We start from the raw sequence: 47,764 nt of genomic DNA, 5'->3' as shown, positions 1-47,764 counted from the left end.
GGGTGCTGGGCGGGGGGGCGATGGGAAATATGTTCGCCGACGCGTACCTGCTGCGCGAGGGTGGCACCTAATTCGTGTGATCACCCGCGCGGTCCGTGCGCGGGTGCGGCGATCCGCACCGGCGCACGGAGGCGCTACGCGCGAATCGGGCGACGCGCGCGCACAGTCTCCGACACCACCGCCACCGTCAGCGTGACCATCACCCCGACCACCAGCCACATTCCGCCGAGGTGCGGTGCGGCCCAGGCCAGCACCAGCGCGGCCAGCAGGCACGGCAGCGGCCAGCGCAGCAACCAGCGGGGGCCCGCGCTGGCGAGCCCGCCCAGACCGCAGACCAGGAAGAACGCCGCGGCGCCGCCGCCGAGGACCCAGCCGATGCCCGCGGGCAGGTGCCCGGACGGATGCGCGGCGACCAGCCCGAGCCCGGCCGCGACGGTGGCCACCGCCACGCTCAGCGCGCAGTGGGTGGCCATCACCCGATGCCGGGTCACGTCGATGGTGGCGGTCGAGGCGTCCATCATCCGCGGCACGAACCCGTAGTGCAGCGTCAGGCCCCACATGCCGAGCAGGCACAGAAAGGCGCAGACCCCGATCACCGCGACCGGCACGGTCCACTCCTCCACCGCCACCGCCGCGATCACCGAGATCACGCCCTCACCGAGCACGATGATCAGGTATTGACCGAGGCGCTCGCCCAGATGCCCCGGATCCGCGTGCAGCATCTGCAGGTGCGGCAACCGACGACGCGGCGGCCGGGGCGCGCCCGGACGACGACGGCGCACTCGGGCGCGCACCCGTCGCTGCGTCTCGAGCATCAAGCGTTCGGCGTCGACGGTGAACATCACCCACAGGTCGATCGCGAGGCCGGCACCCCACAGCACGAACTTCCACGGCGCGGGCACCCACAGCGAGATCACCCACGGCAGCGTCCCTGAGCCGATCTGCGCGATCGGCCAGTCCACCACCACCTGGCCGCGTCCCCACTCCGAGGACGACGCGATCCGGACCAACACGTAGATCGCGGCGAAGACGTTCGCGTGCTGGTCGGGCATCCCGTCGACCGAGGCCATCATCACGCACAGGCCGAACATGCAACCGAACACCAGCGCGGTGCGCGCCTGCTCGCCCGCGACGTTGCTGTACACGGTGACACAGGCCCACACCACCCAGAACGCGAGCGAGAGCAGCACGTACAGGCCGAACTCGCTCAGCGAGGGACCCCGGTGCAGCAGGTGCGTGAGCTGGCCGATCCCCGCGACGGCGACGAGATCGAAGAACAGTTCGGTCCAGCTGGCGCGCCGTTCCGCCGTGGTCTCCTCCGGGTGTGCCACCCGGACAGTATGTGGCCGGTGCGCGCCCGGTCCCGGCTACCCGGCGGTCGTGTCGCGGCGGGTGTGCAGCTCCAGCACACAGCACTTCACCCCGCCGCCGCCCTTGCGCAGTTCGGACAGGTCGACCGGCACCGGCGCGAAACCCCGTTCCCGGAGGGCCGCGATGAGACCGGTGGCGCCCGGGTCGAGGAAGACGTGGTGACCGTCGCTGACGCCGTTGAGGCCGAACGAGAGCGCGTCGTTCTCCTCGGCCAGGATCGCGTCCGGGTAGAGCGCGGCCAGCACGTCGCGGGCGGCCGGACCGAACGCGCCCGGGTAGTAGGCGATGGTCGAGTCGTCGAGCACCATCAGCGCGGTGTCGAGGTGATAGAAGCGCGGATCGATGAGTTCCAGCGACACCACCGGCAACTCGAAGTACCGCTCGACCTCGGCGTGCGCGGACAGCGAGCAGCGGAAGCCGACCCCGGCCAGGATCCGCCGGCCGGCGAAGGCGAAATCGCCCTCGCCCTCGTTGGTCTCGGCCGCGGGCGCGAGCGCGCGCAGTTCCCTGGCCGCGAACCAGCGATGGAACGCCGGGCCCTCGGCGGCCCGTTCGGGGTGGGCGAAGCGGGCCGAGAGCGCGTGCCCGCCGATCACGATCCCGCTGTTGGCGGCGAACACCATGTCGGGCAGGCCGGGCTCGCCGGGCACGGTCTCCACGGTGTGCCCGTGGTCCTCGAGCACCGCCCGCAGAATCTCCCACTGGGCCAGCGCGCGGGCGCGGTCCACGGGCGCGGCGGGATCCATCCACGGATTGATCGCGTAGGCGACCGCGAAGTGGTCGGGCCTGCACATGACATAGCGGCGCGGGGTGGCGACCCGCGCGGGCGCCGGGGCGACCCGCGCGGACGGGGTGGCGCGAAGAGGGGCTGCGGCGGTCATCAGGACTCCCGGTGGCTGCGCGGATCGATAGTTCCTACGAAGGTAAATGTGCGCGCGTTGCACGGGGAACACCGATTCGTTGCGCATTTCGATGCCAGAATGGAGAAATCTTGTGTTTCGCCGGGCGAAGGAGTGACGTGGACGATATCGATCGGCGCATCCTGTCGGTGCTGCTCACCCACGCGCGCGCCTCGTTCCAGGAGATCGGCGCGGTGGTCGGGCTGTCGGCCCCGGCGGTGAAGCGGCGGGTGGACAAGATGGTCGCCAGCGGGCAGATCACCGGGTTCACCGCGCAGGTGAATCCGGCCGCGCTGGGCTGGACGACCGAGGCGTACGTGGAGGTCTACTACCGCGACAACATCTCCCCCGCCGAGCTGCGCCGCACCCTGGAACCGATACCGCAGGTCGTCGGGGTGTGGACGATCGCGGGCGAGGCCGACGCGCTGGTGCACGTGATGGCCACCGACATGGCCGAGATCGAGGTGACGGTCGAGCGGATCAGGGAGAACGCGCGCGTCGGCCGCACCCGCAGCTCGCTGGTGATGTCCCGCATCCTCGAGCGGCCGCGCACCTGAAGCACCGCGACGGAAAGGCGGTCGGACACAGGTTCTAGGGTTGTCCGCATGTCCGATGTGCGTACCAGCTACCTCACCGACGGGGCCGAGATCTATCGGCGCTCGTTCGCGACGATCCGCGCCGAAGCCGACCTGGCCGGTTTCCCCGCCGATGTCGAGCGGGTCGCGGTGCGCATGATCCACGGCTGCGGGCAGGTCGATCTGGCCGCCGACATCGCCTACTCGCCCGGCGTGGTCGCCGCCGCGCGCGCCGCGCTGCACGCGGGCAAGCCGATCATCTGCGACGCGAACATGGTCGCCTCGGGCGTCACCCGCAAGCGCCTGCCCGCCGACAACGCGGTGCTGTGCAACCTCACCGACCCACGGGTGCCCGCGCTCGCCGCCGAGCTGGGCAACACCCGGTCGGTGGCCGCGCTGGAACTGCTGCGCGATCAGCTCGACGGCGCCGTGGTCGCCATCGGCAACGCCCCCACCGCGCTGTTCCACCTGCTCGACATGCTCGACGCGGGCGCGCCGACGCCCGCCGCGATCATCGGCATCCCGGTCGGCTTCATCGGCGCCGCCGAATCCAAGCAGGCGCTCATCGACTTCGGCGGGATCGAATACCTCACCGTACGTGGCCGTCGCGGTGGCAGCGCGATCACCGCCTCGGCCCTCAACGCGATCGCGAGCGAACAGGAATGAGCGAGATCAGCACCGGCAAACTGTGGGGCATCGGCCTGGGCCCCGGCGATCCCGAACTGGTGACGGTGAAGGCGGCCCGCCTGATCACCGCCGCCGATGTGGTGGCCTTCCACAGCGCCCGGCACGGTCGCAGCATCTCGCGCGGGATCGCGGAGCCCTACCTGCGCCCGGGCCAGATCGAGGAGCACCTGGTCTACCCGGTGACCACCGAGACCACCGACCATCCCGGCGGCTATCAGGGCGCGATCGACGAGTTCTACGAGCAGGCCGCCGCCCGGCTCGCCGTGCACCTGGCCGCCGGGCGCTCCGTGGCCCTGCTGGCCGCCGGTGACCCACTGTTCTACAGCTCCTACATGCACATGCATCGCCGGCTGGCCGACCGGTTCGAGGCCGAGATCGTCCCCGGCATCACCTCGGTCAGCGCGGCGTCGGCGGCGCTGGGCACCCCGCTGGTCGAAGGCGAGCAGGTGCTCACCGTGCTCCCGGGCACGATGCCGGTCGAGGAGCTCACCCGCCGGCTGCGCGATACCGACGCCGCTGCGATCATGAAGCTCGGCCGCACCTATCCCGGTGTGCGCCAGGCACTGTCGGACTCCGGCCGACTCGACGACGCCTACTACGTGGAGCGGGCCAGCAGCACCCGCGAACGGGTGATGGCCGCCGCCGACGTCGACGCGGCCGACGTGCCCTACTTCGCGATCACCCTGGTGCCCGGTCCGGCACCGACGACGCCGATCGTCGCCCGCGACAAGGCCGCGCGCGCCACCCAGGCCACCCCGGCCGCTCCCGCGACGGCGGGCGAGGTCGTCGTGGTCGGGCTCGGCCCCGGCGACACCGCGTGGACGACACCGGAGGTCACCACCGCACTGGCCGAAGCGACCGACCTCGTCGGCTACACCACCTACATCGACCGCGTGCCCGTGCGGCCGGGTCAGCGCAGGCACGCCAGCGACAACAAGGTCGAATCCGAACGGGCCGCCATGGCGCTGGATCTGGCCAAGCGGGGCGCCAGGGTCGCGGTCGTGTCCTCGGGCGATCCCGGGGTGTTCGCGATGGCCGCCGCGGTCCTCGAGGTGTCGGCCGAGCCGCAGTTCGAGCAGGTGCCGGTGCGGGTCCTGCCCGGCCTGACCGCGGCCAATGCCGTCGCGAGCCGGGTGGGCGCGCCGCTCGGGCACGACTACGCGATGATCTCGCTCTCCGATCGCCTCAAGCCGTGGGACGTTGTCGCCCAGCGTCTTTCGGCCGTCGCGGCCGCCGATATGGCGATCGCCATCTACAACCCGGCCTCCTCGCAACGCCGCTGGCAGGTGGGCGCCATGCGCGATGTGCTGCTGGCGCACCGGGCGCCGGAGACGCCGGTGGTGCTCGGGCGCGATGTCGGCGGGCCGACCGAATCGGTCCGGGTGATCACCCTCGGCGAGCTCGATCCCGACGAGGTCGACATGCGGACGCTGCTGATCATCGGCTCGTCGACCACCGCCGCGTTCCAGACCAGGGAGGGCACCCGCGTGTTCACCTCCCGGCGCTACGGCACGACCGTCTAGCACGGCCGCCCGCCACGAGGACACCCGCGAGGTCAGCCGGATCCCGGGTGTGCGGTGGCACACTGGGGTGCGGCGGGCCCGTCCCGCCATGGCACAAGCGTGACATCTCGTTTCCTGGTTCGATTCCCCAACGCGTCCTCGCGGACGATGAAAGGACTCACCACGATGAGAGTTCAGCACCACGCACGTCGCACCACTTCCTTACGCCACGCGGTGGCGACCGGACTGACCGCGGTGGTACTGGCCGCGCCGGTCGCGGCCCTGGTCGTCCCCGCCATCGCGTCGGCACAGCCCGCACCACCGCCTCCCAGCGCACCCGCGACACCCGGCGCCCCCGCGACACCGGGCGAATCCGCGGCACCGGGTGAATCCTCGGCTCCCGGGGTATCGGGAGCGCCCGCGGCCCCTGCTGCGCCCGCCTCGCCCGGTCTGCCCGGCGCGCCCGCGGCACCGATCGCGGAGTCGCTCACGCTGGCGGTCACGAACGCCGACGGGGCCGGTTTCGCGGTCACCGTCGACGCGGCGGCGCCCGTCGACACCCTGAAGGTGCTCGTCGAGGAGCAGACCGGCATCCCCGTGGAGCAGCAGCGACTGCTGGTCGACGGTGACGTCGAGCTCGTCGACGGCACCTCGCTCGCGCAGTACCAGCTCGGCGACGGCGACACCGTCACCCTCGCCTCGCGCTGATCGAGCCGCGCGGCGGTGACCCGCACGACGGTCGACCGGGTCACCGCCGCACCGGCGAACACACCGCAACACCTGCGGTCTTGGTGGACAGCGCACCCAGGCGTAACATTCCACTTAGGAATGTCGTTCGAAGGGAGTTGACCGTTGACCGATACCGCGACTCGACGCCGCCCGCTGAACTCCACCGCGGCCTCGCTACTGGGGTTCCTGCACGAAGGCCCGATGTCGGGCTGGGACCTCGCGACCCAGGCCCAGCAACGGATCGGCGACTTCTGGACGATCACCCAGAGTCAGGTCTACCGCGAGCTGACCACCATGGACGCCGCCGGCCTGGTGACCAAGGGCGAACGCGGCGCCAGGGAACGCACGCCCTACCGGATCACCGACACCGGCCGCGAGGCCTTCGCCGAATGGATCGCCCGCGATCCCGGCGCCGAGACGATCCGGGTGCCGCTGCTGCTCACGCTGTCCTTCGGCGAACATCTCGAGCCGGCGCATCGCGATCGGATCATCGCCGCCAACAAGAACATCCACCAGGATCGGCTCGACCGCTACCTCGACGAGGACCCCACCGCGCTCGCCCCGCACCAGCGCGCCACCCTCGAATTCGGCATCGCCTACGAACGGGCGGTCCTGCACTGGTTCGACCAGCTCCCGCACATCTTCACCGGGCCGCGACCGCAGTGAGCGGCTCAGCGCACCCGAGGTGACGCGGCGTCGTGCAGCCAGTCCACGGCGGCGCCGACCTCCTCCACCGTCACCGCGCCCGCGGGCAGCGGCGGCCGGTCGATCATCACCACCGGCAGGCCCGCCGTGCGGGCCGCGAAGATCTTCGCCTCGGTCTGCTCGCCACCGCTGTTCTTGGTGACCAGCACATCGATCCGGTGCCGGGACATCAGCACCAGTTCGTCGTCGAAGGTGAACGGCCCCCGGGCCAGCAGCAATTCGTAGCGCGGGGGCAGTGGTGCCGCGGGTGCGTCGATCGAGCGGATGACGAACCGGTGCCGCCCGCAGCCGGCGAAGGCGCCGACGCCCTGCCTGCCGATGGTGAGCAGCACCTGTTCGCCGTGCGCGGCCAGCGCGGCGGCGGCCGACCTCAGATCGGGCACCCGCGTCCACAGGTCACCGCGACGCTGCACCCATTCGGGGCGCCGCAGGTGCAGCGCCGGGATGCCGACATCGTCCGCCGCGGTCGCCGCATGCGAGCTGACCTGCGCCGCGAAGGGATGGGTCGCGTCCACGACGGCGTCGATCGCGTTCTCGCGTAGCCAGGTTCGGAGGCCCTCGACACCACCGAACCCACCTATGCGCACCGGACCGACGGGCAACCGCGGCTGGGCGACCCGCCCGGCGAGGGAGGACACGATATCGAGTCCCCGTTCACCGGACGCGATCCGCGCCAGCTCCCGGGCCTCGCCCGTGCCGCCGAGGATCAGGACCCTCAGAACTGCCCGCAGACGTCGGCCGAACCCGCCTCGACCAGCAACGGGCGCGCGGGTGCGGTGAACTTCGCGTACTTCATGTCACTTCCCATCATGAAAAAAGAGAACCGGCGGGATTTACCCGGAACGGCCACGACCCTACCCCCGAGGCACGCTTCTTACACCTTCGGTTCGTAACTTTCAGGGCGTCGGGACCCTGCGTGAACGCCGTCACCGTGATCTGCGCGTGATTTGTCCGTGATCGGAAATTCCGGGTCGCGCGCCGCTAACCAGCGGGTTTTGTGACGATCCACTGGGCGACCGGGAGGTGCGGCCGCCACGCGGTGAACCCACCGAGCGGTTCACCCCGGTAGATCTGGAATTTCCGCAGGGCGCCGCCGTGGGTGGCGGTCCAGTCCAGCAGCTGCGCTTCCGATTCCGCGGTGACCGCGTTGGCGACCAGGCGACCGCCCGGACGCAGCCGCTGCCAGCACTGCTCGAACACGCCGTCCTGGGTGAGCCCGCCGCCGAGAAATATCGCGTCCGGTGCCGGGAATTCCCGCTGGGCAAACTCCGAGCGCACCTCGCCTCCAACCGTTATTCCGGGAACGCCGAGCGCGGCGGCATTCACCGCGATCTGTTCGCGGCGCGCGGGGAGCCGTTCGAAGGTGACGGCCCGGCACAGCGGATGGGTGCGACACCATTCGATCGCGATGCTGCCGGAGCCACCGCCGACATCCCACAGCGTCTCGCCGGGCGCCGGGGCCAGCGCGGTGACCGTCAGGGCCCGGACCTCGGCTTTGGTGAGCTGACCGTCGCCGCTGAAGGCGGAGTCGAGCAGTCCGGGCAGGCGGGTGTCCCGACGGCCGCCGGGCTCGGCGACGCAGTCGATCGCGACGACGTTGAGCGGGTCGCCGTCCGGATGGGCCCAGCGTGCCGCGGTGCCGGTGACCACCCGTTCGGCGGGCCCGCCCAGCTGTTCGAGCACGGTGAGCGTGGACGCGCCGAACCCGTTGTCGCGCAACAACCGCGCCAGCAGCGGCGGCGTGGACTCGTCCTCGCTGAGCACCAGCACTCTGCGGCCCTCGGCCAGTTCGGGCAGCACCGTGGGCAACGGCCGGGCAACCACGCTCACCACGGGGACCTCGGCCAGCGGCCAGCCCAGCCGGGCACACGCCAGCGACGCCGAGGACGGCTGCGGAAACACCCGCAGCGACCGCGCGCCGAAGCGGCGGGCCAGGGTGACACCGATGCCGTAGAACATGGGGTCGCCGCTGGCGAGCACGCCGATGCGCCGATCGGCGTTGCGCGCGAACAACTCCGGCAGGGCGGGCAGCAGCGGACTCGGCCACGGCACCGCTTCGGCGTCGCCCGGCGGGAGCAGGGCCAGCTGACGCGGCGAACCGAAGACGACCTCGCACGCGGCGATGGCGGTGCGTGCCGGCTCACCGAGCCCGGACCAGCCGTCGGCGCCGATGCCGAGGACGACGATCGGGGAACCCGCCCAGGCCGACTCGGTCACCGCGGCATCCGGCGCCACACGAACCGCGGCATCAGCCGCATCACGAAGAACATCACCGCGAGCCTGCCGGGCACCGCCACGGAGGTCTTGCCCTTGCCCAGGGCACGCACGACGGCGTCGGCGACCTGACCGGGGGTGCTGGCCATCGGCGCGGGTTCCATGCCGGTGGTCATCCGGCCGATCACGAAGCCCGACCGGACCAGCAGCAGCTGGACGCCGGTGCCGTGCAGAGCGTCACCGAGCCCGCTCGCGAAGCCGTCGAGTCCCGCTTTGGCCGAACCGTAGACGTAGTTGGCGCGGCGCACCCGCACCCCGGCGATGGAGCTGAACACCACGATCTGCCCGGCGTCCTGGGCCCGCAGCAGCGTCGCGAGCGTGGTCAGGATGCTGACCTGGGCGACGTAGTCGGTGTGCACGACCGCGACCGCGTGCGCCGGATCCTGTTCGGCGCGTGCCTGATCGCCGAGCACGCCGAAAGCCACCACGGCCGTGCCGATGCCGCCGTGCTCGGCGGCGATCTTCTCCAGCAGCGGGGCGTGCGTGGCGGTGTCGTCGGCGTCGAATTCCACGGTGTGCACGGCGGTCGCGCCGGCCGCGCGTACCTGCTCGATCTCGGCGTCCAGCGCGCCGGACCGGCGGGCGGCCAGGATCACCACCCGTCCGGGCGCCAGTCGGCGCGCCACCTCGACGCCGATCTCACTGCGCCCGCCCAGGACCAGCACCGGTCCCTCGTTCTGCTGCGTTCCCATGGGCTCAGTCTGTCATCCGCCGCCGAGGCGGGACATCGGGTGGCCGGAGCCCAAACCCGTGCGGCGCGACGCCGATCGCCCCGACTACCGTTTCCCCCATGCCGACCGCCACGACACAGCTCTCCGCCGCCGCCCTCGACTTCGTCACCGAGCGGCACCTGGCCACCCTGACGACCCTGCGCGCCGACGGCACCCCGCACGTGGTCGCGGTGGGCTTCACCTGGGATCCCGACAGCGGGATCGCGCGAGTGATCACCGACGGCGCGTCGGTGAAGGCGCGCAACGCCGCACGGGGCGGATACGCGGCGGTGAGTCAGGTCGAGGGGCCGCGCTGGCTCACCCTCGAAGGACCGGCGACCGTGCTCACCGAGGCCGACGACGTGGCCGAGGCCGTGCGCCGCTACACCGCCCGCTACCGGGTGCCACGGGAGAACCCGACCCGTGTCGTGGTGGCGATCCAGGTGCGCCGGGTGCTGTCGTCGAGCACCCTGAAGTAGCCCGCGCCGCCTACAGGACGGTCAGACCGTGCGGGCGGTTGTTCATCGACTCGGCGCCGTCGGCGGTGACGACCACGATGTCCTCGATCCGGGCGCCCCACTTCCCGCGGAAGTAGATGCCGGGTTCGATGCTGAACGCCATACCCGACTCGAGCACCAGGTCGTTGCCCGCCACGATGTAGGGCTCCTCGTGCACCGACAGGCCGATGCCGTGGCCGGTGCGGTGCACGAAGGCGTCGCCCAGGCCCGCGTCGGCCAGCACGGTGCGCGCGGCCGCGTCGATGGACTCCGCGGTCACCCCCGGGCGAACCGCGGCCACCGCGGCGGCCTGGGCGGCCTCGAGCAGCGCCATCTGCTCGGCGACCTGCTTGCTCGGCGACCCGAGCACGTAGGTGCGGGTGGAGTCGGAGAAGTAGCCGGGTTCGACGGGGCCGCCGATATCGATGACGACGACGTCCCCGGCCTCGATCACCCGGTCGGAGACGCCGTGGTGCGGGTCGGCGCCGTGCGGGCCGCTGCCGACGATGACGAACGCCGCCTCGGTATGGCCCTCCTCGACGATGGCGGCGGCGATGTCGGCGCCCACCTCGACCTCGGTCCGGCCGGGACGCAGGAATTCGCCCATCCTGGCGTGCACCCGGTCGATGGCGGCGCCCGCCCGGCGCAGCGCCTCGATCTCGGCCTCGTCCTTGATCATCCGCGACTGCCGCAGCACGGGCGTCGCCGAGGCGGGCAGGCCGGTGGTCGATTCCGCGAGCGGGATCAGGTGCAGCGCGGGCATGGCGTCGGCGACGGCGATGCGCGAGCCGGCGTGCAGGGTCGAGCGCACCAGCTGATACGGGTCGACGCCGTCGACCCAGTCCAGGATCTGCAGACCGAGCTCACCGGCGGCCGAGCCGTCGAGCGAGGCCAGCTCGAGTTTCGGGATCACCACCGAGGGTGTCGAGCCGTCGGCGGGAATCACCAGGCAGGTGAGCCGTTCGAAGGATTCGGCGGCCGATCCGATGAGGTACCGCAGATCGGGACCCGGGGTGATGAGCAGGGCGTCCAGATGCGCCGCGCGCATCAGTTCGACCGCCCGCTCCAGCCGCTGACCGTAGACATTCGCCGCGAACCTGGCATCCGTGTGCGCGCTCATAGGGTCCGACGTTACCCGCCGCGGGCGCACGCGCCCAGGACGGCGTGATCTCTCTGGCACCGGACGCGCGTGCCGCGCGGCGGGCGCCGGACGGAGCTTTCGGGGCACAATCGACCCCGTGACCGCTGACCAGACCTCCCGTGGGCCCCTGCTGATCCTCGACGGCGCCAGCCTGTGGTTCCGCGCCTACTACGCGATCCCCGACAAGCTCCGGGCCGACGACGGACGCTCGGTGAACGCGCTGCGCGGATTCACCGACATGGTGGCTTCGCTGATCACCAAGCACCGGCCGAGCAGGCTGGTGGTCGGGCTCGACCTGGACTGGCGGCCGCCGTTCCGGGTGGCGCTGGTGCCGTCGTACAAGGCGCACCGGCTCGACACCAGCTCCGGCGCGGCACCGGGCGCCGAGGAGGTGCCCGACACGCTCACCCCACAGGTCGAGATGATCCTCGAGGTGCTCGCGGCCGCCGGGATCGCCACCGGCGGGGCCGAGGGGCTCGAAGCCGACGACGTGCTCGGCACGCTGGCCACCCGGGAACGCACCGATCCGGTGGTCGTCGTCAGCGGTGACCGCGATCTGCTGCAGCTGGTCCGCGACGAGCCCACGCCGCCGGTGCGAGTCCTCTACGCGGGCCGCGGCCTGGCCAAGGCCGAACTGTTCGGCCCCGTCGAGGTGTCGGCGAAATACGGTGTGCCGGAACAGAACGCGGGACCCGCCTACGCCGACATGGCGACCCTGCGCGGCGACGCCTCCGACGGACTGCCCGGTGTCGCCGGCATCGGCGACAAATCCGCCGCGCAGCTGATCTCGAAGTTCGGTTCGCTCGACGCCCTGCTGGCCGCGGTCGACGATCCCGGATCCGACCTCGCCAAGGGGGTGCGGGCGAAACTGGTTGCGGCCCAGGACTACCTGAAGGTCGCCGCGCCGGTCGTGCAGGTGGTGCGCGATGCCGAGGTGATCCTGTCCGGGCCCGACACGCTGCCCGCGACCCCGGCCGACCCCGATCGGCTGCTCGCCCTGGCGAGCGCCTACAACGCCGAGAGCCCGATCACCCGGCTCGTCACCGCGCTGACGGCGGCCCACTGCTGACACGATGTCCGGGCCGCCCGCGTACCCGCGGACGGCCCGGACATCGTTGGTGCGGCAGCCTAGTTCGGGCGACCGACCTCGTAGGTGCCGTCGTCCTTGGTGATCTTGACGGTGACCTTCTTCGCCTCACCGCTGACCTTCAGATCGCAGGTGAAGGTCGCGTCGACCTTCACCTCCTGACCCGAGGGGCACGACACGTCGGAAACGTCGGCGATGCCGTAGGAGTCCTTCAGCACGCGCGAGACGCCGTCCTGCACGGCGGCGGAGTCGAGTTCGTCGGAGGAGAACACGACCAGGAGCAGACCGACGACGGCGGCGAGCACCAGCACGCCCGCCGCGATCAGACCGATCACCAGGCCCTTGCCCTTGCCGCCGGACGACGGGGGCTGCTGGCCCCACTGCTGCTGACCGGGCTGCTGCGGCTGCTGTCCCCACTGCTGCTGCGGCTGCTGACCCCACTGCTGCCCGGCGTTGGCGCCCTGGGCGTTCCAGTCCTGCGGCGGCGGCTGGGTCTGCCCCCACTGCTGCTGCGGGCCGGTCGGCTGCTGCGGCTGCTGTCCCCACTGCGGCTGCTGGGCAGGCTGCTGCGGCTGCTGACCCCACTGCGGCTGCGGCTGCGGCTGCTGCGCGTTCGGGTCACCCCAGTGCTGGGTGGGCTGGGCCTGCTGCGGCTGCTGCCCACCACCCCAGTGCTGGGTGGGACCGGCGCCACCGGCCCCCTGCTGACCTCCCCAGTGCTGGGTGGGATCGTTGCTTCCCTCCCCTGGGCCATTCGGTCCGTACGGGCCGCTCATCCACTCGCCTCCACTCGCATCGTTGTACATACGGTAGCCCCCCGCGCCAGGCCAGCCGCTTTCGCACGACTCCGCCATCACGGTCGGTACGCCAAGAAATCAAATCACAGACATATCCACTACGCGGCGTCCACCGCAACGACACCCCGCCGAACGGCACGGACCGCCTTGGCGGCGGTGGCCGCGACCTCGGGGTCGTCGGCGGTGTTGTGGATCTGGTCGAGCAGGTCGATGACCTGCCTGCACCAGCGCACGAAATCGCCCGCCGACAGCGGCGTGCCCTGATCGCCACTGGCCAGCAACGCCTCGGCCAATGCGTCGCCGCGAGCCCACTTGTACACGCCGGTGACGAAACCGAGGTCGGGTTCGCGGGTCGGCGGCAGCTTGTGCCGCGCCTCGTCGGAGCGCAGCTGGGTCCACACCTCGATGGTCGCGCCGACCGCCCGGCGGATCGGTTCGGTCGGGCCGGACGCGGTGAGGAACCCGCCTTCCTGGCGCGACTCGTAGACCAGCGTGGAGACGACGGCCGCGAGTTCGGCCGGACCCAGCCCGCGCCACAGCCCCTGACGCAACACCTCGGCGACCACCAGATCGCTCTCGGCGTAGATCCGGGCCAGCCGCCTGCCGTCGGCGGTCACCTCGCCGTGCTCGACGAACCCCCGTTCCTCGAGCAGCCCGACGATCCGGTCGAAGGTGCGCGCCAGCGAATTCGTCGTCGCGGCAACCTTCTGGCGCATCGACTCGGTCTCGCGCGCCAGCCGGGCGTAGCGCTCGCCGGTGCGGCTGAGCTGTTCGCGGTCGGGCCGGTTGTGCGCCGGGTGCGAGCGCAGGCTGCGGCGCAGCGTGGACAGTTCACGGTCCTCGCCGCCGCGCGTGTGATCGTTGCGCCTGCGCCTGCCCGGCGCGGAGATCCCGGTGCTACGCAGCGCCGAGGCCAGGTCGCGGCGGATGCGCGCGGTGCGGTGATCGACGCGCCGTGGCAACCGCATGTGCCCGAGCGCTTCGGCGGGCACGGGGAAGTCCGCCGCCGAGACCCGGCCCGCCCAGTGGTCCTCGGTGAGTACCAGCGGACGCGGGTCGCCGGGAGTCTGGTCGGGTTCCAGGATCACCGCGAGCCCGGCCCGCCTGCCCGACGGAATCGCCACCACGTCACCGCGGCGCAGTTCGATCAGGGCCTTGACGGCGGCACCGCGTCGATCGGCGCGACCCTGCTGCTGGATCTCGCGCTCGCGCTGCTTGATCCGCTCGCGCAGCGACATGTACTCCATGAACCCGCCGTCGACGCCACCGAGCTGGCTCTCCAGTTTGCGCATCGCGCCCTGGTTGCGTTCGATGCCGCGCACCAGCCCGACGACCGACCGGTCGGCCTGGAACTGGGCGAAGGACCGCTCGAGCAGCGCTCGCGCCTCCTGCGCGCCCATCCGGTCGATCAGATTGATCGACATGTTGTACCCGGGGCGGAAGGAACTGCGCAGCGGATAGGTGCGGGTGGAGGCCAGGCCCGCGACCGCGCTCGTGTCGACCTCGGGCTGCCACAGCACCACCGCGTGGCCTTCGACGTCGATGCCGCGCCTGCCCGCCCGACCGGTGAGCTGGGTGTACTCCCCCGGCGTCAGTTCGGCGTGCGATTCACCGTTGAACTTCACCAGGCGCTCGAGCACGACGGTCCGCGCGGGCATGTTGATGCCGAGCGCCAGCGTCTCGGTGGCGAACACGGCCCGCACCAGGCCCTTGACGAACAGCTCCTCGACGGTGTGCCGGAACGCGGGCAGCATGCCGGCGTGGTGGGCGGCCAGACCGCGGTGCAGCGCCTCGCGCCATTCCCAGTAGCCGAGCACCTCGAGGTCGCCCTTGGGCAGGTCGCCGGTGTGCTTCTCGATGATCTCGTCGATGTGGGCGGCGTCGTCGGGCCTGCTCAGGTCGAGGCGGGCGCGCAGGCACTGGGCCAGCGCGCCGTCGCAGCCCGCACGACTGAAGATGAAGGTGATCGCCGGCAGCAGGCCTTCCTCGTCGAGGCGAGCCAGCACCTCCGGACGTGGCAGCGGGCGGAAGTTGCCGCGACCACCGCGCCCGCGCGGACCGCCGTAGCCCTGCATCCGGTCGGCGGCCTCGCGCTGGCGGATGAACCGCACCAGGTCCTCGTCGACCAGCACCTTCTGGTCGCTGGACTTGGTGTCGAACAGGTCGAACATCCGCCGGCCGACCATCACGTGCTGCCACAGCGGCACCGGCCTGGTCTCGTCGACCACCACGGCGGTGTCACCGCGCACGGTCTCCATCCACGCGCCGAACTCCTCGGCGTTGGACACCGTCGCCGACAGGCTCACCAGGCGCACGTCCGCCGACAGGTGCAGGATGACTTCCTCCCACACCGCGCCGCGGAACCGGTCGGCCAGGTAGTGCACCTCGTCCATCACGACATAGGACAGTCCCCGCAGCGAATCCGAGGACGCGTAGAGCATGTTGCGCAGCACCTCGGTGGTCATCACGACCACGGGCGCGTCGGGGTTGATCGACTGGTCCCCGGTGAGCAGGCCGACGCTGTCGCGGCCGTAGCGCGCGGTCAGGTCGGCGAACTTCTGGTTCGACAGCGCCTTGATCGGCGTGGTGTAGAAGCATTTGCCGCCCGAGGCCAGCGCGAGATGGACCGCGAACTCACCGACGATCGTCTTGCCCGCGCCGGTCGGGGCGCACACGAGCACGCTGTGCCCGTCCTCCAGCGCCGCGCAGGCGGTCCGCTGGAAAGGGTCGAGATCGAAAGAGATTTCGCTGGCGAACTGCGCCAACTCGTTGGCCCGCGCGGGAGAATCGGTCACCCGTCAGAGCGTATCGGAGTAGTCCGACACCGGGCGTGTGGTTTTCTCCGGGTCGGCGACCGGGTCCGCGGGCCGCACCGGATCCGGCGTGTCCAGCGGGGAGGCTTCCTCGTCCGACAGCGCGCCCCAGCCCTCGTTCACCGCGCGACGGGCCCGGCGGGCGTCGTTGAACCGGGCGAACTGCACCGCCAATTCGAACAGCACCGTCAGCGCGATCGCCAGCGCCAGCATCGAGAACGGGTCCTGCGGGGTCACGATCGCCGCGAAGACGAACAGGCCGAAGATGATGCCGCGCCGCCACGCCTTGAGCTTCACGTACGGCAGCACGCCGACCAGGTTCAGCCCGATGATGACCAGCGGCGTCTCGAAGCTGACACCGAAGATGATCAGCAGCTGGATGATGAAGCCGAAGTACTGGGTACCACTGAGCGCGGTGATCTGGACGTTGTCACCGATGGTCAACAGGAACGACAACGCGTGCGAGACGACGACGTAGGCCAGCACGGCGCCGGTCACGAACAGCACGGTGCCCGACACCACGAACCCGACCGCGTAGCGGCGTTCCTTGGCGTAGAGGCCGGGGGTGATGAAGGCCCACAGTTGGTACAGCCAGAACGGCGCCGCCATCACGACACCGGCGGTGAAGCCGACCTTCAAGCGCAGCATGAACTGTTCGAAGGGCGCGGTCGCCAGCAGGCGGCAGGCGCCGTCGGGGCTCAGACTCGCCCTGGCCGACTCGGGCAGCGCACAGTACGGTCCGCGCAGGATCTCGCCCAGGCTCTCGATGCCGAAGAACGGGTGCGCGTACCAGAAGAAGCCGACGAGCGTGGTGACCGCGATCGCGGCCAGCGCCAGCAACAGCCGGGTGCGCAGTTCCTGCAGGTGCTCGACCAACGACATGGTGCCGTCGGGATTCGTCCTGCGCTTGCTGCGCCGTGGATCGAATGGAATGCGCATGGTGGGTGGTGGCCTCTAACCCTCGGTCCGGCGGATGCTCGACAACAGCACTCAGCCCCGGAGCGGTTGTCTCGCTCCGGGGGTGAACACCGAGGTCAGGCCGACTTCTGGCCCTGCTGCGGTTCGACGATCGGAGTCTGCGCCTGCGGGGCCGAGGCGGGCAGCTGCTGCTGCGGCGCCGGGGTGGCGGTCGGCGGGGTGGCCGGGGTGGCCGACTCCGACTGCATCTGCCCGACCTCGCTCTTGAAGATCCGCAGCGACCGGCCGAGACCGCGCGCCGCGTCCGGCAGCCGCTTCGCGCCGAAGAGCAGGACGAACAGCAACGCGATGATCAGCAGGTGCGTCCAGCTGAACGTGCCCATTATCAGATACCTCCAAAGACTGTGGTGATTACCGATGCTACCTGCACTCGGACCGTGGTGACCGGTCACCCGCAGCGGTGTTCGCCACGCGTTCAACCCTGGACGGCGGACGCCGCCCCGGTCAGCTCGGCGAACAACCGGCTGCCGGTGAACCGGCGGGTGTCCCCCGATTCGGCTCGGCGGATCAGCTCGGTGAGCCTGCGATTGACCGGTGTCGGCCGCCCGACCATCTCACCGAGGCGCACGATTTCGCCGCACAACCACGCGATTTCCGTCCGCCTGCCCAGGGCGAGGTCGTCGGCCATCGAGGAGCGAGCCAGCGGATCGATGGCCAGGACCCGGCCGAAGACCCGGCGGAAGACGACGTCGGGAACACGCAGCAGATGCACCATGAGTTCCGGCGGGATCGCCGTCAGCTGGGCGGGACGAATTCGCGCAGTGTTCATCACCGCGAGGGCTTCGGCCTGGGCGAGCGCGAGGCAACGCCGGTAGTCGCGCTCGGCGAGTTCCTCGCGCAGCGGCCGCCCGGACAGCGCGTTGATCGGGTTGTTGAGGTTGAGCAGCAGCTTGGCCCACTGCACCGGACGCAGGTCGCGATAGCGGCGCAGCGGCAGGCCCGCGGCCCGGAACTGCTCGGCGAACCGGTCGACCACCGGGTCGTCCTGGATCGCGACGACGCCGTCGCTGCCCCGGTGGAAGCGCCCGTTGCCGCGGTGCACCACATTGAACGGGACCATGCCGGGCAGCACGACGCTGGTGGGCAGGATGTCCCGGATCAGGGTGTCGTTGCCGATGCCGTTCTGCAGGCTCACCACCGGCGTGCCGGGGCGCAGCCTGCCCGCGACGGTCCGGACGACCGAGGCGGTGGCGGCGGATTTCACGGTGACCAGGACGAGGTCGGCCAGTTCCGGCTCGTCCGGTTCCAGGGCCAGCCCGAAGCGATCCGGCGACACGTCGATCGACCCGCCGTCGAGGTCGGTCAGGTGCAGTCCGTGCTCGGCGATGTCGTCGAGCACGCGCTGGCGGCCGACGAAGATCACGTCCAGCCCGGCCGCGGCCAGATGTCCGCCGATGAAGACCCCGATGCTGCCCGCGCCGAGGACCAGTACTCGCTGGTTCACGCGGTTTCGGTCTCCCCGGGCAGTCCGGCGGCCGCGTAAGCGGCCAGGGCGGCGTCGGCGCGGTCACGCACCGCCGCCACCAGGTCCGGCGGGCCGAGCACGCTGACGCCGGTGCCGAAGCCGAGCAGCAGGCGGGCCATCCAGTCGGCGGAGGCGAAGCGCATGCCCGCCTCGATGCTGCCGTCGGGGCGCGACTCGATGCGGTGCATCGGGTACTGGTCGAGCACCCAGGCGTAGTCGGCGCGGATGCGCAGCCGGGCCAGCGGCACGTCGGGGTCGTCCTGGAACAGGTCGAGGGCGGCCGCGTCGGCGGCGGCGTGGCTGGGCGGACGGGCCGGTTCGTCGAGTTCGGTGGCGTCCTCGATCCGGTCGAACCGGAACAGGCGCACGCCCTCGGCCTGCCTGCACCACGCCTGCAGGTAGCTGTTGTTGTCGACGAGCACCACGCGGATCGGGTCGACGATTCGTTCGGAGACCTCGTCGCGGCTGGCCGAGTAGTACACCAGGCGCAGGGCGCGGGCGTCGGCGAGCGCGGCGCGCACGGTGGCGACGACCGGCTGCTCGACGGGCACGGCGGCCGGGGTGCCGGTGACGACGGCGTCGGTGCTGGCGATGGCCGATTCGATCTTGGCGATCGCGGCGTGCGCGGCGGTCGGGTCGACCATGCCCGGCATCTCCACGATCGAGCGTAGCGCGACCAGCAGCGCGGTCGCCTCGGTGGAGGTCAGCCGCAGCGGCCGGTCGATGCCCGCGGAGAAGGTGACCTCGATGCTCTCCTCGGAGAACGACAGGTCGATCAGGTCGCCGGGCCCGTACCCGGGCAGCCCGCACATCCACAGCTGATTGAGGTCGCTCATCAGCTGTTTGGTGCTCACCCCGAGCTCGGCGGCGGCCTCGGCGGCGCTGATGCCGGGGTGCGCGAGCAGGTACGGCACCATGTTCAGCAGGCGCGAAAGGCGTAGGGACAGGCGCGAACTCACGACGCCACCTCCGTGTGGTCGAGTACCGACCGTAGCCGGTTCATCACGTCGGCGCGCAGTTCCGGCGGATCCAGCACGAGGACATCGGGACCGAGACCGGTGATCAGCCGGGCCACCCAGTCGCGGGAGCGGACCGGCACTTCGACGACCGAACCGTCGCGGCCGCCGAGCTCACGGTCACCGAGTTCGGTACCGATGCGGCGCAGCTCGCGACCGCGGCCCTTGGCGACCCAGACGGTGGCCGAGCCGGTGACCGGCGCGTCGCCGGTGACCCGGTCGACGATGGCGCGCAGGTCGGCGTCGGCGGGCTTGCGGACCGCGTTGAGCGGTCCGTACGGCGTGACCTCGCCACCGATGCGCGACAACCGGAAGGTGCGCACGGCGTCTCGCTCGCGGTCGTGCCCGACCAGATACCAGCGACCGTGCCGGGTCACCACACCCCAGGGCTCCACATCGCGGGTGACGAACGGATCGGTGATGGCGCTGTGGTGTCCGAACCGCACCGCCTGCCCGGCGTCGATCGCCGCGAGCAACTCGCGCAGCACCGGTTCCGAGCCGCGAGTGCGGGCGGGCACCGCGGGTACCGACACCCCGACGTTGTCCGTCTCGACGGTGACGCCGGCCGCGCGCAGCTTCAACAGCGCGCCCTCGGCGGCGCTCGCCAGCTCGGGCGAGGCCCACATCTGCACGGCGACGGCCACCGCGGCGGCCTCCTCGCTGGACAGGTCGATGTCGGGCAGTTCGTAGGCGTCGCGGTTGATCCGGTAGCCCTCGAGTGTCGAGAACCGCCCCACGGGGCCCACTTCCAGCGGAATGCCCAGATCGCGCAGTTCGTTCTTGTCGCGCTCGAACATCCGGCTGAACGCCTCGTCGGTCGCGGAGTCCTCGTAACCGGCCACGCTGGCGCGAATGCGCTCGGCGCTCAGGAACTGCCGGGTCGACAGCAGCGCGATGACCAGATTCATCAGCCGCTCGACCTTGGATATCGCCACCCGATAGAGGGTAATGGTCGGCTGACCGTCGCGGCGCGTCGGCGCACGGTTGCCGACCCTCCGGGCGGGGAGAATGGTCCGGATACCCGCAGCGAAAGGACCATCATGCTTGTTGCGTTCTCCGTGGCGCCCAGTGGCGCCGCCCACGCCGACGGGTCGGTCGGCGCGGCCGTGGCGGCGGCCGTCCGCGTGGTGCGCGCCTCGGGGCTGCCGCACCGGACCGACGCCATGTTCACCACCATCGAGGGCGACTGGGACGAGGTGATGGCGGTGGTGAAGTCGGCCTGTGACGCGATCCTCGCCGTCGCGCCGCGATGCAGCCTGGTGCTCAAGGCCGATCTGCGGCCCGGCGTCACCGACGCGCTGACCACGAAGGTCGAGACGATCGAGCGCTATCTGGCCGAGGGCGACGGCTACTAGACCGCCGCCCCGGACGATTCAGCTCAGATAGCGGGCGATGGCGTCGGCCACGCAGGCGGGCCGCTCGGCGCCCTCCAGTTCCACGGTGACGCGCCGGTGCGCCTGCACGCCGCCGGGCACCTCGGTGACCTCGGTGAGCGCCACGCGGCCGCGGATGCGGCTGCCCACGGGGACCGGGGTGAGGAATCGGACCCGGTCGAGGCCGTAGTTGATCGCCGCGCTCGCGGCGCTGACCGTCATCACCTGCTGGGTGATCGGCACGATCAGCGACAGGGTGAGGAAACCGTGCGCGATGGTCGTGCCGTACGGGCCCGCGGCGGCCCGCACCGGATCGACGTGGATCCACTGGTGGTCGCCGGTCGCCTCGGCGAACCGGTCGATCCGGTCCTGGTCGATCGTGATCCAGTCGCTGGGGCCGAGTTCGGTGCCCGCGGCCGCGCGCAGGGCGTCGAAATCGGCGAAATCCGTGGTCATGCCGCTCCTCCGAAGCGTCGGCGCAGTTCGCGCTTGAGCACCTTGTGGGTGGGCCCGAGCGGCAGCTCGGTGACGAACTCCACCCGGCGCGGGTACTTGTATCGGGCCACCTGTTGCTTACCGAACTCGATCACGTCCTCGGCGGTCAGCTCGCCGTCGGCCACCACGACGGCCACGATCTCCTCACCGTAGTGCTCGTCGGGCACCCCGATCACCGCGACCTGCGCGATCCGCGGATGCCGTACCAGCGCGGCCTCGACCTCCGTCGGATACACGTTGAATCCGCCGCGCAGGATCATCTCCTTGATCCGGTCGACGATCCGGATCCGGCCGGTCTCGTCGCGGGTGCCCAGATCGCCGGTGCGGAACCAGCCGTCGACGACGGCGGCCGCGGTGGCCTCGGGTCTGCCGGTGTAGCCGTTGAACACATTGTGCCCGCGCACCACCACCTCACCGGTCTCGCCGACCGGCAGCAGCGCGATCCGGTCACTGATCGCGGGGTCGGCGATCTCCACGTCGACGCCCCAGACCGGATGCCCGACGGTGCCCGCCTCCGCGCCGTAGATCGGCTGGTTGACCGCGGCGGTCGGCGAGGTCTCCGACAGTCCGTAGCCCTCGAGCACCGGCGCGCGGAAGATCCGTTCGAAGTCCTCCAGGATCGCGACCGGCAGCGCCGCACCGCCGCTGACGCACAGTTTCAGTGCGGGCAGTTCCGGCGCCCGCGCCGCCGCCTCGATGAGCGCGATGTACATCGTGGGCACCCCGTGGAAGAGGTTGACCTTCTCCGCCGCCATCAGCGCGATCGCCTGGGCCGCGTCGAATCTCGGCAGCAGCACCAGCGTCCCGCCGACGCGCCAGTGCGAGTTCATCGACACGGTCTGTCCGAAGACATGGAACAGCGGCAGCGCGCCGAGCGCGATGTCGTCGCGGTGGACCTCGTTGGCGTCGAAGGTGTTCACCGTCGCGCACATCACCATGTTGAGGTGATTGAGCTCGGCGCCCTTGGGCGTGCCGGTGGTCCCGCTGGTGTAGAAGACGACGGCGGTGTCGAGCGGACCGCGCGAGACGAACGCCGCAATCGCCTCGCCGACGAGCTCCGCGGGGGCGACGACGTCGATGCCGGCGCCGGCGGCCGCCGCGGCGCCGGTCTCGGCCACCATCGGATGACAGATCAGCAGCGCCGCCGCGCTGTCGCGCAGCACGTATTCCATCTCGGGCGCGGTGAGCAGCAGGTGCACCGGCACCACCGTCGCGCCCGCGGCGAGGATCGCGAAATACGCCCGCGGGAAGTCGGCGGTGTTCGGGCACAGCAGGGCCACCCGGTCACCGGGACGGATCCCGCGCGCGATCAGGGCGCCGGCCTGCTCGCGTGCCTGTCGCCAGAGATCGGCGAAGGTGATGCGATGCTTGCCTTCGATCAACGCGAGATGATCGGGGCGGCGGCGAGCCGGTTCGGCGAGGATGCTCGCCAGGGAGAGTGTGGCATTCATGAGGATTCCTGGAGTCGACAGCTTCGGCGAGGGAGCGCGCACCCACGGTGTCGCGCGGTAGACGACCGGATCGGTCGGAGTTCGGGGGCCTCGGCCCGTACCGGTTGCGCGCTCGGTGCGGCACGCAGACTTCGGCCCGGTCGGGTCGAGGCCCGGCGCTGATCGGCCGTGGCCGGTCAGCGATGGAGATGGACCGCCAGGCCCTGCCCGACACCGACGCACAGCGTGGCGACGGCGTGCCGGGCGTCGCGATCGGCCAGCTCGATCGCGGCGGTGAGCGCCAGGCGAGCACCGCTGGCGCCGAGCGGATGCCCGAGGGCGATGGCGCCGCCGTTCGGGTTCACGTGCTCGGCGTCGTCGGGCAGCCCGAGTCCACGCAGCACCGCCAGCGCCTGGGCGGCGAAGGCCTCGTTGAGTTCGACGACATCGATGTCGGCGATCCCCAGACCCGTTCGCGCGAGCAGCTTCTCGACCGCGGGCACCGGGCCGATACCCATCACGCGCGGTGGCACACCCGCGGCCGTCACCGCACCGATCTCGGCCAGCGGCGTCAGCCCGTAGCGGTCCACCGCGACCTCGGAGGCGATCAGCACCGCGGCGGCACCATCATTGATACCGGAGGAGTTGCCCGCGGTGATCGAGCCGCCGGGCACCACGGCACGCAACCCGCCGAGTGCCTCGATGCTGGTCTGCCGCGGATGTTCGTCCCGGTCGACGACAACCGGTTCGCCGTGCCGCTGCGGGACCGGCACCTGCGCGATCTCGCGGGCCAGCCTGCCCCGCGCGATCGCCGCCGCCGCCCGCTGCTGCGACCGCAGCGCGAAGGCGTCCTGATCGGCACGGGCGATGCCGTGCTCGTCGGCGACGTGCTGGGCGGTCTCGGGCATCGAATCGATGCCGTATTCCGCCCGCATCCGCGGATTGACCAGCCGCCAGCCCAGCGTGGTGTCGGCCAGCTGCGCCGAACGGTCCCACGGCGCACCGGCTTTCGGCATCACGTACGGCGCCCGGGTCATCGACTCGACACCCCCGGCGATGACGAGATCGGCGTCACCGGCCTTGATCGCCCTGGCCGCGTAGCCGATCGCGTCCAGTCCCGACGCGCACAGCCGGTTGACCGTCACGCCGGGAACCTCCACCGGCAGTCCGGCCAGCAGCGCCGCCATCCGGGCGACATTGCGATTGTCCTCGCCCGCCTGGTTCGCGCAGCCCAGCACCACGTCGTCGACCCTGGCCCAATCGACGGCCGGGAGCCGTCGGGTGAGCGCGGCGATCGCGCGGGCGGCCAGATCGTCGGGGCGCACCTCGGCCAGCGCGCCGCCGTAGCGGCCGAACGGCGTGCGGACGCCGTCGACCAGATACGCGCGGCCGGTCACAGGCCCATGTCCTTGGCGATGATCATCTTCATCACCTCGCTGGTGCCGCCGTAGATCCGGTTCACCCGGTTGTCGGCGTACAGGCGGGCCACGGGATATTCGGTGATGTAGCCGTATCCGCCGTGCAGCTGCAGGCAGCGGTCGATCACCCGGGAGGCGACCTCGGTGCAGAACAGCTTCGCCGAGGCGGCGTCGGCCGGGCTGAGTTCGCCCCGGTCGAGCGCGTCGAGCGCGCGGTCGACCACGGCTTCGGCGGCGTCCACCTCCGCCCGGCAGGCGGCCAGCTCGAACTTGGTGTTCTGGAAGTGCGCCACCGGCTGACCGAAAACGGTTCGGCCCCTGGTGTATTCGAGGGCGAACCGGATCGCCGACTTGGCTTGGGCGTAGGCGCCGACCGCGATGGACAGGCGCTCCTGCGGCAGGTTCTGGCCGAGGTAGGCGAAGCCCTGGTGCGCCTCGCCGAGCAGGTCGGCCACCGGCACCCGCACATCGGTGAAGGACAGTTCGGCGGTGTCGGACACCTTCAGCCCGAGCTTGTCGAGCTTGCGGCCGACCGCGTACCCGGGCGAGGTGGTGTCGACGACGAACAACGAGATCCCGTGGCGGCGATCGGTCCCCGACGGCGGGGCGGTCCGCGCGCACACGATCACCCGGTCGGCGTGCACGCCACCGGTGATGAAGGTCTTCGCCCCGTTGAGCACGTAGTGGGTGCCGTCCTCGGACAGCTGCGCGGTCGTGCGCATCCCGGCCAGGTCGGACCCTGTGCCGGGCTCGGTCATCGCGATGGCGAACATGATCTCGCCCGAGACGAATCCGGGCAGCCAGCGCTGCTTCTGTTCGTCGGTCGCGAGGTTCTTCAGGTACGGCAGGCACAGGCCCACGTGCACGCCCGACCCGCCGAAAGACACACCGGCCCTGGCGGTTTCCTCCATGAGGATCGCCTGGAACTTGAACGAGTCGATCCCTGCGCCGCCGTACTCCTCGGGCACCTCGATCCCGAAAACCCCCAGCTCGGCCAGCGAGCGGTAGAACTCGCGCGGCACGATGCCCGCCTCGTACCACTGGTCGTAGACCGGCACGACCTGCGACTCGATGAACGCGCGCGCGGTCTTGCGAAACGCCTCGTGCTCATCGGTGAAAACTGTGCGCTGCATTGAAACTGGTCTCCCGCGATTCAGAGACGGCGTCCGCCGTCGACGTACAGGGTTTGGCCGGTGACGAATCCGGCCTCGTCGGAGGCGAGGAACGCGACCACGTTGGCGATGTCGTCGGGGGTCCCGACCCGGCGCAGCGGCGTGATCTCGGCGGTCTTGGCCTGCAGTTCCTCGGCGCTGACGCCGATCCGGGCCGCGGTGGCCGCGGTCATCTCGGTGGCGATGAAGCCGGGCGCGACGGCGTTGACGCGGATGCCGAACGGGCCGAGTTCCATGGCCAGCGTGCGGGTCAGCCCCTGGATGCCCGCCTTGGCCGCGGCGTAGTTGGCCTGTCCTCGATTGCCCAGCGCCGACACGCTCGAGGTGTTGACGATCGCGCCGCCGCCGCGCTCGACCATGTGCTGCTGGGCGGCCTTGCTGCACAGGAACGCCCCGCGCAGGTGTACGGCCATGACGGTGTCCCAGTCGTCCACCGACATCTTGAACAGCAGGTTGTCGCGCAGCACGCCGGCGTTGTTCACCAGCACGTCGAGCGAGCCGAGCTCGGCGACCGTGCGCGCCACCGCCGCGGCCACCGAATCCTCGTCGGCGACATCGCAACCGAGCCCGATCGCGGTGCCGCCCGCGGCGTTGATCTTGCCCGCGGTCAGCACGGCCGCGTCGGCGTCGAGGTCGACGACGGCGACGGCGTGCCCGGCGGCCGACAGCCGGGCGGCCGTGGCCGCGCCGATGCCGCGGGCCGCCCCGGTGACGAATGCGGTTCTGTGGGTCATGGTTCGTACTCCTCTGTCAGACGATGGCGTTCACGCCGGTGAGGGCGCGGCCGATGAGCAGTTTCTGGATCTGGGTGGTGCCCTCGTAGAGGGTCAGCACACGGGCGTCGCGCAGGTACTTGGCGACCGGGTACTCGTCGATGTAGCCGTAGCCGCCGAAGACCTGGATCGCGTTGTTGGCCGCCTTGACCGCGGCTTCGGAGGCGAACAGCTTCGCCATCGAGGCGGCGGTGCCGAACGGCTCGCCCCGGTCGACGAGATCGGCGGCGCGCCAGGCCAGCAGTCGGGCGGCCTCGGTCTCCACCGCGATGTCGGCGAGCAGTTCCTGGACCAGCTGGTAGCCCGCGATCGGCTTGCCGAACTGTTCGCGCTCGCCCGCGTAGCGCACCGCGGCCTCGAGGCAGGCGCGGGCCAGGCCGACACAGCCGGCGGCCACCCCCATCCGGCCCTTGTCCAGCGCCGCCATCGCGATGCGGAAGCCCTGACCCTCCTCGCCCAGGCGCAGCGCGTCGGGCACCCGGACACCGTCGAGGACCAATTCGGCGGTGGCCTGCCCGCGCAGGCCGAGCTTGCCCTTGATCTCGGTCCGGCCGAAGCCGGGCGCGTCGGTCGGGACGAGGAAGGCGGTCACCCCCTTGGGCCCCGGTCCCCCGGTGCGCGCGAAGACCAGCGCGACATCGGCCCAGGTGCCGTTGGTGATGAAGATCTTGGTGCCGTCGATGACCCAGTCCGACCCGTCCCTGGTGGCGCGGGTGATCAGGTTCGCCGCGTCGGACCCGGTCCCCGGCTCGGTCAGCGCGAAGCATCCGAGCTGCTCGCCCGCGCACAGCGGCGGCAGGACGCGGCGCTTCTGCTCCTCGGTGCCGTAGGTCGCGATCGACTTGCCGACCAGACCCAGCGAGACCGACACGATGCCGCGGACCGCGCTGTCGCCCCGACCGAGCTCCTCCAGCAGCACGCAGTAGGCCAGCGCGTCACCGCCGGAGCCGCCGTACTCCTCGTCGATCCCGATGCCGAGGAAGCCCAGCGCGCCGAGTTTGCCGACGATGGCCGGGTCGACCGATTCCTGCCGATCCCAGTGCGCGGCGTGCGGCACGACTTCCTTGTCCACCCATGTGCGGGCGAGCTCGCGCAGGTCGCTGTGCGCTTGCGTGAGTGCGAGATCCATCGGACCACTCCTGAACCAAACGGTGTTAGGTTTACTCGGGCACCGTATCCTAACGCCGTTCGGTTAATCAAGGGCCGAATCGGCGATCGGTGATACCGTTCGAAGCCCTATCGGACCCGAGCAGACGAGGAGTGGCGCATGGCGAGGCCGCGCGTACCGCTGTTGAGCCGCGAACGCATTCGCGACACCGCGCTGGCCATGGTCGACCGCGACGGCCTCGCCGAGGTCTCCATGCGCAAGCTGGCCGCCGAACTCGGCGTGCAGGCCGCCTCGCTCTACGGCCACTACCCGAACAAGGACGACCTGTTCGACGACATCGCGACGGGCATCATGAGCCACGTCGACACCTCGGCCTTCGACACCATGGCCTGGGACGACGGCCTGGCAGCCTGGGCCCGCAGCTACCGCTCGGCGCTGGTCGCACACCCGAATTTCGTGCCCTACCTCGCGGCGGGCCCCGGCCGCCGGGCGGAGAACCTGCGCGCGGCCGACGCCGTGCACGGTGGGCTGGTCGGCGCGGGCTGGCCACCGCGCTACGCGACCATGATCGGCGCGGCCACCCGCTACCTGGTGATGGGCTCGACGGTCGGTTCGTTCGCGGGCGGATTCGCCGACGACGTACAGGTCTACCGGGATCGCTACCCGCACCTGAACCAGGCGCACCTGCTGCGCGCGATCGCCGACGAGATCGATGACGACAGCTTCGAACTGGCCCTGACCTCGTTCATCGCCGGCCTGCGCGGCACCTACGCGAGCGTCGTCGGCCCCGATTGAGCCCGGACGCGACGACGGGACCGGTGGCGTCTACGCAATCGCTCCCTTGCGCCACCGGTCCCGTCGCCGAGCCCCCCGTCTCGGGGGTTCGCCTACATCGAGGCGATCAGCCGATCGACGCGCTCGTCGACCGACCGGAACGGATCCTTGCACAACACGGTGCGCTGCGCTTGATCGTTCAACTTCAAATGCACCCAGTCGACCGTGAAATCGCGCCCGGCTTCCTGCGCGGCAGTGATGAAGTCACCGCGCAGCTTGGCGCGCGTGGTCTGCGGCGGGGTCTCCACCGCGGCGTCGACGGCCTCGTCCTCGGTGATCCGCTTGGCCAGCCCCTTGCGCTGCAGCAGATCGAAGACGCCGCGACCCCGCTTGATGTCGTGGTAGGCCAGGTCGAGCTGGGCGATCTTCGGATCCGACAGCTCCATGCTGTAGCGGTCCTGGTAGCGCTGGAACAGCTTGCGCTTGATCACCCAGTCGATCTCGGTGTCGACCTTGGCGAAGTCCTGCGCCTCGACGGCGTCGAGAGTGCGGCCCCACAGATCCACCACCGCGTCGACCTGCGGGTCGCGGTCACGGTTGCGCAGGTGCTCGACGGCGCGGGCGTAGTACTCGCGCTGGATCTCGAGCGCGCTGGCCTGCCTGCCACCGGCCAGCCGCACCGGACGGCGGCCGGTCAGATCGTGGCTGACCTCGCGGATCGCCCGGATCGGGTTGTCGAGGGCGAAGTCGCGGAACGAGACGCCCGCCTCGATCATCTCCAGCACCAGCGACGCGGTGCCCACCTTGAGCATCGTCGTCGGCTCGGCCATGTTGGAGTCGCCCACGATCACGTGCAGACGCCGGTACTTCTCGGCGTCGGCGTGCGGCTCGTCGCGGGTGTTGATGATCGGGCGCGAGCGGGTGGTCGCCGAGGAGACGCCCTCCCAGATGTGCTCGGCGCGCTGGGACAGGCAGAACGTGGCTGCCTTGGGCGTCTGCAGGACCTTGCCCGCACCGCAGATGAGCTGGCGGGTGACCAGGAACGGCAGCAACACGTCCGAGATCCGGGAGAACTCACCCGCGCGGACCACGAGAAAGTTCTCGTGGCAGCCGTAGGAGTTGCCCGCGGAGTCGGTGTTGTTCTTGAACAGGTAGATGTCGCCGCCGATGCCTTCCTCGGCGAGGCGCTGTTCGGCGTCTATCAGCAGGTCCTCCAGCACCCGCTCACCGGCCCGGTCGTGGGTGACCAACTGCACCAGGCTGTCGCATTCTGCGGTGGCGTACTCGGGATGCGATCCGACGTCGAGGTACAACCTGGCACCGTTTCGAAGGAAGACATTAGAGCTACGGCCCCAGGACACCACCCGGCGGAACAGGTACCGGGCCACCTCGTCGGGGGACAGCCGACGGTGACCGTGGAAGGTGCATGTCACACCGAACTCGGTCTCGATCCCCATGATTCGTCGCTGCACACTATCGACACTACAGCCATGACCAGGGCCCGCGCGGCGCTCCGGACATCCCATTCGCATACGTGTTCACAACGATTCGGACAGCGAACGACCCCGGCGAGCACGACGAGAACGGGCCCGTGGACCGGAGCGGTCCGCGGGCCCGTTCATGATCGTGACGGCGGGGTCTACTCCCCCGCGCCGTCCTCGGGCTCGGGCAGCTTCGCCTCGGTCACGGCTGTCGCCTTCGGCGTACCGAGCGCCTTCTGCAGGGCGGGACCCTGCAGCCGGCGGAACGCCCGGCGCGGCCGGGACTGCTCGAGGGTGGCCACCTCGAGCGAGGACTCACCGAGGGCGCGCTTGTCCTTGTCGGCCTCGGGCTGACCCGCCTGCAGCGCCCCGATGGCCACCTTCAGCGCGTCGTCCAGGGACAGACCGGGCTTGTAGGCGGCCTTGAGCGCGGTCAGGATGGGCTCGGTGGTGCCGCCCATGACGACGTACTCGCGTTCGTCGACGATCGACCCGTCGAAGGTGATCCGGTACAGCACCGAGGTCGGCGACTGCTCCGGATACCCGACCTCGGCGACGCACAGCTCCACCTCGTAGGGCTTGAGCTGATCGGTGAAGATCGAGCCCAGGCTCTGCGCGTAGAGGTTGGCCAGGCCACGGCCGGTGACATCGCGCCGGTCGTACTGATAGCCCTTGAGGTCGGCCTGCAGGATGCCACCGCGGCGCAGGGCCTCGAACTCGTTGTACTTGCCGACCGCGGCGAAGCCGATGCGGTCGTAGAGTTCGCTGACCTTGTGCAACGTCGCCGAGGGGTTCTCGGCGACGAACAGCACGCCCTTGTCGTACACGAGCACCACCACGCTGCGACCACGACCGATGCCCTTGCGGGCGAGCTCGGTCTTGTCGCGCATGATCTGCTCGGCCGAGGCGTAATACGGCAGCGTCATAGGACGGCGCCCCCTTCTTCCGCGGCTTCCCGGTCGGCGATCACACCGCGGGCGATCTCGGCCAGGCGGTCCTCGGCCACCTCGGCCGCGCCCTCGGCGTCGATCACCACCGCTGTCGGGTAGATCCCGCGCAGCATGTCCGGACCACCGGTGGCGGTGTCGTCGTCGGCGGCGTCGAACAGCGATTCCACCGCGACCCGCAGCGCCCGGTCCTGATCGATGCCACGCTGGTAGAGCTTCTTCAGCGAGGACTTCGCGAACATCGAACCGGAGCCGACAGCGGTGTAGCCGAACCGCTCCTCGCTGCGTCCGCCGACCACGTCGTAGGACACGATGCGACCCGAACGGTCCTGGTCGGTGATCTGGTCGTCGAACCCGACCAGGATCGGCACGACAGCCAGCCCCTGCATGGCGGCGGGCAGGTTGTCGCGGACCATCTTCGACAGCTTGTTGGCTTTACCGTCGAAGGTCAGCGGCACGCCTTCGATCTTCTCGTAGTACTCGAGCTCCACCGCGAACAGCCGGATCATCTCGATCGCGATGCCCGCGGTGCCCGCGATACCGGCCGCCGAGAAGGTGTCGGTGATATAGACCTTCTCGGTGTCGCGGCTGGCCAGCAGGTTGCCCATGGTGGCCCTGCGGTCGCCCGCGATGAGCACGCCACCCCGGTAGGTGACCGCGACAATGGTGGTGCCGTGCGGCGCCAGATCCTTGGCCGCGGTCAGATCCGAGGCACCGAACCTGTTGCCGGGCAACAGGTCCGGTGCGTGCATGCGGAGATGTTCGGTGAACGAGGAGAGAGCCTGCCCCGCGTGGAGGCGCAACGGGTCACCTGAGGTCACTGGCCGCCCTTCTGCACATACGCCCGCACGAAGTCCTCGGCGTTCTCCTCGAGCACGTCATCGATCTCGTCGAGCAGGTCGTCGGTTTCCTCCGCGAGCTTCTCGCGGCGCTCCTGACCCGCCGCGTCTACACCCTCGGGACCCTCGTCCTCGTCGCCACCCCCGGCGCGCTTGGTCTGCTCTTGTGCCATGGCAGCCGACCTCCTCTTTCCTCATCATGACCGCGACCTTTCGGATGAGCACGGTCGGCGATCATGAGCGATGTTCGTGCTCGTCCCACAACCCTACCGAGCCGATCGGACAAGGTGGTCTATTAGCGATCGGATTGTCGCTCTGTCGTGCCGGAAAACGCCTCAGTGGGTGAGCTGGTCGACCAGCTCCGCGGCCGTCTGGGCGGCGTCGAGCAGCTTCCCGACGTGCGCTTTCGTGCCGCGCCGCGGCTCCAGGGTCGGGATCCGCACCAGTGAATCACCACCCAGGTCGAAGATCACCGAATCCCAACTGGCGGCGGCGATATCGGCGCCGAATCGGCGTAGGCACTCGCCGCGGAAGTACGCGCGGGTGTCGGTCGGCGGCTTGGTCATCGCGTCGAGCACCTGCTGCTCGCTGACGAGGCGCTTCATCGAGCCGCGCGCCACCAACCGGTTGTAGAGACCCTTGTCCAGGCGCACATCGGAGTACTGCAGGTCCATCAGGTGCAGCTTGGGGGCGGCCCAGCCGAGGCCCTCCCGGCTGCGCATGCCCTCGAGCAGGCGCAGCTTGGCGGGCCAGTCGAGCAGGTTGGCGCATTCCATCGGGTCGCGCTCGAGCAGGTCGAGCACCATCGCCCAGTTGTCGATGATGTCGAGCACCCGGGGGTCGTCGTTGCCCTCGCGGTGCACGAACTTGGCGACGCGCTCGTGGTAGAGCCGTTGCAGCGCAAGGCCGGTCAGCTCGCGGCCGTCGGCCAGCGCCACGGTGGCGCGCAGCGTCGGGTCGTGGCTGATCTGGTGCACGGCGGTCACCGGCCGGGCCAGCTGGAACTCCGAGAGGTCCTCGCCCGCCTCGATCAGGTCGAGCACCAGCGCGGTGGTGCCGACCTTGAGGTAGGTCGACATCTCGGCCAGGTTGGCGTCGCCGATGATCACGTGCAGGCGCCGGTACTTGTCGGCGTCGGCGTGCGGCTCGTCGCGGGTGTTGATGATGCCGCGCTTGAGCGTGGTCTCCAGCCCGACCTCGACCTCGATGTAGTCCGCGCGCTGGGACAGCTGGAAGCCCGCGTGGTCGCCGGACTGGCCGATGCCGACCCGGCCGGACCCGCAGATCACCTGGCGGGAGACGAAGAACGGCGTCAGCCCTGCGATGATGTGGCTGAACGGGGTGTCGCGGTTCATCAGGTAGTTCTCGTGGGTGCCGTAGGAGGCGCCCTTGCCGTCGACGTTGTTCTTGTACAGCTGCAGGCGCGGGGCACCGGGGACGCTGGAGGCGTGCCGGGCGGCGGCCTCCATCACCCGCTCGCCCGCCTTGTCCCAGATCACCGCGTCGAGCGGGTCGACCACCTCGGGTGCGGAGTACTCCGGGTGCGCGTGGTCGACGTAGAGCCGGGCGCCGTTGGTGAGGATCATGTTGGCCGCGCCGACCTCGTCGGCGTCGATCACGGGAGCGGGGCCGCTCATCCGGCTCAGGTCGAAACCACGCGCGTCACGCAGCGGGGATTCCACCTCGTAGTCCCAGCGCGTGCGCTTGGCCCGCGGTACGCCCTCGGCGGCGGCGTAGGCGAGAACGGCCTGGGTGGAGGTGAGGATCGGGTTGGCCGTCGGCTCCGTGGGGGTCGAGATGCCGTACTCGACCTCGATTCCGATGATGCGCTGCATGCTGTCGAGCCTAGGCGACGCGTCCGACCCGCACCGGCATCTCGGCCCAGCGGCCCGCGGCGCCCCAGCTCACCCGGGTGCGCGCAGGCCGGTCAGCGGCCGGGCGAGGGCACCCGCGGCCTGATCCGGGCGCGGTGCACGATGTTCCACCTGCGGCCGGTACCCGACGAGCCCGAACGGCTGGTCGGTCGCCCGATACGGGTCGATGTCCGCGGCCGGCTCACCCCGGTCGATCCCGTGCGCGAGGATCACCACGACCACCGCCCGGCGGGTGCCGACCCGGCGCCGACGCGCCTCGCGACATCCGGATCGAGCTGCGCCTCGGCCGTCGTGCCGCGCAAAGCCGCTGCGCGACCAGGGAATTCGGTGACGCGACAGAGCTCGGTGACGAACGCGACGAGGTCGTCTTCGACCACGCCGGGTGTCGGGTTCGGGCATCCGGCGAGCGACGGCCTCGGCGTGGGCCTCCCTCGTCGGCTCGGCCAGGGAGCGCCACCCTCGGGCGATGGCGCTCTCGGCGACGCCCGAGCGGGTGGCCATGCCTCGATCGTCGACCGGCCGTAGCCGCTCTCCTCCAGGATCTCGGCGTCGGCCCGCAGACCCTCGCCGCGCACCCGGCCCCCGGTCCGCGAACCCCCGGTGTTACCCATGTCACCTCCGCGACGACTTCGTCCTCGCGGCCCACACCGTGGCGCGCCACCTTCGCGGCGGTGACCGCGTCCGACACCGTGCTGATCGGCCACAGCATCGGCAGTGTCGAGGTGGCGCGCATGCGCATGCGGTACGAGAGCAGGCTGTTCGCGGCGGCGTTCAGCTCGGCGCGCGCCCCGACGGCCACATCGAACTGCCGAAGGCCGTCACCGCGCTGGAAGAGGCGCTGGCACAGCGCGACCGAGGCACCTCCGCCGGGTCCCCCGCTCGGCGGACCCGAAGTGGTCCTCGCGGGCGATCCGGCGGCCGGATCGCGCCGAGATACTCGATGCCATGAGCGAATCCGTGCACCAGCTCACCCCCGAGGTGACCGACCGGCCGACCAGGTTGCTCGCGCTCGATGTCCTGCGGGGCATCGCGATCCTGGGCACCCTCGGCACCAATATCTGGATCTTCACCGACCCGGCCGGGCTGATCGGCTACATCGGCAGTCTCGGCGGGGTGGCCACGGACGGCTGGATGTGGACCGAGCGGGTGCTCCAGCAGCTGGCCCAGGGCAAGTTCCTCGGGCTGCTGACGGTGATGTTCGGGATCGGGCTGGCGATCCAGCAGGATTCGGCCCGGCGCGGTGGGCGCCGCTGGCCGGGGCGCTATCCCGTGCGGGCGGGGCTGCTGTTCCTGGACGGCCTGGTGAACTTCCTGTTCGTCGCCGAGTTCGATGTGCTGATGGGCTACGCGGTCACCGGCCTCGTCGTCGCGTATCTCCTGGCGACCAGCGAACGGGCCCGACGCCGCTGGCTCATCGTCGCGGCCTCGGTCCACGTGACGATGCTGACCGCGATCGCGGCCGCCCTGGCCTTCGCGCCCGCCACGGAACCGTCGGCCCCCGAGCCGCTGGAGCCGAATCCCTACGCGGACGGCTCTTTCTGGGATCTGGTGCTGTTCCGGCTCGACCATGCCGGGACCTTCCGGGTGGAGGCGATTTTCGTCTTCCCGATGTCGGTGGCGCTGTTCCTGCTCGGCGCCCGGCTGTATCGCGCCGGGGTGTTCCAGCCCGCCGGGGCGCGGATCCGCAGGTGGCTGCTCGTGCTCGGCTTCGGCGTCGCGGCGCCGCTGGACTTCACGGTCGGTGTCTTCGGCGGCGGCGACCTGGTGCTGCTCACCCGCTACGGCACCGCGCCGTTCGTGGCACTGGGCATCCTCGCCGCGGTCGCGGAGTTCTACCTGCGCCGCTCGCGGGTCGGTTATGTGGGCGCCCGGCTCGGCGAGGTCGGCCGCACCGCGCTCAGCTGCTACATCCTGCAGAACCTGATCGCCGGAATACTCTGCTACGGCTGGGGTTTCGGGCTCGCGGCGCGGGTCTCGGCGTCGGCGCGGGTGCCGTTCACGATCGGGATCTACCTGCTGGTGGTCGTCCTGATCACGGCCTTCGCCCACCTCTGGTCGCGCCGGTTCGAGCGCGGCCCGGTCGAATGGCTGTGGCACCGCACCTATCGGCTGCTCACGCCGGCGGAGTGAGTCAGCGCAGCCGCTCCGCCGGTGGCGGGGCGGCATCGGGGGCGACCAGCAGGTCGGCCACCAGCGAATCCCGTTGCAGCGGAACGCCGAGACTGCGGGCGTTGCCCTCGAACAGCGACAGCACCGATTCGGTCAGGATGCCCTGCACCTGTTCGGTCGAGAGCACCGGTTCCGGATCGGCGCGCCAGCTGGCCACCACGCCGTCGACGAGGCCGACCATGCCGAAGGCCATCGGCCGAGCGCGGGCCGGGTCGATCCCGAAGCGGGCCAGGGTGGCGGCGAACATGTCGGCCAGCTGCCCGCCCACCTCGCGCCCGGCACCGGCCAGGGTGGCGGCGCCGGTGCCGTCGGGCGCGGCGTCACCGAGGAAGCGGTGCAGGTTGGGGTGGCGTTCGATCCAGCCGAGGTAGGTGCCGATGGCGCCGCGCACCGCGTCCTTGAGCGTCCCGTCCGGCTCCAGCGCGGGCAGCAGCTCCGCGAGCAGCAGCTCCAGGATGCGCTGGCGGGCGAGCGCGTCGAGTTCGGCGCGGCCGCCGACGTGGCGGTACACCACCGGGCGGGGCAGGCCCAGATGCTCGGCGATCAGCTGCACCGAGATCTCGAGCCCGTGCTCGTCGATCACCTCGATGGCGGCATCGATCATCTCCGCGCGGCGGCGGGCCTTGTGGCCGTGCCAACGAGTGGCGCGCCCGTCACCGACGGGCTGCGCGTCCTGAGCGGAGGGTGCAGTCACAGTGCCAACGATACCCGGACCAGCGATGACCGTGACACAGCGTTCCACCAACCACGGGTAGTCGATCGGTATGCTCGGCGGCATGTGGTCCCGGGCAGTGCTGTTGGCGTACGCGGTGCTCGCGTGCGTGCTGCCCGCCTTCGTGCTCCTGACGACACCGGGCGGCGACGCCGCCCGCATGCTCGCCATCGGCGCGGTCGCCGCGGCCATGGTGTGCGCGCTGGTCGCGATCACCACCCACCGGCAGCTGCCGATCCGGGTCGCGGCCGCCGGGCCGCCGCGCTCGGCCCAGCGCCGCCTGCGCGGTTCCTTTCTGCGACAGAGCAATCCGGACGCCGCGGGTCGTCCACGCCCGCGAGCACCGGGGATCGATCACCACTGACCGGTAGCGCCGTACGCGCCTCCGGTCGGCCGCCGTGATCCCACTCCCCCTTTCGTGCGCTCACGCGCACGCTGTCCGGACAGGTCGTTCCGTCATGCTCGATGTCGTGTACTTTCCGGTGTCCGCCGCGCTCTGGTGCTGGCACCGCCTCCTCGCCCTCCCCCTCGGACCCGCCGACGGCCTCGCCTGGCTACTGGCCGTGGTCGCCCTCGTCGTCACCGTTCGCGCCCTGCTGATCGTCCCGGCGCTGCGGCAGGCCCGGTCCCAGGCCACGCTGCGGGCCCTGCAACCGCAGCTCGACAAGATTCGCGCCCAGCACCCCGACGACCAGCGCGCTCAGGCCGAGAAGATCCGGGCGCTGCACCGCGAGCACGGTGTCCGCCTGTTCGGCGGGTTCGTTCCGATGATCGCCCAGGCCCTGGTGTTCCTCGGCCTGTTCCATGTCCTGCGCTCGTTCGACCGGACCGGCGCCGCCGCGGTCGGCCCGTTCGCCTCGACCGACTCCCCGCTCTCGCCCGCGGTCAATCGCGCGACCCCGAACTACCTGTTCGGCGTCCCCGACGTCCACGCCTTCCTGGACGCGAGGCTGTTCGGCGCGCCTCTGTCGGCGACGCTGACCGGGGCGGGCGAACTGATCGGCGCGGTCGCCGCGCTCGCGATTCCGCTGGTGCTGATCACCGCGCTCGCCACCCACCTGACGGCTCGGCTGACGCCGCCCGCCCAGGACGGGACGGCCGCGATCCTGCGCCGGCTGTCGCTGTGGGTGTTCCCGGCGGGCGCGCTGGTGAGCGGGGCGATCCTGCCCGTCGCCGTGCTCACCTACTTCGCCACGAACGCGGCGTGGACCTGCGGTCAGCAGTATCTTTTCCGCCGCACGCTCGACGCCGAGGCCGCCGCCGTGGCGGCTCAGTCGGCCGCGCGGGCCCGGGCGGCGGCGCCGCGACCGGGGGTGAAGCCGAGGCGGCAGCGCCGCTGAGACGGGTTACTCTCGGGCCGTGGCTGTGAACCCGGAGTCGGAACTGCTCGCCGTGTACGACGCCGCCGGTGCGGTGATCGGCGCGGCCGAGCGGGGCACCGTCTATCGCGAGGGCCTCTGGCACGCCAGCGCGGGCGTGCTGGTGCGCTCCGGCGACGGTCGCCGGATCTACGTCCATCGGCGCACCGACAGCAAACTCGTCTTCGCCGGCCTGCACGACTGTCTGGCCGGTGGCGTGGTCGACGCGGGCGAGGATCCGGCCGACACCGCACGACGCGAACTCCACGAGGAGCTCGGCATCGCCACCGGCACCGCACTCCCTGTGCGCGCCACCGCGTCCTGGGACGGCAGCTGGGCGGGCAGACCACTGCGCTGCCATCTGTTCGGCTACGAGGTCCGCTACGACGGTCCGGTCCGCCACCAGCCGTCCGAGATCGCGGACGGCTGGTGGTGGACCGACGCCGAACTCCGTGCGCACCTGGACGATCCGGCGTGGCCCTTCGTCCCCGACACCAGGCTGCTGCTCGGCGACCTGCTGACTCAGTAGACGACCACCTGCCAGGTCTGCATGCTGAACGGCAGGTCACAGGCAGTTTCGGAGTGGAAGCCGCCGAAGGCGGGCTGCCCGTACCGTTCGTAGCTGCTGAACCAGTTCCACCACGCCCAGCAGGTGACCCGCACCTGGTGCCAGACCGGGTCGCCGCACTGGGAGAAGGCGCCGGTGCCGGCGATGGGGTTCACCGAGCAGTGCCCCGGCGGTTGCGCCTGGACGGGTCCGGCGAGCAGGGTCGAGGCACCGATCAGACCGGCGGCCGTGGCTCCTACAGCGATCTTGCGAAGCGATTTCATGACAACCTCCCACCGCGTGGAGTTCCCGCTGTCGAACCCGCCGGCGATCCACGTTCGGTTCGATATCCGCCTCGGGACACCGTGTCCCGATGATGTGAGCTACATCAGGTAAATCGCGTTCGCTGTTACGGCCGTGCCCGAATAGTTATCCGTTGGCTATCGCCGGATCAGTCGAGGGAGCGCAGTGATTCCTCGTCGCGGGCCACCACCGCGCCGCCATCGGCGGTGAGCACGATGGGTCGCTGGATCAGCTTGGGGTGCTCGGCGAGTGCGGTCAGCCACCGGTCGACATCGGCGTCGGTGCGTCCCCAGTCCGCCATGCCGAGGTCCTTGGCGATCTGCTCGCCGGTGCGCGTGATGTCCCACGGCTGCGCGCCGAGCCGGGCCAGCACCGCACGCAGTTCGGCGACCGTCGGCGGATCCTCGAGGTAGCGGCGCACCGTGTACTCGACTCCGGCGGCGTCCAGGTGCGCGGTGGCGTTACGACTCTTCGTGCAGCGGGGGTTGTGCCAGATCTCGGTCATCCCCGCAGCGTAGTAGGCGGGTGCGGACGCGGACTGCGGGCGCGGGCGCACCGGCCGATACTGGAGCCATGACCGATACCGCGCCCTCCGAAAACCCCTACGGCACACCGACAACCACCGGTCCCGAACCGATCCGCCCCTCCCAGGGCCGGGTCAACACGATCGTCCGCGCCCTGCTGAAGGTGCCGGTGCTGTCCGGCATCGTGGGCAAGCGGCTGGCCACCTTGCAGGTCACCGGCCGCAAGTCCGGCAAGGTCTACGAGGTCCCGGTCGCCTACACCGTCCACGACGGCACCCTGCTGATCGGCACCGCGCTGCGCCCGTGGGTGAAGAACCTGCTCGGCGGCGCCGAGGTGCGCCTGTCCCGTGGCCGGACTCCCGAATCCTTCACCGCCACAGTGCATTCCGACGAGCAGGGCGTGCTGGAACTGTACACGATCATCGCCCGCGACAACAAGCAGAACGCCAAGTTCAACGGCATCGGCTTCACCGCCGACGGCGAGCCGTCCCAGGCCGACATCTACCAGACCTGGCAGCAGGGCGGCGTGGTCGTCGAACTCACTCCGCGCTGACCGCGCGCACGGCGACGGCCCGGCGCAACCGCTCCGCCGGGCCGTCGGCGCGTCCGGCTACTTGCCGCCCTCGGTCGGCGTCACCTGCGCGGGCTGGAATCCCGTCCCGGTGACGTCGATCCCGGCGGCCCGCAGTTGATCGAGAGCCCTGGTGACGTACTCGGTGGTGTAGGCGTCGGCGCCGGGGTCCTTCGTCAGCACCGTCGCGCCCTCGGCGTTCTTGGTCTCCTTGGCGATGGTCACCGTGCGATCCCAGGCCGCCTTGTCGACGGTGCCGATCCCGGCGGGCGAGGGCCAGATCAGCTTGTTCACCTCGTTGATCTGCCACTGCTGATGCCCGGCGCCCAGCGTCGCGCCCGCCGCGACGGTGATGTCACGGCACTTGTCGAGATTGTCCCGGCAGAATGCCCAGCCCTTCAGGGAAGCGACCAGGAACTTCACGGTCTGCTCCTGGTACTTCGCATCCTTCAGCTTCTCGGTGTTGGCCCACAGCGCGTCCTGCAGCATCGCCACGCCTTCGGCGTTCCAGTCGATGGCGTTGAAGTCGTCGGCGGTGTAGAGCTTTCCGGTGGTGGGGTTCTTCGTCTCGAGCAACTGGGCGTACTCGTTGTAGGACATGGCCTGGGCGGCCGCGATGTCCTTGGCGAGGAAGGCGTTCATGTCGAACTGCTGCTGGACCAGTTTCACGTCCTCGGCCGGGTCGATGCCGGCTTTGGTCATCCCCGCGAAGAGCTCGAACTCGTTGCCGTAGCCCCAGTTTCCGACGGTCTTGCCGCGCAGCGCGGCGGGTCCGGTGATGTTGTCGGCCTTGAACGAGACCTGCTTGGTGCCCGAGCGCTGGAACACCTGCGCGATCTCGGTGATGCCCGCACCCGCCTCCCGCGAAGCCAGCGCCTTGGGCACCCAGGCCACGGCGTAGTCGGCCTGTCCCTGGGCGAGCACGGTCTGCGGGACGATGTCGGTGCCGCCGTCGAGGATCTCCACCGACAGCCCCTGCTCCCGGTAGAACCCCTGGTCGACGGCGGCCAGATAGCCGGCGAACTGGCCCTGCTTGAACCACTGCAACTGCAGTTTCACCTTGGTGAGACCGTCGGCGGTGGTCTCCGAAGCGGTGTCGGTGGTGCTGCAGCCGGTCAGCGCGGCGGCGGCGAGCGCGGCCAGCGCCAGACAACGGCGCAGCCGGAGTGCGGTCGTGCTCATGGATGGATCTCCCTCATCGGATGGTGGACAGCAGGGGTGTTCTGGGCCGGCGGGTGAGTTGTTCGAGCAGCAGAACGGCGAGCAGGAACACCAGCCCGACCGCCATCGCGCCCACGACGTACGCCCAGGCCCTGGGGTAGGCGGTATTGGCGGCGGCGGAGGTGATCCGGCTCCCCAGCCCGTTCTGCAGGCCGCCGAAGTACTCGGCGACGACGGCCGCGATGACCGCGCCGGGCGCGGCGATCCGCAGGCCGGTGAACAGGTGCGGCAGCGCGGCGGGCAGCCGCACGGCGCGGGTGAGCTGCCAGCCGGTCGCGGCGTAGGAGCTCATCAGGTCGGCCTGCACCTTCGGCACCTCGCGCAGCCCGCGCGCGGTGCTGACGAATACCGGGAAGAACACGACGATGGTGACGACGAGGCGACGCGGTGTCTCCGTCGTGGTCGAGTACATCGTGTTCAGCAGCGGCGCGAGCGCCACGATGGGCACCGCGGCCGCGGCGGCGGCCAGCGGGGTGAGCAGACCGTCGACGATCCGGAACCGCACCGCGAGGACGGCGGCGGCGATGCCGAGCACGGTCCCGAGCACGAACCCGACCAGCGCGTTGGCCCCGGTCGCCAGCGCGGCGTCCAGGATCCGGCCCGCGTTGGCGACGAACTGTTCGGCGATCGCGCTCGGTGCGGGCAGCAGGAACGACGGCACCCCCGCCACCACGGTGAGCACCTGCCACAGCACCAGCACGACGACACCCACCACGATCGGCGGCAGCCAGGTCCTCATGGCAGGTCCCGTCCGGCCACGGCATGCTCCGCGGGCTCCCCGCGCAGCGCCGCGCGCACGGCGGCCACGGCGGCGAAGAACTCCGCCGAGGACCGCACATCGGCACCGGTGTCGCGCCCCCACCCGCCGGTGGGCACGATGTCGCTGATCCGGCCGGGTCGCGCCGACAGCACCACCACCCGATCCGACAGGTACACCGCTTCGGGAATCGAGTGCGTCACGAACACCACCGCGGCCCCGGTCTCGCCCGCGATCCGCAGCAGTTCGCCCTGCATCCGTTCCCTGGTCATCTCGTCGAGCGCGCCGAAGGGCTCGTCCATCAACAGCAGCGCCGGGGTGCGCGCCAGCGCCCGCGCGATCGCGACCCGCTGCTGCATGCCCCCGGACAGTTCGGCCGGATAGCGATCGGCGAACTCGGTGAGCCCCGCCATCGCCAGCAGTTCGGCACTGCGTGCCCGGCGCTGCGCCTTGGGCACCCGGTGCAGTTCCAGCGGCAGTTCGACGTTGGCGGCGACGGTGCGCCAGTCGAGCAGCCCCGCCTGCTGGAAGGCGATGCCGTAGTCCTGGTCGATCCTGGCCTGCCGGGCGGACTTGCCGTGCACGGTGACGGTGCCGCCGCTCGGTGTCTCCAGATCGGCGATGATCCGCAACAAGGTGGACTTGCCGCAGCCGGAAGGGCCGATGAGCGAGACGAATTCGCCCGGAGCGACGGTGAGCGAGACATCGGTGAGCGCGGTCACCGCACCGGCGGCGAAGGTCTTGCCGAGGTGGGTGAGCTCGACCGCCGGTGGCGCCGGGGCGCCGGCTGAGGTGGTCATGGGTACTTCTTCCTGGAAAGCGAGGTCTACGAGGAGGTGTCGCCGGTGCCCGGCGGATGGTTGTAGCGGCGCACGGCCAGCTCGACGAGTCCGACCAGCCCGGTCAGCACCACCCCGAGCAGGGCCGCGGCGATCACCGCCGCGTAGAGCCGGGCAGCGTCGCCGGTGGCCTGCTGGGAGAACACGATGATCTGGCGGCCGATCCCACCCGTGGTGCCGGTGGAGATCTCGGCGACCACCGCGCCGATCACGGACGCGGCGGCGGCCAATCGCAAGGCCGGCATCAGCGACGGCACCGCAGCGGGAAAACGCAAGCGCGTCAGGGTCGCCCACCACCCGGCCGAGCAACTGCGCAGCAGTTCCACCGAAGCCGCCGACGGCGCGTGCAGGCCGCGCAGCATGCCGATCGCGACGGGGAAGAACGCCAGATAGGCGGCGATCACCACGATGCTCATCCACGGCCGCCACGGTTGGCCGCCGATGGCGAGCCTGCCGCCCCACGCGGCCACCAACGGGGCCAGCGCGATCAGCGGAACGGTCTGCGAGAGCACGACATAGGGCAGGATGCCGCGTTCGAGCCAGCCGAACCGCTGCATCGCCACCGCGAGCCCGATCCCGACCACCGTGCCCAGCAGCAGCGCGAGCAGGGCCAGTATCAGGGTGAAGCCGGCGGTGCGCACCAGCGTCGTGCCGACGGTGCCGGTGCCGTCCGTCTCGCCCAGCACGGTCACCACCGCCCACACATGCGGCAGGGCGCCGTCACCGGTGCGCGGCAGCACCCGAACACCACCGATGCCGACGCCGTCGGCGGGCACGAGCAGCTTCACCAGCTCCCAGATCACGACGACCGAAGCGAACGCGGCGACCGCGTACGCGACGCGCGCCACCCGCGCGCGCCGCACCGTGGTGGCCCGGCCTGCCGCGGGCAGCACCGCCGTGGCATCGATCATGTTCGCGCTCATCGTCATTCGCGGTGCTCCCGCACCCGCACCGGCACCCGCTTGCGCGCGTACCGCTGCGCCGTCAGCGCCGAGGACAGCGCCACCGCCACGATCCCGGCCGAAGACGCGCCCCGGATCAGGGCGATGCCGACCGCGTTCATCCGACGTCCTTGGTCGCCGTGACGGGCCGGTGCAGGCGAGGCAGCACCTGCTCGCCGTAGGCCTCGAGAGTGGCCGTCTTCGCATCGTGTTGCAGGTACACGGCGAACTGGTCGACGCCGAGCTTGCCCAGTTCCCAGAGGCGGGCGAGCTGTTCGTCCGGCGGGCCGAGCAGACAGAACCGGTCGACGACCTCGTCGGGGACGAAGTCGGCGTGCGGATTGCCCGCTCGCCCGTGCTCGTTGTAGTCGTAGCCGTGCCTGCCCGCGACATAGTCGGTGAGCGAGGCCGGGATGTCGCCGTCCGCACCGTATTTCGCGACGAGGGCGGCCACATGATTGCCGACCATTCCGCCGAACCAGCGGCACTGCTCCCTGGCGTGCGCCAGCGCGGCGGCGGACCCGTCGGTGACGTAGGCGGGCGCGGCGACACAGATCTGCACCGAACGCGGGTCGCGGCCGGCGGCCTCGGCGGCACGCCGCACCTTGGCGACGGTCCACGCGACGATGTCGGGGTCGGCCAGTTGCAGAATGAACCCGTCGGCGACCTGGCCGGTGAGCTCGAGCGCCTTGGGCCCGTACCCGGCCACCCACACGTCGAGCCGGGATTCGGCCGCCCACGGGAACCGCACCTCGGTGTCGCCGATCCGGGCGCTGCGCCCGTTGCCGAGCTCCCGGATCACCTCCACCGATTCGCGCAGCGCCGCCAGGGAGGTCGGCCTGCCGCCGATCGCGCGCACCGCCGAGTCGCCGCGGCCGATGCCGCAGATGGTGCGGTTGCCGAACATCTCGTTGAGCGTGGCGAAGGTCGACGCGGTCACCGTCTGGTCCCGGGTGGCCGGATTGGTGACCATCGGACCCACCATCACCTTGCGGGTGGCCGCGAGAATCTGGCTGTAGATCACGTACGGCTCCTGCCACAGCAGGTGCGAGTCGAACGTCCACACATGCGAGAACCCGTGTGTCTCGGCCAGTCTGGCCAACTCGACCACCCGCGACGCGGGTGGGGTGCACTGCAGGACGACACCGATGTCCATGGCACTCTCCGTTTCCGATAGGGGTTCTTACAGGAGGTTCTGCGACAGCCCGCGCCGCACGAAACGTCCGTGCCCGGCGCGGCCGTGATAGGCGCCGTCGTCGACGATCACCCGGCCACGCGACAGGACGGTGTCGACGTGCCCGTCGATCTCGAAGCCCTCCCAGGCGGAGTGGTCCATGTTCATGTGGTGGGTCTTGCCGAGGCCGATGCTGGTGTGCCCGTTCGGGTCGTAGATCACCACGTCGGCGTCGGCGCCCGGGCTGATGACACCCTTGCGCGGATACATCCCGAACATCCGGGCCGGCGCGGTGCAGCAGACCTCCACCCAGCGCTCCAGCGACAGGCGCCCGTCCTTGACGCCCTGGAACAGCAGATCCATCCGATGCTCGACGCCGCCGATGCCGTTGGGGATCTTGCTGAAATCGCCGAGCCCGAGCTCCTTCTGGTCCTTCATGCAGAACGGACAGTGATCGGTGCTGACCGCGGTGACGTCGCCGGTGCGCAGATAGCGCCACAACTCGTCCTGATGCCCTTCCGCCCGCGACCGCAGCGGGGTCGAGCACACCCATTTCGCGCCCTCGAAACCCGGTGCCCCCAGCTGTTCTTCGAGCGAGAGGTACAGGTACTGCGGACACGTTTCGGCGAAGACGTTGTGCCCCGCGTCGCGTGCGGTGACGATCTGTTCCATCGCTTGCTTGGCCGAGACGTGCACCACGTACAGCGGCGCGCCGGTCAGCTGCGCCAGCATGATCGCGCGGTGGGTCGCCTCCTCCTCCATCTGCCACGGCCTGCTGGTGCCGTGGAAGTAGGGGGCGGTGTCGCCGCGGGCCAGCGCCTGCTCCACCAGCACGTCGATGGCGATGCCGTTCTCGGCGTGCATCATCAGCAGCGCGCCGAGGTCGCCCGCGGTCTGCATGGCCCGCAGGATCTGCCCGTCGGTGGAGTAGAAGACACCCGGATAGGCCATGAACAACTTGAAGCTGGTGACTCCTTCGGCGACGAGTTCGCTCATCCCCTCGAGGGATTCGTCGTTGACATCACCGACGATCTGATGGAACCCGTAGTCGATCGCGCAGTTGCCCGCCGCCTTCTCGTGCCACTCGGCCAGGGTGTCCTGCACCCGCTGCCCCGGCTTCTGCACCGCGAAATCGACGATCGTGGTGGTGCCGCCCCAGGCCGCGGCCCTGGTCCCGGTCTCGAAGGTGTCGCTGGCCTCGGTGCCGCCGAACGGCAGCTGCATATGGGTGTGGCCGTCGACGCCGCCGGGGATCACGTACTTGCCGGTCGCGTCGATGACGGTCTCGGCCGACGCGGCCAGGTCGGCCCCGAACACGGTCGAACCCGGGTGCAGGACAGCGACGATCGTCTCGTCCTCGATCAGCACGTCGAGGGGCTGGGACCCGGTAGCGCTCACCACCGTTCCGCCGTGGATGAAGGTGCGCATCACGGCTCCACCAGCGCGCCGTAGGCGTCGGGTCGGCGGTCTCGATAGAAGGCCCACCGATCGCGCACCACCTTGATCAAGTCCATGTCCAGGTCACGGACGACCAATTCCGGTGCGGTATCGGAGGCGACCTCGCCGACGAATTTCCCCTCGGGGTCGACGAAATAGCTCGTGCCGTAGAAATCGTCGTCGCCGTATTCGGCTTCGATACCGACCCGGTTGATCGCGCCGATGTAATACTCGTTGGCCACCGCGGAAGCCGGCTGTTCGAGCTTCCACAGATAACTCGACAGTCCGCGCGAGGTCGCCGACGGGTTGAACACGATTTCCGCGCCCGCCAGTCCGAGGGCACGCCACCCCTCCGGGAAATGGCGGTCGTAACAGATGTAGACCCCCACCTTGCCGACCGCGGTGTCGAATACCGGCCAGCCCAGATTGCCCGGCCGGAAGTAGAACTTCTCCCAGAAGCCGTGCACCTGCGGTATGTGGTGTTTGCGGTATTTGCCCAGGTAGCTGCCGTCGGCGTCGATCACCGCCGCGGTGTTGTAGAGCACGCCCGGTTGCTCCTGCTCGTACACCGGCAGCACCATCACCATGTTCAGTTCGGCGGCCAGCGCGGCGAACCGCTCGGTCGTGGGGCCCGGCACCGATTCGGCGTAGTCGTAGAACTTCGGGTCCTGCTGCTGGCAGAAATACGGTCCGTAGAACAACTCCTGGAAGCAGATCACCTGCGCGCCCTGCGCCGCCGCCTCCCGGGCGTAGTCCTCGTGGGCTTTGATCATGGATTCTTTGTCGCCGGTCCAGGTGGTCTGGACCAGGGCCGCTCTGACGATTCCCATGCTTTGTTATATTGCCCCCTCCGACGATCGCATTGTGTTACAACTGCGCGGAAACAGTTTCGTTGTCGTAAAACATGGCGGTGTACCGGGGATAGGGTCTGTTACGGCCGCAGAATGGGGCCATGACCGACGCCTCGCCGACCGTGCTGCCCGCGGACTTCGCCGGGGACCTCGACGAGCGCAGCGCCGCCGGGATCGCGGCCGCCGTCGGCCGCCGGATCCGTTCCGGCGCACTCGCTCCCGGCACCCGGCTGCCGACCGTGCGCGAGGTCGCGCGCGAACTGCGAGTCTCCCCCGCCACCGTCAATCAGGCGTGGCGGGCGCTGGCGGCCACCGGCGCGATCGTCGCCCGGGGCCGGGCGGGCACCTTCGTCGGGGAGCTGCCCGCCCCGCCCGCCGGGCGCTATCAGCGGCTGCATTCGCCCTCCGACAACGCTTTTCGTGTCGACCTGTCCCGGGGCACCCCCGATCCGGCACTGCTGCCCGATCTGGCCGCCGCCCTGCACGCCCTGTCCCGCGACACCGCGCCGGGCGATCTGTCCGCGCATTATCTCGGCGAAGCGGTCCTGCCCGCGCTCGCGGCGACGCTGCGGGCCGACTGGCCGTGGCCGTGCGAGCGGCTGGCCGTGCTCGACGGCGCACTCGACGCCGTCGACCGGCTGCTCGCCGCGCATGTCCGATTCGGCGATCCGGTCATCGTCGAGGACCCCTGTTTCCCGCCGTTCCTGGACCTGCTGGCCCGGCTGGGTGCCCGGCCGATCCCCGTGCGCCTCGACGAATCCGGGTTCCGCCCCGAGGAATTCGCGCGCGCCTTGACCGGCCCCGCACCCCGCGCGGTGATCCTGCAGCCCCGCGCGCACAACCCCACCGGCGCCTCCCTCGACACTGCTCGGATCCGCGCGCTCGCCGCGCTGCTGGCGCCACACCCGGCCCTGATCATCGAGGACGACCATTCCGCGGGCATCGCGACCAGCCCACTGCGCTCACTCGCCGCCCGTTTCCCCGACCGCGGCGTCTACATCCGCTCGTACTCCAAATCCCACGGCGCCGACCTGCGTCTGGCCGTCGCAGGCGGCCCCGCGGCCCTGCTCGACCCGGTGGTCGAGCGCCGCATGCTCGGCCCCGGCTGGTCCAGCCGGCTGCTCCAGCGCGTCCTGCTCACGATGCTGTGCGACGCGGACGCCCGCGCCACCGTCGCCCGCGCCCGCCTGGAGTACCGCCGCCGCGCCACCGCCCTGCGCCGCGCCTTGGCCGCCCACGGCGTCGCCGTGTCCCCGGGCGACGGCATCAATCTCTGGCTCCCCGTCCACGACGAGAACGCCGCCATGATCAGCCTCGCCGCGGCCGGCATCAAGGCCGCCCCGGGTGGCCCCTTCGAGGTGGGCCCCCACCCGCCCGCCGACCACCTCCGCCTCACACTGGGCGCTCTGACCCCGGACACCGACCTCCCC

Annotated in this window: 51 protein-coding genes (1 of these 51 cut by a window edge); 15 read left to right on the top strand and 36 right to left on the bottom strand. The window is 70.6% G+C overall.

Annotated elements, in window-relative coordinates; genetic code table 11:
- Positions 1–134: 134 nt before the first annotated feature.
- Positions 135–1,331, bottom strand: coding sequence for a low temperature requirement protein A (locus tag ACIO52_RS15525; protein ID WP_402644404.1), 1,197 nt, complete (start codon positions 1,329–1,331; stop codon positions 135–137).
- A gap of 36 nt (positions 1,332–1,367) precedes the next feature.
- Positions 1,368–2,252 carry a dimethylargininase gene (gene ddaH, locus ACIO52_RS15520; protein WP_342800816.1) on the bottom strand — a complete coding sequence of 295 codons (885 nt, stop codon included), beginning with the start codon at positions 2,250–2,252 and terminating at the stop codon, positions 1,368–1,370.
- Between the two features lie 137 nt (positions 2,253–2,389).
- Here ddaH and ACIO52_RS15515 point away from each other — a divergent pair, with 137 nt between their 5' ends.
- The 5 genes from ACIO52_RS15515 (at position 2,390) to ACIO52_RS15495 (ending at position 6,429) form a co-directional block, all read left to right on the top strand.
- On the top strand, positions 2,390–2,827 hold the full coding sequence (locus ACIO52_RS15515; RefSeq protein WP_218718291.1) for an Lrp/AsnC family transcriptional regulator: 438 nt from the start codon (positions 2,390–2,392) through the stop codon (positions 2,825–2,827).
- 48 nt (positions 2,828–2,875) lie between these two features.
- The gene (locus tag ACIO52_RS15510) at positions 2,876–3,511 is read left to right on the top strand and encodes a precorrin-8X methylmutase (RefSeq protein WP_218718292.1); all 636 of its coding nucleotides are present in this window, start codon (positions 2,876–2,878) and stop codon (positions 3,509–3,511) included.
- Positions 3,508–5,055 carry a precorrin-2 C(20)-methyltransferase gene (locus tag ACIO52_RS15505; RefSeq protein ID WP_316575156.1) on the top strand — a complete coding sequence of 516 codons (1,548 nt, stop codon included), beginning with the start codon at positions 3,508–3,510 and terminating at the stop codon, positions 5,053–5,055. The genes ACIO52_RS15510 and ACIO52_RS15505 overlap by 4 nt, the downstream gene beginning before the upstream one ends.
- A 165-nt stretch (positions 5,056–5,220) precedes the next feature.
- On the top strand, positions 5,221–5,742 hold the full coding sequence (locus tag ACIO52_RS15500; RefSeq protein ID WP_218718294.1) for a ubiquitin-like domain-containing protein: 522 nt from the start codon (positions 5,221–5,223) through the stop codon (positions 5,740–5,742).
- Positions 5,743–5,886: 144 nt separating this feature from the next.
- Entirely contained in the window at positions 5,887–6,429 is a 543-nt protein-coding gene (locus ACIO52_RS15495; protein WP_218718295.1) for a PadR family transcriptional regulator, read from the top strand.
- A gap of 5 nt (positions 6,430–6,434) precedes the next feature.
- On the opposite strand, the gene ACIO52_RS15490 is transcribed toward ACIO52_RS15495, so the two are convergent.
- The 3 genes from ACIO52_RS15490 to ACIO52_RS15480 all read right to left on the bottom strand — a co-directional run bounded on the left by ACIO52_RS15490 (position 6,435) and on the right by ACIO52_RS15480 (position 9,434).
- The gene (locus tag ACIO52_RS15490) at positions 6,435–7,187 is read right to left on the bottom strand and encodes a cobalt-precorrin-6A reductase (protein WP_402644460.1); all 753 of its coding nucleotides are present in this window, start codon (positions 7,185–7,187) and stop codon (positions 6,435–6,437) included.
- Positions 7,188–7,449: 262 nt separating this feature from the next.
- The gene (gene cbiE / locus ACIO52_RS15485; protein WP_402644397.1) at positions 7,450–8,703 is read right to left on the bottom strand and encodes a precorrin-6y C5,15-methyltransferase (decarboxylating) subunit CbiE; all 1,254 of its coding nucleotides are present in this window, start codon (positions 8,701–8,703) and stop codon (positions 7,450–7,452) included.
- Positions 8,682–9,434: an SDR family NAD(P)-dependent oxidoreductase gene (locus ACIO52_RS15480; protein WP_218718297.1), complete on the bottom strand. Its 753-nt coding sequence runs from the start codon at positions 9,432–9,434 to the stop codon at positions 8,682–8,684. The genes cbiE and ACIO52_RS15480 overlap by 22 nt, the downstream gene beginning before the upstream one ends.
- Before the next feature lie 98 nt (positions 9,435–9,532).
- On the opposite strand from ACIO52_RS15480, the gene ACIO52_RS15475 reads away from it, so the two are divergent.
- On the top strand, positions 9,533–9,931 hold the full coding sequence (locus ACIO52_RS15475) for a TIGR03618 family F420-dependent PPOX class oxidoreductase (RefSeq protein ID WP_402644394.1): 399 nt from the start codon (positions 9,533–9,535) through the stop codon (positions 9,929–9,931).
- 10 nt (positions 9,932–9,941) lie between these two features.
- On the opposite strand, the gene ACIO52_RS15470 is transcribed toward ACIO52_RS15475, so the two are convergent.
- Positions 9,942–11,069: a M24 family metallopeptidase gene (locus ACIO52_RS15470; protein ID WP_402644391.1), complete on the bottom strand. Its 1,128-nt coding sequence runs from the start codon at positions 11,067–11,069 to the stop codon at positions 9,942–9,944.
- Positions 11,070–11,187: 118 nt separating this feature from the next.
- Here ACIO52_RS15470 and ACIO52_RS15465 point away from each other — a divergent pair, with 118 nt between their 5' ends.
- Complete coding sequence (locus ACIO52_RS15465) at positions 11,188–12,159, top strand: 5'-3' exonuclease H3TH domain-containing protein (RefSeq protein ID WP_402644388.1); 972 nt, start codon at positions 11,188–11,190, stop codon at positions 12,157–12,159.
- A gap of 59 nt (positions 12,160–12,218) precedes the next feature.
- On the opposite strand, the gene ACIO52_RS15460 is transcribed toward ACIO52_RS15465, so the two are convergent.
- From ACIO52_RS15460 to ACIO52_RS15430, 7 genes are all read right to left on the bottom strand, one after another.
- Positions 12,219–12,953 (bottom strand): DUF4333 domain-containing protein, encoded by a 735-nt coding sequence (locus tag ACIO52_RS15460; protein ID WP_402644386.1) that lies wholly within the window; start codon positions 12,951–12,953, stop codon positions 12,219–12,221.
- Between the two features lie 119 nt (positions 12,954–13,072).
- Positions 13,073–15,769: an RNA helicase gene (locus ACIO52_RS15455; protein WP_218718302.1), complete on the bottom strand. Its 2,697-nt coding sequence runs from the start codon at positions 15,767–15,769 to the stop codon at positions 13,073–13,075.
- 3 nt (positions 15,770–15,772) lie between these two features.
- Positions 15,773–16,726, bottom strand: a complete 954-nt coding sequence (gene tatC, locus ACIO52_RS15450; RefSeq protein WP_316575161.1) for a twin-arginine translocase subunit TatC — start codon at positions 16,724–16,726, stop codon at positions 15,773–15,775.
- Between the two features lie 95 nt (positions 16,727–16,821).
- Entirely contained in the window at positions 16,822–17,088 is a 267-nt protein-coding gene (tatA, locus tag ACIO52_RS15445) for a Sec-independent protein translocase subunit TatA (protein WP_218718304.1), read from the bottom strand.
- A 92-nt stretch (positions 17,089–17,180) separates the two neighbouring features.
- Positions 17,181–18,209, bottom strand: a complete 1,029-nt coding sequence (locus tag ACIO52_RS15440; protein ID WP_218718305.1) for a 2-dehydropantoate 2-reductase — start codon at positions 18,207–18,209, stop codon at positions 17,181–17,183.
- Entirely contained in the window at positions 18,206–19,189 is a 984-nt protein-coding gene (locus ACIO52_RS15435) for a YafY family protein (RefSeq protein WP_218718306.1), read from the bottom strand. The genes ACIO52_RS15440 and ACIO52_RS15435 overlap by 4 nt, the downstream gene beginning before the upstream one ends.
- Positions 19,186–20,181, bottom strand: coding sequence for a YafY family protein (locus ACIO52_RS15430; RefSeq protein ID WP_218718307.1), 996 nt, complete (start codon positions 20,179–20,181; stop codon positions 19,186–19,188). The genes ACIO52_RS15435 and ACIO52_RS15430 overlap by 4 nt, the downstream gene beginning before the upstream one ends.
- 105 nt (positions 20,182–20,286) lie before the next feature.
- Between ACIO52_RS15430 and ACIO52_RS15425 the strand changes: the two genes are divergently transcribed.
- Positions 20,287–20,601, top strand: coding sequence for a thiamine-binding protein (locus tag ACIO52_RS15425; protein WP_218718308.1), 315 nt, complete (start codon positions 20,287–20,289; stop codon positions 20,599–20,601).
- Positions 20,602–20,619: 18 nt separating this feature from the next.
- Here the strand turns inward: ACIO52_RS15425 and ACIO52_RS15420 are convergent, their stop codons facing one another.
- From ACIO52_RS15420 to ACIO52_RS15395, 6 genes are all read right to left on the bottom strand, one after another.
- Positions 20,620–21,075, bottom strand: a complete 456-nt coding sequence (locus tag ACIO52_RS15420; RefSeq protein ID WP_218718309.1) for a MaoC family dehydratase — start codon at positions 21,073–21,075, stop codon at positions 20,620–20,622.
- Positions 21,072–22,565, bottom strand: coding sequence for a long-chain fatty acid--CoA ligase (locus ACIO52_RS15415; RefSeq protein WP_402644380.1), 1,494 nt, complete (start codon positions 22,563–22,565; stop codon positions 21,072–21,074). Before ACIO52_RS15415 ends, ACIO52_RS15420 begins: the two co-directional genes overlap by 4 nt.
- A gap of 176 nt (positions 22,566–22,741) precedes the next feature.
- Positions 22,742–23,941: a 3-oxoadipyl-CoA thiolase gene (gene pcaF / locus ACIO52_RS15410; RefSeq protein ID WP_402644377.1), complete on the bottom strand. Its 1,200-nt coding sequence runs from the start codon at positions 23,939–23,941 to the stop codon at positions 22,742–22,744.
- Positions 23,938–25,095 carry an acyl-CoA dehydrogenase family protein gene (locus tag ACIO52_RS15405; RefSeq protein ID WP_402644375.1) on the bottom strand — a complete coding sequence of 386 codons (1,158 nt, stop codon included), beginning with the start codon at positions 25,093–25,095 and terminating at the stop codon, positions 23,938–23,940. The genes pcaF and ACIO52_RS15405 overlap by 4 nt, the downstream gene beginning before the upstream one ends.
- A 20-nt stretch (positions 25,096–25,115) precedes the next feature.
- On the bottom strand, positions 25,116–25,868 hold the full coding sequence (gene fabG / locus ACIO52_RS15400; RefSeq protein WP_402644372.1) for a 3-oxoacyl-ACP reductase FabG: 753 nt from the start codon (positions 25,866–25,868) through the stop codon (positions 25,116–25,118).
- A 16-nt stretch (positions 25,869–25,884) separates the two neighbouring features.
- Positions 25,885–27,036: an acyl-CoA dehydrogenase family protein gene (locus tag ACIO52_RS15395; protein WP_402644369.1), complete on the bottom strand. Its 1,152-nt coding sequence runs from the start codon at positions 27,034–27,036 to the stop codon at positions 25,885–25,887.
- 138 nt (positions 27,037–27,174) lie between these two features.
- Between ACIO52_RS15395 and ACIO52_RS15390 the strand changes: the two genes are divergently transcribed.
- Positions 27,175–27,810 (top strand): TetR/AcrR family transcriptional regulator, encoded by a 636-nt coding sequence (locus ACIO52_RS15390; protein ID WP_218718315.1) that lies wholly within the window; start codon positions 27,175–27,177, stop codon positions 27,808–27,810.
- A gap of 92 nt (positions 27,811–27,902) precedes the next feature.
- Here the strand turns inward: ACIO52_RS15390 and pafA are convergent, their stop codons facing one another.
- The 6 genes from pafA to ACIO52_RS15360 all read right to left on the bottom strand — a co-directional run bounded on the left by pafA (position 27,903) and on the right by ACIO52_RS15360 (position 33,329).
- Positions 27,903–29,261: a Pup--protein ligase gene (gene pafA / locus ACIO52_RS15385; protein WP_186817494.1), complete on the bottom strand. Its 1,359-nt coding sequence runs from the start codon at positions 29,259–29,261 to the stop codon at positions 27,903–27,905.
- Between the two features lie 167 nt (positions 29,262–29,428).
- The gene (gene prcA / locus ACIO52_RS15380) at positions 29,429–30,196 is read right to left on the bottom strand and encodes a proteasome subunit alpha (RefSeq protein WP_218718316.1); all 768 of its coding nucleotides are present in this window, start codon (positions 30,194–30,196) and stop codon (positions 29,429–29,431) included.
- On the bottom strand, positions 30,193–30,969 hold the full coding sequence (gene prcB, locus ACIO52_RS15375; RefSeq protein WP_255587681.1) for a proteasome subunit beta: 777 nt from the start codon (positions 30,967–30,969) through the stop codon (positions 30,193–30,195). The genes prcA and prcB overlap by 4 nt, the downstream gene beginning before the upstream one ends.
- A gap of 65 nt (positions 30,970–31,034) precedes the next feature.
- A complete protein-coding gene (locus ACIO52_RS15370) occupies positions 31,035–31,229 on the bottom strand; it encodes a ubiquitin-like protein Pup (RefSeq protein WP_019047503.1) in 195 nt (64 codons plus the stop codon).
- 162 nt (positions 31,230–31,391) lie between these two features.
- Positions 31,392–32,891 carry a depupylase/deamidase Dop gene (gene dop, locus ACIO52_RS15365; RefSeq protein ID WP_218718318.1) on the bottom strand — a complete coding sequence of 500 codons (1,500 nt, stop codon included), beginning with the start codon at positions 32,889–32,891 and terminating at the stop codon, positions 31,392–31,394.
- Positions 32,892–32,960: 69 nt separating this feature from the next.
- Positions 32,961–33,329 (bottom strand): TetR/AcrR family transcriptional regulator C-terminal ligand-binding domain-containing protein, encoded by a 369-nt coding sequence (locus tag ACIO52_RS15360; RefSeq protein WP_402644457.1) that lies wholly within the window; start codon positions 33,327–33,329, stop codon positions 32,961–32,963.
- Between the two features lie 546 nt (positions 33,330–33,875).
- On the opposite strand from ACIO52_RS15360, the gene ACIO52_RS15355 reads away from it, so the two are divergent.
- Positions 33,876–35,060 carry a DUF418 domain-containing protein gene (locus ACIO52_RS15355; RefSeq protein WP_402644363.1) on the top strand — a complete coding sequence of 395 codons (1,185 nt, stop codon included), beginning with the start codon at positions 33,876–33,878 and terminating at the stop codon, positions 35,058–35,060.
- A gap of 1 nt (position 35,061) precedes the next feature.
- On the opposite strand, the gene ACIO52_RS15350 is transcribed toward ACIO52_RS15355, so the two are convergent.
- The gene (locus ACIO52_RS15350) at positions 35,062–35,793 is read right to left on the bottom strand and encodes a TetR/AcrR family transcriptional regulator (RefSeq protein ID WP_402644360.1); all 732 of its coding nucleotides are present in this window, start codon (positions 35,791–35,793) and stop codon (positions 35,062–35,064) included.
- 82 nt (positions 35,794–35,875) lie between these two features.
- Between ACIO52_RS15350 and ACIO52_RS15345 the strand changes: the two genes are divergently transcribed.
- The 3 genes from ACIO52_RS15345 (at position 35,876) to ACIO52_RS15335 (ending at position 37,698) form a co-directional block, all read left to right on the top strand.
- Entirely contained in the window at positions 35,876–36,175 is a 300-nt protein-coding gene (locus ACIO52_RS15345; protein WP_402644358.1) for a DUF6412 domain-containing protein, read from the top strand.
- 94 nt (positions 36,176–36,269) lie between these two features.
- Entirely contained in the window at positions 36,270–37,151 is an 882-nt protein-coding gene (gene yidC / locus ACIO52_RS15340; RefSeq protein ID WP_402644355.1) for a membrane protein insertase YidC, read from the top strand.
- Positions 37,152–37,170: 19 nt separating this feature from the next.
- Positions 37,171–37,698: an NUDIX domain-containing protein gene (locus ACIO52_RS15335; RefSeq protein ID WP_218718323.1), complete on the top strand. Its 528-nt coding sequence runs from the start codon at positions 37,171–37,173 to the stop codon at positions 37,696–37,698.
- Here ACIO52_RS15335 and ACIO52_RS15330 read toward each other — a convergent pair.
- On the bottom strand, positions 37,692–38,000 hold the full coding sequence (locus ACIO52_RS15330) for a hypothetical protein (protein WP_218718324.1): 309 nt from the start codon (positions 37,998–38,000) through the stop codon (positions 37,692–37,694). The genes ACIO52_RS15335 and ACIO52_RS15330 overlap by 7 nt on opposite strands.
- A gap of 167 nt (positions 38,001–38,167) precedes the next feature.
- Positions 38,168–38,524, bottom strand: a complete 357-nt coding sequence (locus ACIO52_RS15325) for an arsenate reductase family protein (RefSeq protein ID WP_218718325.1) — start codon at positions 38,522–38,524, stop codon at positions 38,168–38,170.
- A 68-nt stretch (positions 38,525–38,592) separates the two neighbouring features.
- Here ACIO52_RS15325 and ACIO52_RS15320 point away from each other — a divergent pair, with 68 nt between their 5' ends.
- Positions 38,593–39,096, top strand: coding sequence for a nitroreductase/quinone reductase family protein (locus ACIO52_RS15320; protein WP_218718326.1), 504 nt, complete (start codon positions 38,593–38,595; stop codon positions 39,094–39,096).
- Between the two features lie 57 nt (positions 39,097–39,153).
- Here ACIO52_RS15320 and ACIO52_RS15315 read toward each other — a convergent pair whose 3' ends face one another.
- From ACIO52_RS15315 to ACIO52_RS15280, 8 genes are read right to left on the bottom strand one after another with little or no spacing between them, the layout of a single operon-like run.
- Positions 39,154–40,296, bottom strand: a complete 1,143-nt coding sequence (locus ACIO52_RS15315) for an ABC transporter substrate-binding protein (RefSeq protein WP_402644349.1) — start codon at positions 40,294–40,296, stop codon at positions 39,154–39,156.
- A gap of 13 nt (positions 40,297–40,309) precedes the next feature.
- Positions 40,310–41,074: an ABC transporter permease gene (locus ACIO52_RS15310; protein WP_218718328.1), complete on the bottom strand. Its 765-nt coding sequence runs from the start codon at positions 41,072–41,074 to the stop codon at positions 40,310–40,312.
- Positions 41,071–41,892 (bottom strand): ABC transporter ATP-binding protein, encoded by an 822-nt coding sequence (locus tag ACIO52_RS15305; RefSeq protein WP_316575172.1) that lies wholly within the window; start codon positions 41,890–41,892, stop codon positions 41,071–41,073. The genes ACIO52_RS15310 and ACIO52_RS15305 overlap by 4 nt, the downstream gene beginning before the upstream one ends.
- A gap of 26 nt (positions 41,893–41,918) precedes the next feature.
- Positions 41,919–42,842: an ABC transporter permease gene (locus tag ACIO52_RS15300; protein ID WP_402644346.1), complete on the bottom strand. Its 924-nt coding sequence runs from the start codon at positions 42,840–42,842 to the stop codon at positions 41,919–41,921.
- A gap of 14 nt (positions 42,843–42,856) precedes the next feature.
- Complete coding sequence (locus ACIO52_RS15295) at positions 42,857–42,994, bottom strand: hypothetical protein (protein WP_218718330.1); 138 nt, start codon at positions 42,992–42,994, stop codon at positions 42,857–42,859.
- A complete protein-coding gene (locus tag ACIO52_RS15290) occupies positions 42,991–44,028 on the bottom strand; it encodes a TIGR03842 family LLM class F420-dependent oxidoreductase (RefSeq protein WP_218718331.1) in 1,038 nt (345 codons plus the stop codon). Before ACIO52_RS15290 ends, ACIO52_RS15295 begins: the two co-directional genes overlap by 4 nt.
- Before the next feature lie 27 nt (positions 44,029–44,055).
- Positions 44,056–45,474: a dihydropyrimidinase gene (gene hydA, locus ACIO52_RS15285; RefSeq protein WP_255587686.1), complete on the bottom strand. Its 1,419-nt coding sequence runs from the start codon at positions 45,472–45,474 to the stop codon at positions 44,056–44,058.
- Positions 45,474–46,313: a nitrilase-related carbon-nitrogen hydrolase gene (locus tag ACIO52_RS15280; RefSeq protein WP_342800802.1), complete on the bottom strand. Its 840-nt coding sequence runs from the start codon at positions 46,311–46,313 to the stop codon at positions 45,474–45,476. Before ACIO52_RS15280 ends, hydA begins: the two co-directional genes overlap by 1 nt.
- Before the next feature lie 122 nt (positions 46,314–46,435).
- Here ACIO52_RS15280 and ACIO52_RS15275 point away from each other — a divergent pair, with 122 nt between their 5' ends.
- Positions 46,436–47,764: the 5' portion of an aminotransferase class I/II-fold pyridoxal phosphate-dependent enzyme gene (locus ACIO52_RS15275; RefSeq protein WP_402644340.1), read on the top strand. Its footprint extends 69 nt past the window's final position; 1,329 of the gene's 1,398 nt are visible here — the first part of the coding sequence; it begins with the start codon at positions 46,436–46,438; the stop codon falls past the right edge of the window.

The organism is Nocardia sp. NPDC087230 (genome assembly GCF_044744725.1).
In the GTDB taxonomy this organism is placed as follows: Bacteria; Actinomycetota; Actinomycetes; order Mycobacteriales; family Mycobacteriaceae; genus Nocardia; species Nocardia canadensis.
The sequence above is the reverse complement of the archived record's forward strand: the minus strand, read 5'-3'. Positions and strand labels throughout refer to the sequence as shown.

What these genes read in the sequence shown, in the direction of transcription:
- ddaH (WP_342800816.1), bottom strand. Translation starts at nt 2,252, where the DNA reads ATGACCGCCGCAGCCCCTCTTCGCGCCACCCCGTCCGCGCGGGTCGCC.
- ACIO52_RS15510 (WP_218718292.1), top strand. Translation starts at nt 2,876, where the DNA reads ATGTCCGATGTGCGTACCAGCTACCTCACCGACGGGGCCGAGATCTAT.
- ACIO52_RS15505 (WP_316575156.1), top strand. Translation starts at nt 3,508, where the DNA reads ATGAGCGAGATCAGCACCGGCAAACTGTGGGGCATCGGCCTGGGCCCC.
- ACIO52_RS15500 (WP_218718294.1), top strand. Translation starts at nt 5,221, where the DNA reads ATGAGAGTTCAGCACCACGCACGTCGCACCACTTCCTTACGCCACGCG.
- ACIO52_RS15480 (WP_218718297.1), bottom strand. Translation starts at nt 9,434, where the DNA reads ATGGGAACGCAGCAGAACGAGGGACCGGTGCTGGTCCTGGGCGGGCGC.
- ACIO52_RS15475 (WP_402644394.1), top strand. Translation starts at nt 9,533, where the DNA reads ATGCCGACCGCCACGACACAGCTCTCCGCCGCCGCCCTCGACTTCGTC.
- ACIO52_RS15470 (WP_402644391.1), bottom strand. Translation starts at nt 11,069, where the DNA reads ATGAGCGCGCACACGGATGCCAGGTTCGCGGCGAATGTCTACGGTCAG.
- ACIO52_RS15460 (WP_402644386.1), bottom strand. Translation starts at nt 12,953, where the DNA reads ATGAGCGGCCCGTACGGACCGAATGGCCCAGGGGAGGGAAGCAACGAT.
- tatC (WP_316575161.1), bottom strand. Translation starts at nt 16,726, where the DNA reads ATGCGCATTCCATTCGATCCACGGCGCAGCAAGCGCAGGACGAATCCC.
- tatA (WP_218718304.1), bottom strand. Translation starts at nt 17,088, where the DNA reads ATGGGCACGTTCAGCTGGACGCACCTGCTGATCATCGCGTTGCTGTTC.
- ACIO52_RS15425 (WP_218718308.1), top strand. Translation starts at nt 20,287, where the DNA reads ATGCTTGTTGCGTTCTCCGTGGCGCCCAGTGGCGCCGCCCACGCCGAC.
- ACIO52_RS15420 (WP_218718309.1), bottom strand. Translation starts at nt 21,075, where the DNA reads ATGACCACGGATTTCGCCGATTTCGACGCCCTGCGCGCGGCCGCGGGC.
- ACIO52_RS15415 (WP_402644380.1), bottom strand. Translation starts at nt 22,565, where the DNA reads ATGAATGCCACACTCTCCCTGGCGAGCATCCTCGCCGAACCGGCTCGC.
- ACIO52_RS15405 (WP_402644375.1), bottom strand. Translation starts at nt 25,095, where the DNA reads ATGCAGCGCACAGTTTTCACCGATGAGCACGAGGCGTTTCGCAAGACC.
- fabG (WP_402644372.1), bottom strand. Translation starts at nt 25,868, where the DNA reads ATGACCCACAGAACCGCATTCGTCACCGGGGCGGCCCGCGGCATCGGC.
- ACIO52_RS15395 (WP_402644369.1), bottom strand. Translation starts at nt 27,036, where the DNA reads ATGGATCTCGCACTCACGCAAGCGCACAGCGACCTGCGCGAGCTCGCC.
- ACIO52_RS15390 (WP_218718315.1), top strand. Translation starts at nt 27,175, where the DNA reads ATGGCGAGGCCGCGCGTACCGCTGTTGAGCCGCGAACGCATTCGCGAC.
- prcA (WP_218718316.1), bottom strand. Translation starts at nt 30,196, where the DNA reads ATGACGCTGCCGTATTACGCCTCGGCCGAGCAGATCATGCGCGACAAG.
- prcB (WP_255587681.1), bottom strand. Translation starts at nt 30,969, where the DNA reads ATGCACGCACCGGACCTGTTGCCCGGCAACAGGTTCGGTGCCTCGGAT.
- ACIO52_RS15370 (WP_019047503.1), bottom strand. Translation starts at nt 31,229, where the DNA reads ATGGCACAAGAGCAGACCAAGCGCGCCGGGGGTGGCGACGAGGACGAG.
- dop (WP_218718318.1), bottom strand. Translation starts at nt 32,891, where the DNA reads ATGCAGCGCATCATCGGAATCGAGGTCGAGTACGGCATCTCGACCCCC.
- ACIO52_RS15360 (WP_402644457.1), bottom strand. Translation starts at nt 33,329, where the DNA reads ATGCCCGAACCCGACACCCGGCGTGGTCGAAGACGACCTCGTCGCGTT.
- ACIO52_RS15355 (WP_402644363.1), top strand. Translation starts at nt 33,876, where the DNA reads ATGAGCGAATCCGTGCACCAGCTCACCCCCGAGGTGACCGACCGGCCG.
- ACIO52_RS15345 (WP_402644358.1), top strand. Translation starts at nt 35,876, where the DNA reads ATGTGGTCCCGGGCAGTGCTGTTGGCGTACGCGGTGCTCGCGTGCGTG.
- yidC (WP_402644355.1), top strand. Translation starts at nt 36,270, where the DNA reads ATGCTCGATGTCGTGTACTTTCCGGTGTCCGCCGCGCTCTGGTGCTGG.
- ACIO52_RS15330 (WP_218718324.1), bottom strand. Translation starts at nt 38,000, where the DNA reads ATGAAATCGCTTCGCAAGATCGCTGTAGGAGCCACGGCCGCCGGTCTG.
- ACIO52_RS15325 (WP_218718325.1), bottom strand. Translation starts at nt 38,524, where the DNA reads ATGACCGAGATCTGGCACAACCCCCGCTGCACGAAGAGTCGTAACGCC.
- ACIO52_RS15320 (WP_218718326.1), top strand. Translation starts at nt 38,593, where the DNA reads ATGACCGATACCGCGCCCTCCGAAAACCCCTACGGCACACCGACAACC.
- ACIO52_RS15315 (WP_402644349.1), bottom strand. Translation starts at nt 40,296, where the DNA reads ATGAGCACGACCGCACTCCGGCTGCGCCGTTGTCTGGCGCTGGCCGCG.
- ACIO52_RS15310 (WP_218718328.1), bottom strand. Translation starts at nt 41,074, where the DNA reads ATGAGGACCTGGCTGCCGCCGATCGTGGTGGGTGTCGTCGTGCTGGTG.
- ACIO52_RS15305 (WP_316575172.1), bottom strand. Translation starts at nt 41,892, where the DNA reads ATGACCACCTCAGCCGGCGCCCCGGCGCCACCGGCGGTCGAGCTCACC.
- ACIO52_RS15300 (WP_402644346.1), bottom strand. Translation starts at nt 42,842, where the DNA reads ATGATCGATGCCACGGCGGTGCTGCCCGCGGCAGGCCGGGCCACCACG.
- ACIO52_RS15295 (WP_218718330.1), bottom strand. Translation starts at nt 42,994, where the DNA reads ATGAACGCGGTCGGCATCGCCCTGATCCGGGGCGCGTCTTCGGCCGGG.
- ACIO52_RS15290 (WP_218718331.1), bottom strand. Translation starts at nt 44,028, where the DNA reads ATGGACATCGGTGTCGTCCTGCAGTGCACCCCACCCGCGTCGCGGGTG.
- hydA (WP_255587686.1), bottom strand. Translation starts at nt 45,474, where the DNA reads ATGCGCACCTTCATCCACGGCGGAACGGTGGTGAGCGCTACCGGGTCC.
- ACIO52_RS15280 (WP_342800802.1), bottom strand. Translation starts at nt 46,313, where the DNA reads ATGGGAATCGTCAGAGCGGCCCTGGTCCAGACCACCTGGACCGGCGAC.